The following is a 54,573-nucleotide window of genomic DNA, read 5'->3' on the forward strand; positions in this document are numbered from 1 at the left end:
ATGCCAGACGTCCGTCATGTACGAGGGCAGCGTGATGTCCACCGCGCTCGACATACGGGGGATCACCATGGCGTAGCCGAGCATCCCCAGCGGGATCCCGAGCAGCGACCCGGCCGCGCCGAGCACCGCCATCGAGGTCACCGTCATCGCCGTCACCTGGCCGGGTGTCATGCCGATCGACTTGAGCATGCCCAGGTCACGGCGCCGGTCGTGGGTGTTGAGGACGACCGTGTTGAAGACACCGAGCGACGAGACCACGGCGAGCATGAGGGTCAGGACCGCCGCTGAGCCGACGATGGTGCGGGTGATGTTGTTCGGGCCGTTCGGTGCCGGGCTGATGTCGTGGTCGGCGGCGCGGGCCGCGCGGGCGTAGGCCTCGGGGTCGGTGCCGTCCCGCAGCACGACGTGGTAGGCGATGGGACGCTCCTGCGGCGCCAGGGCGTTGAAGGCCGACCAGTCGGCCGCCAGCAGCCGTTCGTCGTCGATCATGAACTCGCCGACGACGGTCACGGCCTCCCGGCGGTCGCCCTTCTGCAGCACCAGTCGGTCGCCGACCCGCAGGCCGTTCTGGCGCAGGAAGGCCGATCCGGCCGCGATCTCGCCCGGGCCACGCGACCACCGGCCCTTGGTGAGCACACTGCCCAGTCCCGGGTCACCGCGGCGGCCTTCGAGGTTGACCTTCACCGAGGTGCCCGCGACCACGGCGTCCACGTTCCCTCTCGCGGTGACGCGGGTCGCGCCCGGCAGCGAACGCAGCAACGACTCGAGCGCACGGTCGCCGTGCTCCGGCTGGATCTCCTTGCCGTGCCTGAAGTCGCTCGCGTACACCGTGACGTCGTAGTGCACCTGCCCCGGGCCGCCGAACCGGGTCATCGTGGTGGCCAGGCCGGTCGCGAACGTCACGGTGGTCACTCCCAGGACCACGGCGGCGAGCGTGAGGGCGCTGCGGCCCGGCCGGGCGAACGGCAGCCCGATGCCCAGGCTCACCGACCGCGGCAACCGGGTGCCCGACAGCCACCGCTGGAGGCCCGGTGCCCGGCCGGTGCGCGGAGCGCTGCCCGCGCTGATCGCCCGCGCCGCCGAGAGCCGTTGCGCCCGCATCGAGGGGGCGAGAGCGGCGAGGGCGCAGACGAGCGGCATGCCCAGCAGGGCGAGCGCGTTCACCCAGGGCGCGACGCCGACGCTGTCGTGGAACACTCCGGCGTCCGGGCCGGTGAAGACGAACTGGAAGAAGGGGCGCGCCAGCAGGTTGCCGACGAGCGTGCCGAGCGCACATCCGAGGACGGCGGGCACGGAGATCATGGCGAGGTAGACGGCGAGCACCTGTCCCGGGGTGAACCCCAGGGCCTTGAGGATGCCGATGTGCCGGAAGCCGGAGACGACGGCACCGCCGACCACGTTGGCGACGATCAGCACCGCGACCACGATCCCGAGGATCCCGAAGGTCATCAGATACGGCGCGTACGCCCGGGCGGTCCTGCCGATCTGGTGCTTCAGTGCCAGGTACGACCGGGTCCCGGTCAGCGCACCCTTCGGCAGCCCGTCGGTCACCCGGGCCAGCCCGGCCCGCAGCCGTGCGTCCGACGAGGCGTCATGGAACCGGAACAGCATCTGCTCGGCGGTCGGGTGCAGGTCCTTCATCTGGCCGGGCGCGACCCAGGCGTCCGCCGTGCGGCTGAGGTCGAAGGCGAACCCCACGATGGTGAGCGTCGGCCCGGAGGGCACCCGGAGCTTCTTGCCCAGGTCGTCCGCGGTCCAGTCCGACTGCCGGTTCACCACCACCTCGCCCGGCCGGGTGGCCCACCGGCCCGCCCACAGATCCACCTTGTCCACCGCGCCGCCCGGCCCCGGGCGGCCGACGACCGTGAGCTCACCACCGAGGCCGAAGTCCGCGGTGCCACGCGGGATCGTGACGCTCGCCTGGGCGAACGGCCCGGACACCGCCGCGGCCCCCGACTCCCGGGCCGCGCGTACGAGTTGGGCGTCCGACACCTTCGCGGGGTCGAACGCGGCCACGAGATGCGTCCCGCGCTGGCTGCCGAAGGCCCGGTCGAAGGGTGCCGAGGCCGCGTCGACCAGTCCGAGCGCCACCACCATCGACCCCGTCGACACCAGCGTCACCAGCCAGATGACCAGTGTCTGAAGTCGCCGCCTGCGTACGGCCGCCCGCGCGGCCCGCCACACCGCTCTCATGCGGACGGCTCCAGGGTGTGCTCGCCGGTGACCCGGCCGTCGGCCAGTTCCACCAGACGGCTCGCGCAGCGCCGCGCGAGATGCCGGTCGTGGGTGACGATGATCAGCGTCTGGCCGATCTGGTTCAGGTCCAGCAGCAGGTCCATCACCTGCTCCCCGGCCCGGCTGTCCAGGGCGCCGGTCGGCTCGTCGGCGAGCAGCAGTGCCGGACGGTTCATCAGCGCCCGTGCGACGGCGACGCGTTGCCGCTCGCCGCCGCTGAGCACCGCGGGGTAGGCGTTGCGCCGGTCCGCGACGCCGAGTTCCTCGAACAGCTCCAGCGCACGGCGCCGGGCCTGCCGGGCCGGGGTGCCGGTCAACTGGGCGGCCAGAGCCACGTTGTCGAGGGCCGACAGATCGTCGATGAGGTTGAAGAACTGGAAGATCATGCCGATCCGGCGCCGCCGGTAGAGCGCGAGGCCCTTCTCGCTGAGCTCCCCGACGTTCTCGCCGTGGACGACGACCGCGCCGCCCGTGGGGCGGTCCAGCCCGGCGATCATGTTGAGCAGTGTGGACTTGCCGCAGCCCGAGGGCCCCATCACCGCGACCGCCTCCCCGGCCCGTATCTCCAGCGACACTCCGCCGAGCGCGACCGTCTCGCCGTACTCCTTGCGCACGCCGTCCAGCCGGACGACGCTCTCTCCCGTTCCCACCTCAGTGACCATGGACAGGACGCTAGGCGGGGGACCGGCCGCGGGGCATCCCTCCCGGGACGGGACCCCGGCCGATGTCTCATCCCGGGGATGCAGGGCGCTGAATCCACAGGTCGATGCGGATGTCGGTGCCGTCTGCGAGAGTGAAGCCATGGGGGAGTACGACGGGTTGGCGGTGGCGCTCGCGGTGGCGTGCGCGGCCGTCGCGGGACTGATGGTGGCGCTGCTGCGCACCCGGCGCCGGTGGCGGGAGGCGGTGGGGGAGCGGGGCTGGCTGCTGGAGCGGGAGCGGGAGAGCGCGGCCCAGGTCGCGGTCGCGGCCGAACGCGACCGTATCGCCCGGGAGTTGCACGACATCGTCAGCCACAATGTCAGCCTCATGGTGGTGCAGGCGAGCGCCGCCCGCGAGGTGTTGGGCACGATGCCGGACGAGGCCGCGTCCGCCCTGCGGGCCGTCGAGGACGCGGGGCGCGGGGCGATGACCGACCTGCGCCATCTGCTGGGGCTGCTGGCGCCGCCGGCGAGCGGCGAGGACGTCGATCCCGGACCGGCCGGGGCCCACCCGGACCTGGCCCCGCAGCCCGGCCTCGACCGCCTCGGTCCCCTCGTGGACCGGATATCGTTCGCCGGACTGCCCGTCGAGGTACGGATATCCGGCGACCCGCGCCCCCTCCCGCAGGGCATCGACGTGACCGCGTACCGCATCGTCCAGGAGGCCCTCACCAATGCGCTCAGACACGGCGACGGCGGCAAGGCGGAGGTGACCGTGCGGTACGCCGACCACGCGTTGCGCGTCGAGGTCCTCAACACAGGCCCGAGCGTACTGACCGGCGCGGCACCCGAGCGGCCCCGCCGCCACGAGGGCGCGGGCCGCGGCCTGTTGGGCCTGCGCGAGCGGGTCGCCGTGTACGGCGGTGATCTGGACGCCCGCCGCAGGCTCGGCGGCGGCTACCGGGTCCGGGCGCGCATACCCCTGGACCGCCCGTGACGCCGGCCGCGCCCGAGGGCGCGCCCCGTGTGCTGGTCGTCGACGACCAGACCCTGATCAGGACCGGCTTCCGGCTGATCCTGACCGCCCGGGGCATCGAGGTCGTGGGGGAGGCGGCCGACGGCGCCGAGGCGGTGGCGGCGGCGCGCGAACTGCGCCCGGACGTCGTGCTGATGGACATCCGGATGCCGGCCATGGACGGCCTGGAGGCGACCCGGCGCATCCTGGAGCGGACCCCGGACTGCCGGGTGCTGATCCTGACCACCTTCGACCTGGACCGGTACGTGTACACCGCGCTGTCCCTGGGCGCCAGCGGCTTCCTGCTCAAGGACGTCACCCCGGAACACCTGGCCGCCGCCGTACGGCTGGTCGGCACCGGCGACGCCCTGCTGGCCCCGTCGATCACCCGGCGCCTGGTGGAGCGGTACGCGGCGGAGCAGGGCCGGACCCCCACCGTGCACGCCGATCTCGCCGCCCTCACGCCCCGGGAAAGGGAGGTGCTGACGCTGCTGGGCCGTGGGCTGTCCAACACCGAACTGGCCGCCGAGCTCACCCTGAGCGAGGCGACCGTCAAGTCCCATGTGGCCCGGATCTTCGCCAAGCTGGGCCTGCGCGACCGCGCCCAGGCAGTCGTCCTCGCCTACGAGACGGAGCTGGTCAGACCCGGCAGCCGCTGACCCCGGGCGCGCTCACGTCGACTCGCGGCGCACCAGTTCCGTCGGCAGGATCACCGCGGCCGGGTCCTCGCCGCCGATCTGGGCGAGCAGCACGCGGACCATCTCCGAGCTGATCCGGTCCCAGGGCTGGCGGATGGTGGTGAGGGCGGGGCTGACGGCGGTGGCCGCGGGGGAGTCGTCGAAGCCGCCGACAGCGATGTCGTCCGGCACCCGCCTGCCCGCCCGCTGCAGCGCCGTGACCACGCCCTGCGCCATCAGGTCTGAGGCGACGAAGACGGCGTCCATGTCCGGGGCCTGATCGAGCAGCCGCTCAGCGCCCGCCTCGCCGCTGGCCCGGCTGTAGTCGCCGGAGACGATGAGTTTGTCGTCGACGCCGACGGCCGCCTCCCCGAGCACCTCCTTGTAACCGGCCAGGCGCTCGACACCGCCGGGGGTGTCCAGCGGGCCGGTGACCACGCCGATCCGGCGGCGGCCCAGCGACAGCAGGTGGCGCACCATGTCGCGGGCCCCGTCGCGGTCGTCGGCGGCCACATAGCTGACCTTCGAGCCCAGCCCGATCGGTTTGCCGCAGGCGACCAGCGGCACGCCCGCCGCGCACAGTTCCTCGGCGACCGGGTCGCCCGAGTGGCTGGAGACCAGCAGGACGCCGTCGACGTGCCCGGCGGTGATGTACCGCGCTATGCGCCGCCGCTCGTCCGCCGTGCCGGCCAGCATCAGCAGCAGCGGCACGTCGTGCGCGGCCAGCGCCTGTGTGCAGCCGCGCAGCAGCACGTTGAAGTTCGGGTCCTCGAAGAACCGCTCCTGCGGCTCGGTCAGCAGGAAGCCGACCGAGTCCGAGCGCCCGGTGATCAGCGAACGGGCGTGCCGGTTCACCACGTAGCCGGTCTTGCGGATGGCGGCGTTCACCGCCTCCTGCGCGGCCGGGCTGACGTAGTGCCCGCCGTTGAGCACGCGCGAGACGGTGCCCCGGGAGACCCCTGCCTCGCGCGCCACGTCGTGGATCGTCGGCGGTTTGCGCCGGCCCCCCGCATTGCTGCTCATAATCATGACTTTACGGCCCCGGACAGCAGGTCCAGGCTCCAGAACCGCTGAATGACCAGGAAGAGGGCGACCAGCGGCAGGACGGCGAGTCCGGCGCCGGTGATCACCAGTGTGTACAGGGCCGGGGTGTTGGCGCCCTGTTCGAGGAGCGTGTACAGGCCGAGCGGGATCGGGAACTTCTCGTCGTCGCTGAGCATGATGAACGGCAGCAGGAAGTTGTTCCACACCGCCACGAACTGGAACAGGAACACCGTCACCAGACCGGGCACCATCATCGGCAGCGCGATCCGGGTGAAGATCCGCCACTCGCTCGCGCCGTCCATCCGCCCGGCCTCGACCACGTCGGCGGGGACGGCGGCGGCCGCGTAGATGCGCGCGAGGTAGACGCCGTACGGGGAGAGGATCTGCGGGAGCAGCACGGACAGGTAGGAGTCCGTGAGGTTCGCCTTGGCCAGCAGCAGATACTGCGGGACGGCGAGGATCACCGGCGGCATCAGCACGCCCGCGAGCAGCACGTTGAACAGCGTCTCGCGGCCCCGGAACCGGTAGGTCGCCAGCGCGTAGCCGCTGAAGGCCGAGACGGCCGTGGACAGCAGGGCGCCGAGACCGGCGTACAGGGCGGAGTTGCCCAGCCACTGCCAGTAGATGCCGTCGCGGTAGGCGTTCAGGTCGCTGAGGTTGTCGGCGAGGCCGGTGCCCGGCAGGAAGGTGAACGTGGAGAACAGTTCGTGCCCGGACTTGGTGGCCGCGATCACCACCCAGGCGACCGGCAGCAGCATGTAGATCGCGCCGATCAGCAGCGTGAGCGTCGGCACCAGCGCGATCCGGCTGTGCAGCGGCGGGCCCTGGGCGGTGCCCGGGGTGGTGCCCGCGGACGGGGCGGCCTTGCGGACGGCAAGAGAACTCATCGGGCTTCCTCCTGCTTGTTGCCGCGGTTGGCCGCCCGCAGGAACCCGAAGGACAGGACGAGGGTGACCAGCGCGATCAGCGTCGCCTCGGCGGCGGCCGAGTAGACGTCGTTGCGGCCGAAGGCGTCCTGGTACACCTTCATCAGCGGACTCCAGGTCGTGTTGACCGAGTTGGTGAGCGGTTTGAGGGTGGTCGGCTCGTTGAACACCTGCAGCGTCGCGATGATCGAGAAGAAGAAGGTGAGCACCAGCGAGGGCGCCACCATCGGGATCTTGATCTTCAGGGCGATCTGCAGCGGGGTGGCGCCGTCCAGCTTCGCCGCCTCGTACACCTCGGCGGGGATGGCCTGCAGCGCGGTGTAGATGACGATCATGTTGAAGCCGGTGCCGCCCCAGACCGCGATGTTCGACAGGGCGAGGTAGAGCGGGCCGCCGTCCAGCAGGTCCGGCTGCGGCAGGCCCAGCTTGCCGAGCACGAAGTAGAAGGGGCTGACGTCCGGCAGGTAGAGGAAGCCCCACAGCAGCGCCGCCACGACGCCGGGGATGGCGTACGGCAGGAAGATCGCGAGCCGGGTGAACGGGGCGAGCCGCACCTTGTCGGAGTCGAGCATCAGCGCGAGGAGCAGGGCGAGACCGAGCATCACCGGGACGACGATGCAGCCGTAGCCGAGCACGCGCAGGGCGCCGTCGAGGAGTTCGCTGTCGCCGAGCGCGTCGGTGTAGTTCTCCAGGCCGGCCCAGACCTCCTTGCGGGCGCCCGCTCCGAGGCCGAGGCCGGAGACGTGCACCTTGCGGAAGCTGAGCCAGACCGCGTACCCGATGGGCAGCGCGAAGAACAGCGCGAAGAGGACCGTTGCGGGGAGGAGGAAGGCGTACGGGGCCCCCTTGACCCCGTACGCCTTCCGGCTTTGCGTGCTCGTCACTGAGAGACCCCGAAGCCCTGCTTCTTCATGTCGGCGACCGTGTCGTCCTGCATCGCGTTCAGGGCGGTCACGAAGTCCGACTTGTTCTTGGCGGCGGCGCCGAACGCGTCCTTGAAGGAGGTGTAGGCGACGTTCACGTTCGGGCCCCACGCGGACGGCGCGGTGGTCTTCGCTATCTCGGCGGCCTTGGTGTAGAAGTCCGCCTGGTTCGAGAAGTACGCCGGCGGGTTGCTGAAGGCGCCGCTGAGCTGGGCGGAGGAGGAGGCCGGGTAGATCCCGCTCTCCTTGGCCAGCGCGTTGAGGGCGTCGTGGTCGGTGTTGAGCCACGCGGCGAACTTGGCAGCGGCGGCCTGGTGCTGGGAGTCGGTGGTGACGGCGGTCGAGGAGCCGCCCCAGCTGCCGGTGACGGTCTCGTTCGCGGACCACTGGGGGAGCGGGGCCATCGCCCACTTGCCCTTGGTGTCGGGCGCGGCCGTGGTGAGCGTGCCCGGTGCCCACACGGCGCTGACCCAGGCGATCTGCTTGCCGGTGTTGAGCGCCTTGTTCCAGGACGGGGTGTACATCGGCTGGTTGTCGATGGCGCCCTCCTTGACCAGGCCGCCCCAGAACTTGGCGACCTTCTGGGTGGCCGCGTCGTTGATGGCGACCTTCCACTTGTCGCCGGAGGTGGTCCACCACCTGGCGCCCGCCTGCTGGGCGAGACCGGCGAAGAGACCGGAGTCGTTGGCGGAGAACGTGGTCAGGTCCTTGTCGGGGGCGGCCTTCTTCAGGGCGCGGGCGGTCTCGGCGAACTCGTCCCAGGTGGTGGGGACCTTGAGCTTGTACTGCTTGAACAGGTCCTCGCGGTAGTAGAACATCATCGGCCCGATGTCCTGCGGGACCGCGTAGACCGCGTCCGTGCCCAGGGTGGTCTGCTGCCAGACGCCTTCGGCGAACTTGCCCTTGGCGTCGGCGACCTCCTCGGAGATGTCCGCCAGCGCGTCGTTGCTGACCAGGGTCGGCAGCGCCTGGTACTCGGCCTGCACCAGGTCGGGCGCCTTCTGGGCCTTGTGCGCGGTGAGGATCTTGGTGATCAGCGTGTCGCCGGACGCCTGCTTCTTCACCGTGACGGTGATCTTGTCCTTCTTGCCCGGCCCCTTGTTCCAGAGGTCGACGACCTTGTCCATGCCGGGCGTCCACGTCCAGTACGTGAGCGAGACCGGGCCCGACTCGGCCTTGCTGCCGTCTTCGGTGCCGCAGGCGGCGAGGGCGGTGGCGCCGAGTGAGACGGCGACGGCGGTTGTCACGAGGCGACGGCGCTTCGTGTGCGGCATGGAACTCTCCCCTGACCTGGGTCCTCGCCTGCTGCGAAGACCTGCCATGCTTCTGTGAGCGTTCACAGTAGAGAAACATCCCGGACACTTGTCAATGGTTGTTGCTGTGCGGTTATGTTGGGCTCACACCGCCATTGTTGTGTGTGCACGTTCCCAAATGATCGATAACCCGGGAGAGATCCATGCCGGAGACCACCCACAGGGGCCTCACCAGGCTCGCCTTCGGTGGGGACTACAACCCCGAGCAGTGGCCGGAAAACGTCTGGCAGGAGGACGTCCGGCTGATGCGGGAGGCCGGAGTCACGATGGTGAGTGTGGGGATCTTCTCCTGGGCGCTCCTGGAACCCTCACCCGGGGTGTACGACTTCGGCTGGCTGGACCGGATCCTGGGCCTGCTGCACGACAACGGCATCCGCGTCGACCTGGGTACGCCCACCGTGGCGCCGCCCGCCTGGTTCTACCGGGCGCACCCCGACGCGCTGCCCGTCACCGCCGAGGGCGTGCGCTACGAGTTCGGCTCGCGCGGCGCCATCTGCCACAGCAACGCCGACTACCGTGCCGCCGCCGCGAACATCACCACCCGGCTCGCCGAGCACTACGGCGACCACCCGGCCCTGGCGATGTGGCACGTGCACAACGAGTACGGCGTCCCCGTCTCCGCCTGCTACTGCGACTCCTGCGCCGCCCACTTCCGCCGCTGGCTCGCGGACACCTACGGTGACGTGAGAGCGGTCAACCAGGCCTGGGGCACCGCCTTCTGGGGCCAGCGCTACACCGGCCTCGACCAGATCAACCCGCCGCGCGCGACCCCGACCGTCGGCAACCCCGGCCAGGCGCTGGACTACAAGCGGTTCGCCGACGCCACCATCCGGGAGAACTTCCGCGCCGAGCGGGACATCCTGCACCGCCTCTCGCCCGGGATCCCGGTCACCACCAACTTCATGACCGCGCTCAGCCAGTGCGACTCCATGGACTACTGGGCGTGGGGCCGCGAGGTCGACCTCGTCACCAACGACCACTATCTGATCACCGACGGCCGCCGCACCCACGTCAACCTCGCGATGGCCGCCGACCTCACCCGCTCGGTCGCGGGCGGCGCCCCCTGGCTGCTTCTGGAGCACTCCACCTCGGGCGTCAACTGGCAGCCCCGCAACCCCGCCAAGGGCCCGGGGCAGATGGCCCGCAACTCCCTCGCCCACGTGGCGCGCGGCTCCGAGGGCGCCATGTTCTTCCAGTGGCGGCAGTCCCGGCGCGGCGCGGAGAAGTTCCACTCGGCGATGCTGCCGCATGGCGGCACGGAGACCCGGGTGTGGCGCGAGGTCGTCGAACTCGGCGCCGGTATCGACTCGTTGAGCCAGATCCGCGGCTCCCGCACGCAGGCCGACGTGGCCGTCCTGTGGGACTGGCAGTCCTGGTGGGCGCAGAACCTCCAGTGGCGCCCCACCGAGGACCACGACCCGCGCGAGCGCGCCGACTCCTTCTACGAGGCCCTCTACGACCGCCATCTCACCGTCGACTTCGCCCACCCGGAAGCCGACTTGTCGGCCTATCCCCTTGTCGTCGTACCGGCGCTCTACCTGATGACGGAGGCGGCCGGGAACAACCTCCGGGAGTACGTCGAGAACGGCGGCACCCTCGTGGTGTCGTACTTCTCCGGCATCGTCGACGAGCACGACGCCGTGCACGAGGGCGCCTACCCGGGCCCGCTGCGGGACGTCCTCGGCCTGACCGTGGAGGAGTTCTCGCCGCTGCTCAGGAACCAGCGGGTGCGGGTCAGCGGCCCCGACGGCACCGAGCTCACCGGTGACGTGTGGACGGAGTTCGTGGTGCCGCGCGGCGCCGAGACCGTGTGGAAGTACGCCGACGGCCTCACCGCCGGCCGCCCGGCCGTCACCCGGCACCGGCTGGGCGAGGGCACCGCCTGGTACGTCTCGACCCGCCTCGACACCCACGGCCTGGACGCGATCCTCGGCGCCGCCGCCGAGGACGCCCGCATCGCGCCGCGCGCCGAACTGCCCCGGGACGTCGAAGTGGTGCGCCGCACCGGCGAGTCGGGCGGCCCCGCCTTCCTGTTCGCGATCAACCACACCGCCAGCGACGCCAAGGTGCCGCTGGAGGCGCACGGCACCGAACTGCTGACGGGCGAACGCGCCGCGGGCCGCCTGGCGGTCCCCGCGGGAGCCGTACGGGTCGTACGACTCGACGGCTGAGCCGGCTCCCCTCCGCCCGCGCGAGCCGTACGAGCCGCGGGCGGAGGGGCTCTCCTCCGGCCCCCACCGGAGGACACCCCCAACCCATCACGTCGAAGGGACGACGGACGACGATGTTCCATCCCAGACGCACCCTGAGAGCCCTGCTCCTGCCGCTCGCGGCCGGGCTCGCCGTCACCGCCCTGCCCGCCCAGACCGCCCAGGCGGCGAGCACGCTCACCAACGGCGGCTTCGAGTCCGACGGCATGGGCGCCGCCACGCCCGGCGGCTGGTCCGAGTACGGCGACACCGGGGCCTCGTACACCGAGTCCGGCGGGCACGGCGGGAGTTACCGCCTGAGCCACTACTCGTCCTCCGCCTACAAGGTGGAGACGTACCAGTACCTGTCCGGGCTGACCAACGGCAACTACACCCTGACCGCCTGGGTCCGCTCCGGCGGCGGGCAGAACTCCGCCTACATAGCCCTGAAGAACTGCGGCAGCGCGGAGCAGCGCACCGACCTCCCGGTGTCCGCCGGCAGCTGGGTGCGGATCGTCACCTCCATCGCGGTGACCAACAACCAGTGCACGATCAGCATCAACTCCGACGCCAGCGCGGGCAACTGGATCAACGTCGACGACCTGAGCTTCACCTCGGGCAAGACCGGCCTGTCCGTCAAGGGCGCCGACATCTCCTCCCTCGCCAAGAGCGAGGCCAAGGGCGGCGTGTACAAGACCGGTTCGGGCACCACCGGCGACGCGGTCACCATCCTGAAGAACGCCGGGATGAACTACGCGAGGCTGAAGGTCTGGGTCAACCCGGCCGACGGCTACAACGACAAGGCGCGGGTCCTGGCCGTGGCCAAGCGCGTCAAGGCGGCCGGCATGAAGCTGCTGGTCGACTTCCACTACTCGGACACCTGGGCCGACCCGGGCAAGCAGACCAAGCCCGCCGCCTGGGCCTCGCACTCCTACAGCCAGCTGAAGACCGACGTCTACAACCACACGTACGACGTGCTGAGCGCGCTGAAGGCCCAGGGCACCACCGCCGACATGGTGCAGATCGGCAACGAGATCAACGGCGGCATGCTGTGGTCCGAGGGCTCCACGGACAACTGGTCGCAGCTCGCCGGTCTGATCAACTCCGGCTACAGCGCCACGAAGGCCGTCTCCTCCGGCACCCAGGTCGCGCTGCACCTGGCCAACGCCGGTGACGACGCCACCGTCCGCTGGTGGTTCGACAACGCCAAGACGTACGGGATCAACTACGACGTGATCGGCCTGTCGTACTACGGCTACTGGCACGGCTCGCTCGCCGCCGCGCAGACCACCCTGGACGACGCGGCCTCCCGCTACGGCAAGCCGGTCTTCATCGCCGAGACGGCCTACCCCTTCCGCCTCGACAGCGACGACTCGCTGACCAACCAGATCGACACCACCGGCGAGCTGGTCTCCGGCTACCCGGCGAGCGTGGCCGGTCAGACGCGGTGGATGAACGACGTGGCCAGCGTCGTGGAGGCCGTTCCGAACGGCCGCGGCCTCGGCGTCTTCTACTGGGAGGCGACCTGGACGGCCGTCACCGGCAACGGCTGGGACCCCACCGACGCCACCTCCGGCAACGGCTGGGAGAACCAGGCCCTGTTCGGCTACGACGACAAGGCGCTGTCCTCCATGTCGTGGTTCAGCCATCGCTGAACCACTCCGACGGGGTCCGGCCGTGTGGGGGCGGCTGGGCCCCGTCGGCCTTTTGCCTGCGCCGAGACCGCAACTTCCTTCTGTCCCAGGGGCGTTCGGTACCGGACAAGGGCCCGTGAGTGCCGGACACGGCGGCATCGGCCGCGCCACAGTGGGAAGACGTGACATGAGGAGGCTCGGACGGAGGCGACGCGATGCTGAGGACTCCCGCGGGCGCCACGCGCCTGGACATCCTGGAGTGGCTCAAGGACCCGGCCGCGCACTTCCCGCCCGAGCGCCACACCGACCCGGCCGCGGACGGCGTCACCGCCCGCGCCGTCGCCGCCAAACTCGGTGTCCCCCGTCGCGTCGCCGACACCCACCTCGGCCTGCTGACCCGCCTCGGCCTGCTGCGCACCAAGCGGATCCGGCGCCGCACCTACTACCGCCGCGACGAGGTCCGGATCGCCGAGGTGGCCCGGATGTTCGAGAAGGGGTGGTAGGGCCTGTCGGACCGGCCCGGGCACTGCGAGCATGGGCACCTCCGACGGCGAAGGGCAGGCGCACATGGACCGTTTCGCGGCACTCGTTCCCCGGCACTACGTGGCGATCGGCGGGCGGGGTCCGGAGGACGTCGTGGCCGACGGGCGCGGCCGTGTCCTCACCGGTGTCGAGGACGGCCGCGTCCTGCGCCTCGACGGGCTCGCCGACCCCGGAACGGCCCGCGTCGAGGTGCTCGCCGAGACCGGTGGCCGCCCCCTCGGCCTGGAACTCCTCCCGGACGGCGACCTGCTGGTGTGCGACGCCGAACGCGGGCTGCTGCGCGTCGGCCTCGACGACGGCATCGTCCGCGTCCTGGCCGACACGGTGGCGGGGGAGCCGCTGCGCTTCTGCAGCAACGCGGTGGCCCTGTCCGACGGCAGCGTGTACGTCACCGTCTCCAGCCGCCGCCATCCACTGCGGCACTGGATGGCCGACCTGGTCGAACACTCCGGCACGGGACGCCTGCTGCGCCTGCCGCCCGGCGGCGGCACACCGGAAGTGCTGCTGGAGGGACTCCAGTTCGCCAACGGCGTCGCCCCGAGCGCGGACGAGTCCTTCCTGGTCCTGGCCGAGACCGGCGCCCGCCGTCTGACCCGCTACCGGCTCACCGGCCCCCGGGCCGGTACCGCGGAGCCCTTCGCCGAGGGTCTGCCGGGCATGCCCGACAACATCTGGCGCGCCGGGAAGTCCGGCCCGATCTGGGTGGCCCTGGCCGGACCCCACGTCCCCCCGCTGGACCTGCTGCACCGCACACCGCCGGCCGTGCGCCGCGCCGCCGCCCGCGCCGCCGCGCACGCGCCCTTCCGCCCGACGGGCTTCGCCGGCGTCCTGGCCCTCGACGACGACGGCACCACCGTCCACCACCTCACCCGCCGCCACTCCGGCTTCCGTATGGTCACCAGCGTCTGCGAGAGCGGCGGTCACCTGGTCCTCGGCAGCCTCTGGGAGCGCGGAGTCGCCGTCTGCGAGGCGCCCTCCGCGACATGACCCCGCCCGCGCCCGGCGGTACCCTGATGCCCGGCCGTGACCCGCAGTCCCGGCCGGGATCCAGGTGACGGGGCCGAAGGCAGGAGACGTACGACCATGACCGCCCCGGAAGCCGAGAGCCTGCGCCTGCGGCCCGGTGCCGCCCGGCCACCGGCCTGGCGCGCGCAGGCCCCCGTGGTCGCGGTGGTCGCCCTCGGCGGCGCGCTCGGCGCCACGGCCCGCTACGCGCTGACCCTGGGCTGGCCCACCCGGCCCGGCGGCTTCCCCTGGGCGACCTTCTGGACCAACGTCGGCGGCTGCGCCGTGATCGGCGTGTTCATGGTGGTCATCACCGAGGTCTGGGCCGCCCACCGCCTCGTACGCCCCTTCTTCGGCACCGGCGTGCTCGGCGGGTTCACCACCTTCTCCACCTATGCCGTCGACATCCAGCGGCTGGTCGACGACGGCCACCCCCGCACGGGGCTGGCCTACCTCGCCGCGACCCTGCTCGCGGCCCTCGCGGCGGTCTGGCTCGCCGCCACCGCGACCCGCCGCGTCCTGAAGTGGAGGCAGCCATGACCAGGCTGACCGGCAGCGCCCTGCGCCTGACCGTCTTCATCGGGGAGAACGACACCTGGCACCACAAGCCCCTGTACAGCGAGATCGTGCACCGGGCCCACGCCGCCGGTCTCGCGGGCGCCAGCGTCTTCCGGGGCATCGAGGGCTTCGGCGCCTCCTCGCTGATCCACACCTCACGGCTGCTGTCCCTCAGCGAGGACCTGCCGGTGGCGATCGTCGTCGTCGACACCGAGGAGCGGGTCCGGGCCTTCCTGCCACACCTCGACGAGCTGGTCACCGAGGGAATGGTGATCCTCGACGACTGCGAGGTCATCAGGTACGTCGGGCGGGACGCCGGTCCGCGCGCAACGGACGCGAAGGGTAAGAAGTCGTTGTGAACTGGCTGCTGGTCGTCCTGGGAGCCATGGTCGGCGCTCCGCTGCGCTACCTGACCGACCGCGCGGTGCAGTCCCGGCACGACTCGCTCTTCCCCTGGGGCACTTTCGTGGTGAACGTCACCGGCTGCCTGGTCCTCGGCCTGCTGACCGGGGCGTCCTGGGCGGACCCGCACCTCCGGCTGCTGCTCGGCACCGGCCTGTGCGGGGCGCTGACGACGTACTCGACCTTCTCCTACGAGACACTCAGGCTGACCGAGACAGGCGCGGGGCTCTACGCTGCCGCCAACGCCGCCGCGAGCGTGGCGGCGGGCCTCGGCGCCGCCTTCGCCGGGGTGTCGATCGCCCAGACGGTGTGGGCGTAGGCACGCGCCGCACACCCGGGCGTAGTAAGACTGTCTACAGCACTGTCGACCAACTCCTCAGAACTGGATCCCATGAGCGCCATCTCCGTCGGTCAGGCCGTCGTCCTCGGAGTCGTCGAGGGGGTGACCGAATTCCTCCCCGTGTCCTCGACCGGCCACCTCAAGATCACCGAGGGGCTCATGGGGATCCCCGTCGACGACAAGTCCGTCGTCGGGTTCTCGGCGGTCATCCAGGTCGGCGCCATCGCCGCCGTGCTCGTGTACTTCTTCAAGGACATCGTGCGGATCGTCTCCGCCTGGGGCCGCGGCCTGCGCGACAAGGAGGAGCGCTACCACCACGACTACAAGTTCGCCTGGTGGGTGATCTACGCGACCATCCCGATCGTCGCGGTGGGCCTGGCCGCCAAGCCGCTGATCGACGGCCCCCTCGCCTCGCTCTGGGTGGTCGCCGGCTCGCTCATCGCCGGGTCCGGCGTGATGTGGGCGGCGGACCAGATGGGCCGGCACAAGCGAGGCGAGGACGACACCTCGTTCAAGGACGCGATGCTGGTCGGCTGCTCCCAGATCCTCGCCCTGCTCTTCCCCGGCTTCTCCCGCTCCGGCGCCACCATGTCCACCGCCCTCATCCTGGACCTGGACCGCGTCGCCGCCACCCGCCTCTCCTTCTTCCTCGGCATCCCGGCCCTGACCGGCGCCGGCCTGTACGAGCTGAAGGACGCCCTGGGCGCGGGCGTGGGCGCCGCCCCGCTGGCGGTCGGCACGATCGTGTCCTTCGTGGTCGCCTACGCCTCCATCGCCTGGCTGCTGAAGTTCGTCGCCAAGCACTCGTTCAACGCGTTCGTGCTGTACCGGATCGTCATCGGCCTGGCGCTCTTCGGGCTGCTGGGTGCCGGGGTCCTCGACAGCTGACCGGTGCTCCGGCCCCATGGGGCGTGATGCAGAGATTCATGCATCACGCCCCGTGAATGTTTCCTTTCCACATGCCTTGACACCGGCCTCCCGCACCCCGCAGGATCGTGACCCGTGAACCTGTCAGACAGCCAGACAGGTGGTGCGATCCCGCGGCGCGTCAGCGCCATGGAAGCGGTTCTCGGCCACCTCCGCGGCGCCATCGAGCGCGGCGAGTACGCGATCGGCGACAAGCTCCCCTCCGAGGCCGAGCTCTGCCGCACGCTCGAGGTGTCCCGGCCCGTGCTCCGCGAGGCGCTGCGGGCCCTGCAGACGATGGGCCTGACGGTCTCCCGGACCGGCAAGGGCACCTTCGTCGTCGCCAGCGCCGTCGAAGACCCCACCTTCGGCGACTACGCGGCCAGCGACCTGCTCGAGGTGCGCCGTCACATCGAGCTCCCGGTCGCCGGATACGCGGCGCTGCGCCGCACCCCCGAGAACCTCGACCACCTCGCCCACCTGCTCGACCGCATGGAGCGGGAGACGGACACCACCGCGTGGGTCGCGATGGACACCCTCTTCCACCTCGCCGTGGCCGAGGCCGCCCAGAACCCGGTCTTCCGCCGGGTCATCGAGGAGATCCGCGACGCACTGGCGCGTCAGTCGGCCTTCCTCAACGAACTGGGCGGCCGACGCGAGCAGTCCAACCGCGAGCACCGGGCGATCGTCGAGGCGCTGGTCGACGGCAGCGAGCACGACGCGGTCCAGGCCATGTCCCACCACCTCGACCGCGTCGAGACGACCCTCACCGACATCGTGCGCCCCGCGCGCACGGACATCCCCACGGAAGGCGGACCCGAGGCGTGAGCGAACAGCACCTCAAAGACGAGACGCGCCCCTCGCCCCGACACATCGACGCCGGAGACGCGGGCTACAGCAAGTCCCTGAAGTCCCGGCACGTCAACATGATCGCCATCGGCGGCGCCATCGGCACCGGCCTCTTCCTCGGCGCAGGCGGCCGTCTCGCCGACGCCGGGCCCTCCCTGTTCGTCGCGTACGCGGTCTGCGGTGTCTTCGCCTTCCTCGTCGTACGCGCCCTCGGCGAACTCGTCCTGTACCGCCCGTCCTCCGGCGCCTTCGTGTCGTACGCCCGGGAGTTCCTCGGCGAGAAGGGCGCGTACACCGCGGGCTGGATGTACTTCCTCAACTGGGCGACCACCGGCATCGCCGACATCACCGCGGTGGCCACCTACACCCACTACTGGGGCATGTTCTCCGACATCCCGCAGTGGGTGATCGCGCTGATCGCCCTGGCCGTGGTCCTCACCGTGAACCTGATATCGGTGAAGATATTCGGCGAACTGGAGTTCTGGTTCGCGATCGTCAAGGTCGGGGCACTCGTCGTCTTCATGTGCATCGGCATCTTCCTGCTGGTCACCCAGCACCCGGTTGACGGCGCCACGCCCGGCCCGTCCCTGATCACCGACAACGGCGGCGTTTTCCCGGGCGGCCTGATGCCCATGCTGCTGATCGTCCAGGGCGTCGTCTTCGCCTACGCCTCGGTCGAGCTGGTCGGTGTCGCGGCGGGTGAGACCGAGAACCCCGAGAAGATCATGCCGAAGGCGATCAACTCGATCATGTGGCGGGTGGGCCTGTTCTACGTCGGTTCGGTCGTCCTGCTGTCCATGCTGCTGCCGTGGGACAAGTACTCGGCCGGCGAGAGCCCCTTCGTCACCGTGCTGTCCAACATCGGCGTCCCGGCGGCGGGCGGCGTGATGAACCTGGTCGTCCTCACCGCGGCCATGTCCTCGCTCAACTCGGGTCTGTACTCCACCGGCCGCATCCTGCGCTCCATGGCGGTCAGCGGCTCGGCCCCGAAGTTCACCGCGAAGATGAGCCGCAGTCAGGTCCCGTACGGCGGGATCCTCCTGACCAGCGGTATCTGTGTCCTGGGCGTCGGCCTCAACTTCGTCGTCCCCGCGGACGCCTTCGAGATCGTGCTCAACTTCGCGGCGATCGGTATCCTTGCCACCTGGGGCATGATCATGATCTGTCACCTGTTCTTCTGGCGGAAGACCCAGAAGGGCGAACTGACCCGGCCCGGGTACCGGCTGCCGGGTTCCCCCTGGACCGAACTCGTGACGCTGGCGTTTCTCGCCTCCGTCCTGGTCCTGATGTACGCCGACGGCGGCGCCGGACGCACCACCGTGCTGTGCCTGCCGCTGATCGGCGCGGCGCTGGTCGCGGGCTGGTACGCCATCCGCGGCCGCAAGAGGCGCGAGTCCGCCGGGGCCGACGTGTGAACCGCGCGCCGGTCCGTCCCAACCACCCACAGTGATGCAGGCAGTGATGTACAGCACTTCTCCCGCGGAGGCACCCCCCGTCCGCGAGCCGCTCCACGCTCCCGTCGCCCACCTCATACGCGGCGGGATCGTCGAGGGCGTCCACTACGGCTCCGTCGTCGTCCTCGGCGCCGACGGGGAGGTCCGTCTCCAGCTCGGCGACATCGAGGCCGCGTTCTACCCACGCTCGGCCCTCAAGCCCGTCCAGGCCGTGGCCATGGTGCGGCTCGGGCTGCCGCTCGACGGAGACCTGCTGTCCCTGGCCGCGGCGAGCCACTCCGGCGAGGAGTTCCACCTCGCCGGGACCCGGCGGATCCTGGAGCTCGCCGGGCTCGCCGAGGACGACCTGCGCAACGTCCCCGACCTGCCGTTCGACCCCGTCGTACGGGACGCCTGGGTGCGGGAGGGCCGACTGCCCTCCCGACTCGCCCAGAACTGCTCCGGCAAGCACGCGGCGATGCTGTGGACCGCCAAGCTCAACGGCTGGTCCCTGGACGACTACCTCGACCCGGCGCACCCCCTCCAGCAGGCCGTCGCGGAGACCGTCGAGGACCTCACCGGCCAGCGCATCGCCCGGGTGACCGTCGACGGCTGCGGCGCCCCGCTGTTCTCCGTCTCCCTGCACGGCCTCGCCCGCGCCGCCGCCCGGATCACCACGGCGGCCCGCGACACCCCCGAGGCCCAGGTCGCCGACGCGATGCGCGCCCACGCCGAGATGGCCTCCGGCTCCGGCCGCGACGTCGCCGCCCTGATGCGGGCCGTGCCCGGCCTGCTGGCCAAGGACGGCTTCGAGGGCGTCGAGGTCGCCGCACTGCCGGACGGCCGCGCCGTCGCCGTCAAGATCTCCGACGGCGCCAACCGGGCCCGCGTCCCCGTCACCGCCGCCGCCCTCACCCGGGTGGGCGTCGACCCGTCCCTCCTCACCGAGTTCGCCGGCGAGCCCCTCCTCGGCGGCGGTGAGCCGGTCGGCTGTGTACGCGCGGTCCACGCGCTGGACCCGGTGGCGTCGTTCGCCTGCGCGTAACCGCGGCGCCGGGTTTCCGCGGGGGGAGTGGCGGCGTGCCGGGTGTCCGCGACGCGGGTGCCTGCCGGTTGAAGAAGGCGTGCGCCTCGGCTGTGGCTGCGCCTGGGCGCGTGCCCCCGCGGTGTCCGAGACCCGGCAGCCGTCACACGGTCCGCGTTCCCCGTACCCGCCATCCCCTCTCGTACCGCCACACCCCGCGCCCCTCACCCGCCCGCCCCGCCCTCACCTCCGTACGCCCGTACCTCCGAAAGAGGCCCGCTCCTCATGACTGCCGCCGCCACCCGAAGCGAACACGACCTGCTCGGTGACCGTGACGTCCCCGCCGACGCGTACTGGGGTGTCCACACCCTGCGCGCCACGGAGAACTTCCCCATCACCGGGACGCCGATCTCCGCCTACCCGCACCTGATCGACGCCCTGGCCGCCGTGAAGGAGGCCGCCGCGCTGGCGAACGAGGAACTCGGGCTGCTGGAGCCCAGGAAGGCGGAGGCCATCGTCGCGGCCTGCCGGGAGATCCGGGACGGCGGGCTGCACGAGCAGTTCGTCGTGGACGTCATCCAGGGCGGCGCGGGCACCTCCACCAACATGAACGCCAACGAGGTCGTGGCGAACCGGGCGCTGGAGCTGCTGGGGTACGCCAAGGGGCAGTACCAGCACCTGCACCCCAACGAGGACGTCAACCTCGGGCAGTCGACGAACGACGTGTACCCGACCGCCGTCAAGATCGCGACCGTCTTCGCGGTGCGCGGGCTGCTGAAGGCGATGGCCGTGCTGCAGGACTCCTTCGCCCGCAAGGCGGTCGAGTTCCGGGACGTGCTGAAGATGGGCCGCACACAGCTCCAGGACGCCGTGCCGATGACGCTCGGGCAGGAGTTCTCGGCGTACGCGGTCATGCTCGACGAGGACCGCAGCCGGCTCGCGGAGGCCGTCGAGCTGATCCACGAGATCAACCTGGGCGCGACCGCGATCGGCACCGGCCTCAACGCCCCCGCCGGGTACGCCGAGTCCGCCCGCCGCCATCTCGCGGTCATCACCGGCCTGCCCCTGGTCACCGCCGCCAACCTGGTCGAAGCCACCCAGGACTGCGGCGCGTTCGTCCAGATGTCCGGGGTGCTGAAGCGGATCGCGGTCAAGCTCTCCAAGAGCTGCAACGACCTGCGCCTGCTCTCCTCCGGGCCGCGCGCGGGCCTCGGCGAGATCAACCTGCCGCCGGTGCAAGCTGGTTCGAGCATCATGCCCGGCAAGGTCAACCCGGTGATCCCCGAGGTCGTCAACCAGGTCGCCTTCGAGGTGATCGGCAACGACGTCGCCATCACCATGGCCGCCGAGGCGGGGCAGCTCCAGCTCAACGCCTTCGAGCCGATCATCCTGCACTCCCTGTCGGAGAGCATCACGCACCTGCAGAGCGCCTGCCTCACGCTCGCCGAGCGCTGCGTGAACGGCATCACCGCCAACACCGAGGCCCTGCGCGCCACCGTCGAGAACTCCATCGGCCTGGTCACCGCCCTCAACCCGCACATCGGGTACACGGCCGCCACCGACATCGCCAAGGAGGCCCTCGTCACCGGCCGGGGCGTGGCCGAACTCGTCCTGGAGAAGGGCCTGCTGCCCGCCGAGACACTCGCCGACCTGCTGCGCCCGGAGATCGTCGCGGGCAGCGGGGCACCCCTCGCCTGACCCGCACCGACTCAGCCGCGACCACGCGCCAGGACCGGCCCGGAGGCACAATAGTGATCATGACAAAGACGTCGTCCCTCACCTTCCTGCCGGTCCTGGAGCGCATAGCCGAGGAGATCGAGCGCACGCCCGGTCGCGGGCGTCCCGCCGACTACATCCCGGCGCTCGCGGCCTGCGACCCCCGCCGCTTCGGCATGGCGGTCGCCGAGCTGGACGGCACGGTGTACGGGGTGGGGGACTGGCGCCGGCCGTTCTCGGCGCAGTCCATCACCAAGGTCTTCACGCTCGCCCTCGACCTGGCCCGCGAGGGCGACGAACTCTGGGAGCACGTGGGCCGCGAGCCCTCCGGCAACCCGTTCAACTCCCTGGTCCAGCTGGAGTACGAGAACGGCATCCCGCGCAACCCCTTCGTCAACGCGGGCGCCCTCGTCGTCACCGACCGCCTCCAGACCCGTACCGGGGACGCGGCCGGAGAGCTGCTGGCCTTTCTGCGTGCCGAGAGCGGCGACGCGGCCCTGGACTTCGACAAGGAGGTCGCCGCCTCCGAGGCCGCGCACGGCGACCGCAACGCCGCCCTCGCCCACTTCATGGCGTCCTACCGCAACATCGACAACCCCGTACCGGTCCTGCTCGACCAGTACTTCCGGCAGTGCTCCGTCGCCGCCTCCTGCGCCGACCTCGCCCTCGCGACCACTTTCCTGGCCCGGCACGGCATCCGCGCCGACGGCACCCGGCTGCTCACCCGCAGCCAGGCCAAGCAGGTCAACGCGGTGATGCTGACCTGCGGGACGTACGACGCGGCCGGGGAGTTCGCCTACCGCGTGGGCCTGCCCGGCAAGAGCGGGGTCGGCGGCGGGATCATCGCGGTCGTACCGGGCCGGTGCACGCTGTGCGTGTGGAGCCCGGGGCTCGACGAGCGGGGCAACTCCGTGGCGGGTGTGGCGGCCCTCGACCGGTTCACCACCCTGACCGGACTGTCGGTGTTCTGAGCCACCGGAGAGCCTCCGCGGGTTCCGCGGTCCGCGCACACTCCGGTCACACGCAGGCCGTTCCCCGGAGGGTGGGAGGTCGCGTTCCGGCCATCCGGCGTTGACACGCTGGCCCGGTGTCGGTCATGGCCCTTCCCGTCGATCTCCGCCGCTGCCAGGTACTGGGCCTGGCCGGTACCGCCGTCCTCGCCCTGGGCGGCGAGACGGCCGGAGCCCTGCCCGTGCGGGAACTCCTCGCCCCCGCCTCCGCCCGCGCCGCCCTCGGCCTGGTCGGCGTGTACTTCGGCGTCGTCCTGCTGATCGCGGCCTGGCTGCTGCTGGGCCGCCTGGTGCGCGGCGACCGCCCGCCGACCCAGCGCGCCCTGCTGCTGGTCCTCGCCGTGTGGGCGGCCCCGCTGCTGCTGGCGCCGCCGCTGTTCAGCCGGGACGTGTACAGCTACCTCGCGCAGGGCGCCATGGTCGACGCGCACATCGACGTGTACGCGCACGGCCCCGCCCGGCTCGGCGGGCCGCTGGCCGACGAGGTCGCCCCCGTGTGGCGCAACACCGGCGCCCCGTACGGCCCCGCGTTCCTGGCCGTGGCCTCCGCCCTGGCCGGGCTGTCCCGGGGCGAACTGCCCGCCGGGCTGTTCGGAATGCGGCTGCTGGCGCTGCTCGGAGTGGCCCTGATGGCGGCCGCGCTTCCCCGCCTCGCCCGGCACAGCGGCGCCGACCCGGCCGCCGCCCTGTGGCTGGGCGCCCTGAACCCGCTGGTGCTGCTGCACCTGGTGGCCGGCGCCCACAACGACGCGATCATGCTCGGCCTGCTCGGCCTGGGCCTGGTCGCGGCCCTGGGCCGGTGGCCGGTCGCGGGCGCCGTCCTCGTCACGCTCGCGGCCCTGGTCAAGGCGCCCGCCGCGCTCGGACTCCTGGCGATCGTGGCCGTTCAGGTGCGTGCGGGGCGCCGGGCATCGCGCGCTGTGCCGGCGACCGCGCTCGCGGCCGGGGCGACCACGGCCGCCGCGACCGCCGTCGCCGGTACCGGGTACGGCTGGATAACCGCCCTGGACACCCCGGTCTCCCCGCACAACTGGGCGCTCACCAGCCTGCTGGGCCGCGCCACCGGCGCCCTGCTGGAGCGCCTCGGCAGCGACCTGGCCCCGCTGGCCGTCCCGGCGTGGCATGTGCTCGGCCTCGTGGCCACCGCCGCCGCCGTCCTCTTCATCTGGCTGCGGCTGCGGCCCGCCCCGGTCTACGCGCTCGGCCTGAGCCTGGCGGTGGTGGCCGCCTTCGGCCCGGCGATCCGCCCCTGGTACGCGCTGTGGGGCCTGTTCCTGATCGCCGCCGCCGCTCCCAGCACGCCGGTCCGGCGGCGGGTGGCGGCCGTCACCGGTGTGCTCGCGCTCGCGGTGCTGCCCAGCGGCGGCCCCGCGGACCCGGGACAACTGGTGCTGGCCGTCTCCGGCGGCGTCCTCGCGGTGGTGGTCCTGGCGCAGGCCCACCAGGCGGCCCGGACGCCCGCGCTGGGGCGTACGGCATGAGGGGGCCGGGCACCGACCGGGGCCGGATGCTCCTCGTGCTGCTCCTCGCCGCCGCCGTGACCGTCTTCACGGCGACCGTGCCTCTGCTGCGCGACTGGTTCGACCTGCGCGTCTACTACGGCACCGTGGCCGGCTGGACACACCACGGCGGCCGGATCTACGACTACCGCGTGCCGGGCACGCCGTACGGCTTCACCTACCCGCCGTTCGCCGCCGTGGCCATGCTGCCGATGGCGCTCCTGAGCCTGCGCACCGCGATCGCCGTGTCCCTGCTGCTGAACCTGGCCGCGCTGGCGGCGGTCCTGCGCGTTCTGGCCGGCCCCGGATGGCGGCGCCACGGCTGGTACGGCTGGGCCCTGGCCTCCTGCCTGCTCGCGCTCTTCGAGCCGCTGCGCGACACCTTCAGCTTCGGCCAGGTGAACCTCCTGCTGCTGGCCCTGGTGCTGGGCGACGGGTGGCTGCTGGCGACCGGCCGGGGCCGGTGGGCGGGCGCCGGGATAGGACTGGCCGCCGCGATCAAGCTGACCCCCGCGCTCTTCATCGGCCTGCTGCTGCTCGGCCGCCGGTGGCGGGCCGCCGCGCTGGCGACGGCCGTCGCCGCCGGGGCGACCGCCCTCGCGGCCTGGGCGGACCCGGGTGCCTCACGGTTCTACTGGACCGAGGCGCTGTGGGACACCGACCGGGTCGGACGGCTGGACTACGTCTCGAACCAGTCCCTCCAGGGCGTGCTGGCCCGGCTCGGCGAACCCGGCCGCCCGGTGTGGGCGACGGCCGTCCTGCTGGTGCTGTGCGTGTGGGCGTGGCGGGCGCGCCGGGCGCTCGCGGCCGCCGACTGGCCGGCCGCCTTCGCCCTCACCGGCCTCACGGCCTGCCTGGTCAGCCCGATCACCTGGGTGCACCACCTGGTCTGGCTGCTGCCGTCCTTCGCCGTCCTGGTCCGCGCCGGTCACCCGCGCCTGGCGGGCGCCCTGTACGCGGTGCTGTGCACCAGCGTGGTGTGGCTGTGGTACGACGACGCGTCCGGCCTCGACGGGTTCCTCGGCGGCAACGCCTACACGTGGATCACGCTCGGCCTGCTGACGGCACTGCCCGCCGGTCAGTCGCCCGCCTTCCGGTTGCCCTTGGTCCGCAGCGCCAGTGCCACGGCCACCGTGCCGAGACCGGCGGCGCCCGCGATGACCCCGGCGTCCGGCCACCCGGATCCGCGGTCCGGTGCGAGCGGTGCCGCCGCGGCCACCGGCGCCGCGGACGCCTGCGAGTGAGGCGGGCGGGGGAGCAGGGCGTCCAGCGAACCCACCGGGTCGACGCGTCCGGACGCGGCGAAGCCCCAGTCCAGCAGGGCGCGGGCCTCCTCGTACACGGCGAAGCCGCCGCCCTCCTGTGGGTTCATCACCGTCACCACCAGCGTGCGCCCGCCCCGGCGCGCCGCGGCGACCAGCGTGTTGCCCGCGTTGCTGGTGTAGCCGTTCTTGATGCCGATCAGACCGGGGTACGGCGCCACACCGTCCTCGCCGGTCAGTAGCCGGTTGGTGTTCTCGATGCCGAACGCCCCTGCGCCCCCGTCGGGGAACCGGGCCTCGGCGGTGGCGCAGTACCGGGCGAAGTCGGGGTTGTGCAGCCCGGCGCGGCCGAAGACCGCCAGGTCGTACGCCGACGACACCTGGTCGGGCATGTCGTAGCCGTCCGGTGAGACGACGTGGGTGTCCAGGGCGCCCAGGGCGCGGGCCCTGGCCTGCATCCGGGTGGCCGTGGCCTGCCAGCCGCCGTTCAGGGAGGCCAGGACGTGCACGGCGTCGTTGCCGGAGCTGAGGAAGACCCCGCGCCACAGGTCGGCGACCCGGTACGTCTGCCCCTCGACGACTCCGACCAGGCTGCTGCCCTCGCCGACGTCCTCGAGTTCCCGCGCGGCGACCGTGTGCCGGACACCGCCGGGCAGGGACGGCAGCACGGTGAGGGCGAACAGCGTCTTCAGTGTGCTGGCGGGCGGCAGCCTGCGGTGCGCGTCGTAGGCCGCCAGCACCTCGCCGCTGCGGGCGTCGGCGACCAGCCAGGACAGCGCGGAGACCTCCGGGACCTCGGGCACGCCGGGGTGCGGCCGGACCTGCGTTCCGGAGCGGTAGAGGAGCGACGGCTGCGGGACCGCCGCCCTCGGGCGGCCGGGCGGGGCGGGGTCCGCCGCGGCCGGCACGAGCGCGAGCACGCCCGCCACACACAGGGCACAGGTCGACGCGGCCACTCGGGAAGAGAATCCGATCATCATACGAATCAACGTAGAAACGCGGGTGCCCAGGACCGCGCTGCCCGGGCCGGGGAGCACCGGGGAGCAACCCGGATGCCGCACGCGGATCAGTCCGCCGGCAGCGTCGGCTGGACCCGTCGCAGGAACGTCGCGTTGTCGGGGGTCTCGCGCATGCGCCGCAGCAGTGTCTCCAGGTTCGCCGGGCCCCCGTCCCGGGACCGCAGCGCGCGGCGCAGGCCTCGTACGGCGGTCAACTCGGCCGGGGACAGCAGGAGTTCCTCGCGGCGGGTGCCGGACGGGTCGAGGTCGACGGCCGGGAACAGCCGGCGGGAGGCGAGCTCCCGGTCCAGCCGGAGCTCCATGTTGCCGGTGCTCTTCAGCTCCTCGAAGAACAGGCCGTCGGCGCGGGAGCCGGTGTCCACCAGGGCGGTGGCGATGATGGTGAGCGAGCCGCCCTCCTCGGCGTGCCGCGCGGCGCCGAAGAACCGCTTGGGGCCGAGCATGGCGCCCGCGTCGACGCCGCCGCTCAGGGTGCGTCCGCCGGCCGCGGCGGCGTTGTTGTGGGCCCGGCACAGGCGGGTCAGCGAGTCGAGCAGGATGACGACGTCCTCGCCGTCCTCGACCAGCCGCTTGGCGCGCTCGATCACGAGTTCCGCGAGCGCGATGTGGTCCTTGGGCGCCCGGTCGAAGGTCGAGGCGTACACCTCGCCGCGCACGGAGCGCCGCATGTCGGTGACCTCCTCGGGGCGCTCGTCGAGCAGCAACACCATCAGACGGCACTCGGGGTGGTTGCCGGCGACACCGGCCGCGAGCTGCGTCAGCAGTACGGTCTTGCCGGTCTTCGGCGGGGCCACGACTAGCCCGCGCTGGCCCTTGCCGACGGGTGCGAACAGGTCGGCGACCCGTCCGGCGAGCCCGGACGCCGGGTGCTCGAGGCGGATCCGCTCGCGCGGGTGCAGCGGGGTGAGGTCAGGGAAGTGGCGGCGCCCGCGCAGTTCCTCGGGCGTACGTCCGTTGACGCGCGCCACGTCGGTCAGCGTGCGCCGCTCACCACCGACGCCTTCGACGAGATCGCCCCTGCGCAGGCCGTGGCGCCGGATCAGCGCGGGGGAGACCTGGAGGTCGGCGGGGGAGGACAGGCAGCTCTCGGCGCGCAGGTGCCCCTTCCCGTGCGCGTCGATGTCGAGGACACCGGTGACGGGCTTGGATTCCTGGGAGGCCTGGGGGCGCTGCCGTACGGGAGGGTGTTCGAGTGTGGTGGTCATGGGTGGTCCTTTCACGGACTCTCACGGTCGGAAGGCATGCGGAGGAGGTGGGAAGGGGCCGCACTGGCAGGGCGTACGGACACGCCCGCGGGCGGCGGGGAACAGCACCTCGGGTACGACGCGCTTGCGGCGCGAACATCCTGCTCACGAGGTGTGCGGAGAAGCCGGTGCGCCGGGTCCGGAAGGGACGTCGCGGTCGGCTGAGCGAAGGGAAACGGCACTGGAGCCCGAAACGGGGGCGTACACAAGTGCTGATCGCACTGTACCAGTCACCCTGAGTGCGTCAACATGACGTCGTGCGCTTTGATTCCCCGCCGGGGGACACCCGTGCTCGGCGGGGGGTGCGCACCCGGCGTCTTCGGTTTTGTCACCGGCTCGCACCAGATGTCCCCAGACCATAACGATCCCGGACGTGGGGGGACTTGACCGGCGACGTGCATTATCTTCACGTCATGTCCACGCCGCCAACGCCGCCGCAGCAGCCCGACCAGCCGTCGGACGCGCCCGCCCAGCCGACCGCGTATCCCTACCCGAATCCGCAGTCGCCGCCGCCCGGCGGGCCGGCCGGTTTCCCGCCTCCGGCGTCGCCGACCGTTCCGGCCCAGCAGAGCTTCTACGCCCACCCGACCCTGGTCGGCCACCCGGCTCAACCGCAGCCGGGCCAGGCCCAGCCGGGCAACCCGTACGTGCAGCAGGGCCCGTACGGCCCCGTGCCCGCCCCGCCGCCCGGCGGCGGCCGCGGTGCCGGGAAAGCGGTCCTGTGGGCCGCGGTCGGCGCGGTGGTGGCGTCCGCCGCCTGGGCGGTCGGTGTCTTCGTGGTCGGCGGCAAGGACGGCGCGGACCTGCGCGGCTACTCGTCGCCCTCGAACCTCTGCTCCGGCGCGGACTACTCCTCCTTCAAGGACGAGTACCCCGAGGACGACACCTCCCCGACCCACAACTCCCTGAAGGCCAACGCCCTCGAAGAGGGCTACTGCAGCCTCAGCCTGAAGAAGACCGGTTCGAGCTACGCGGACGCCTACCTCACCATCCAGGTGGACCTGCACAAGAAGACCGACCCGGCACCGGAGTTCACGGACACCTGGAAGAACTACGACGACAGCCACTCGGGTTACGACGTGGAGACCGTGAACGGCGTCGGTGACGAGGCCTACCTCGTCACCGAGGACACCACCAGCGGCTCCTCCAGCGGCTCCCGGTACGCCACGCTCGCCGTGCGGGACGGCTGGGTGACGTACAGCATGAGCTACAGCGCCTACCTGTCCTCGTACGACGACGACAAGGACCCGCCGCAGCTCGACGAGGTGACCGACTGGCTGAAGTCGGACACCAAGGCCACCTTGGACAACCTCAAGGACTGACCCGCACGGGCGCCTTGACCCTCGTCGTCGCCCGACCTCAGGAGGCGGAGGCGGACCGTGCCTCCGCCTCCTTCGCGATCTGCTCGAACCGTGCGCCCATGGCGGCCGCGAGGGCCTGGGCGCCCGACAACGGGCGCACCATGACCGTCAGTTCGTCGATCAGGCCGTCCTCGTCGAGATGGATGAAGTCGCAGCCGGTCAGCTCGCGGTCGCCCACCCGGGCGGCGAACACCAGCGCGTGGTCGCGGGCGTCGCCGCCGGTGAGCTCGCGCTCGTACCGGAAGTCCTCGAAGACCTGGGCGACCGCGCGCAGGATCGCCGCCGTGATCGCCTTGCCCGCATACGGCTTGAAGACGACCGGGCTGGTGAACACGACGTCCTCGGCCAGCAGCGCCTCCACCCGGCCCAGGTCGCCCGCCTCGACCGCCTCGCGGAACGCACGCATCGGATCACCTCTTAGTCAATTAATTGAGTAGGTGCCGATGAGAATAATCACCTGCTGTTACCGTGTCCACATGTCGCTGAAGTACGCCGTCCTCGCCGCGCTCCTGGAGGGCGAGGCCTCGGGCTACGAGCTGTCCAAGGTCTTCGACGTCTCCCTGGCCAACTTCTGGCCGGCGACCCCGCAGCAGCTCTACCGCGAGCTGGAGCGCCTGGCCCAGGACGGGCTGATCGAGGCCCGGGTCGTGCAGCAGGAACGCCGGCCCAACAAGCGGATGTTCACCCTCACCGAGGCGGGCCGCGCGGATCTGCGCTCCTTCGCCGCCGAGCCGCCCCGCCGGCCCACCGCACTGCGCGACGAACTCCTCATCAAGATCCAGGCGATGGACGGCGTGGACCCGGCCGTCACCCGTGAGCTGATCGAGGAGCGCATGACCTGGGCGCGCGGCAAGCTCGACCGCTACCTGCGCACCCGTGACCGCCTCCTCGACGGCCGCACCGAGGACGAGTACCTCAGCGAGGCCGGGCGCATCGGGCCGTATCTGACGCTGATGGGCGGGATCGCCTTCGAGGAGGAGAACCTCCGCTGGTGCGAGCGGGTGCTGGCGGTCCTGAAACAGCGCGTTGCTCTAGGCTGACCTCGATGTTCAGCCCAGAAGGCCCCACCCTGCGCGAACTCGCCGTCCAGGCGCTGTCGTCGGTCGAGCGCGGCTACGACCTGCTCGCCCCGAAGTTCGACCGCACCCCCTTCCGCACCCCGGACTCGGTGCTCGACGCGGTCGCCGCCGCGCTGCGGCGGACGGGCCCGTACGAGGACGGACTGGACCTGTGCTGCGGCACGGGCGCCGGGCTCGACGTCCTCGCCCAGGTGTGCCGGGGGAGTGTCACGGGCGTCGACTTCAGCGCGGGCATGCTCGCCGAGGCCCGCGGGCGCACCGACCTGCCCGTCCGGCTGGTTCGCGCCGACGCCCGCGCCCTGCCCTTCGCCCCCGCCTTCGACCTGGTCGTCAGCTTCGGGGCCTTCGGCCACTTCCTGCCCCGCGAACTGCCGGGCCTGTTCGCGCAGGTCCACTCCGTACTGCGGCCGGGCGGCTCCTTCGCCTTCCCGGTCCTCGCCCCGCCCCGCCCGTCCTCACCGGCGTACTGGACGCTGCTCGGCTTCGACACGGTGATGCGGGTGCGCAACGCCGTCTGGCGCCCGCCGTTCGTCATGTACTACCGCGCCTTCCGGTTCGGGGCGGTGCTACGGGAGTTGACGCGCGCCGGGTTCGTCGTGGACCTGCACGCCCTGCCCGAGTTCGGGCGGCGGTCCGACGGCAGTCCCCGCGTGCGGCTGGTGGTGGCCCGCGGCGAGCGTCACCCCGCCGCCGGCACCGTGAACTCGTAGACCAGCGCGTCCTGCTGGGCCTCCACCACGAGGTCCGTGATCTCCAGCGGCCGGGCGTACTGGTCGTGCACGCGCCGGGTCACCCGGACCGAGGAGGCGTCGGCGACCTGGCTGATGGAGTCCCGGTGGTGCAGGGTCAGCCCCGCCTTGCGCATCCAGTCGTAGGCCCGCGTCAGCTGCGCGGCGGCGGCGCCGCCGGCCCGGTCCCGGTAGCGGCCCAGCTCCGCCACCTCGGACAGGGCCACGGCGGAGAAGGACGTCACCGCGGTCCGCAGGGCGCGGCCGTCGGACGTGGCCGACCGGTAGCGGTGCACCAGCGTCGGCCGGTGCGGGGCGAGGCCCAGCGCGGCGGCGTGCTCCGGCGGGGGTGTCTCCCAGGTCACCGTGGCACGGTCGACCGCGCCCGGATCCGTGCTGCGGGCGCCCACCGGGAAGGCGAGCGACACCGGGTCCTCCACCGGCCGGCCGGGGAGGGTCGCGTGACTGCCCCGCCGGTCGGTGGTGACCAGACCGTCGCGGCGCAGCACCTCCAGCGCCTGCCGGACGGTCTCCCTGCTGACTCCGAAGTGTCCGGCCAACTGCCGCTCTCCCGGCAGCCGCCCGCCCGGCGGAACGGTGCCGTCGCGCAGCTCGCCGAGCAACTGTGTCGCGATCCGCCAGTAGAGGGGCTGCTCCTCGGTCAGTGGGTGGTCGTGGGGGACGGTGCGGGCCATGCCGCGCCTCCTGTTGGTGACAAGACGTAGCCGTGCGGGCTCATTGCGCGACCACATCTAGCATTGGTCTACACCAGCAGGGAAGGGTGGCCCGCGGGTTCGGCCGAAACCGGACCGTGTCCCACCGCGGCCTCAGGCGTACGACCGCAGCCAGCGCAGCTTCGCCGCCTCCTGGTACGGGCCGCCGCCCTCGTGGTCGTTGAACTCGTACACCTCGATCGCCTTGTCGTCGTGCGCCCAGGCGTTGAAGGCCGCGAAGATCGTCGAGGGCGGGCAGGTCTGGTCCTCCAGGGCCGTGGAGAACAGCGCGGGCGCCCGGCCCCGGGCCGCGAAGTGGACGCCGTCGAAGTAGGACAGCGTGCGCAGGACGTCCTCGGCGCGACCGCGGTGGGTCTTGAGATAGAGGCCGATCTCCCGGTACGGGTGCCGGTCGGTCAGCGTCGTCGCGCGCGGGAAGTCGCACAGGAACGGCACGTCCGGGGCGACCGCCAGCAGGTCGGGGACCAGCCCGCCCACCGCGAGCGTGATGCCGCCGCCCTGGCTGCCGCCGGTCGCGACCGTCCGGGCCGCGTCGGTCAGCGGGTGCGAGCGGGCCGCCTCCACCGCGCGCACCGCGTCCGTGAACACCCGGCGGTAGTAGTAGTTCTCGGGCGCGTCGACGCCCCGCGTCATGAAGCCCGGGTACGCGGGCGAGCCGCCCACCGGGTCGGCGGTGCCGCCCCCGCCGCCCCAGGCGCTGCCCTGGCCGCGGGTGTCCATCACGAAGTGCGCCCGGCCCGTCGACGCCCACAGCAGGTGCTCGTGCGGCAGCCCGCGCCCGCCGCCGTAACCCACGAACTCCACCACCAGCGGCAGCGGCTCCCCGGCCCCGGCGGGCAGGGTCAGCCAGCCCTTCACCGGGTGGCCGCCGAACCCGGCGAACGTCACGTCGTACACCGACACCGTCGACAGTCCGGTGTCGACCGGTTCGAAGCGGGCGTTCAGGTCGTGCTCGCGGGCCTCCTGGAGCGTCTTCGACCAGAAGGCGTCGAAGTCCTCGGGCTCGGCGGACTCGCTGCGGTACGCGCGGAGCTCGTCGAGGGAAAGGTCGAACAGGGCCATCAACAACCGCCTTTGGGTGAGAGCCTGCGGGTGATCACACCGTACGTCGGTGGTCGGAGGACTGGCCAGGCCCTTGCCGGTTCCGCGCCCGTTACGGACACCCTGGTCCGGCCATTGGTCGGGTCACCCCGGCGCGGTGGCCCGCGCACACCGGGTCAGGCCCTGCGCCGGGTCCAGTCCGGCCCCGTGCGGGCCCACTCCCGGTCCCACTCGTCCAGCCGGTGCCGCAGCGAGACCCGGCGGCCGATGCCGTGGCCGAGGAGCACCACTCCCGCCGTGGCGCCCGCCACGCACACACCGATGCTCACGGTGTGCTGCCAGACCGCGACGTCGTCCGGGGGTGCGGCGACGCTGCGCCCCCGCGAGTCGAACCACACGTCCACCACATCGCCCAGCCGGGCCGCTGCCGGGACCCGCGCCGACGCGGTACGCGTCCCCTTGCCCGGCTCCGTCCACCGCACCGTCGTCCGGTAGGCGTTCCGGTCGCCCTGCACCGAGGGGAGTTGCTCCGGTATGCCGCCGATCACCTCGGCACGGACGCGGTGACGCTCGGCCCGCTGGGCCACGGCGGCCGTCCGCGCCTCGTCATGGGCCCACAGGCCCGCCAGCGCACCGGCCAGGGGCGCGCCCAGGAACAGCAGGACGGCGACGGCCAGCGCCAGCCACGCCTCCATGACGTCCGACCGGCGCCGCAGCGGATTGCGCCGCCAGCGCCAGCCGCGCACTCGGGTTCGCATCTCGACCTCCTCGCCGTCACCCGAGCCGGAGGGCCGGTAGGCCTCCCGCCGGGGCCGGCCCGCCCCTCCCCGCGCACGCCGCACGTATGCGAGCGTCCACACCGGTCTCGTACCCCGAACGGCGTAGCTCGCTCACCCCGCGAACCATCATTTGAACCCCCGGGACGAACGACCGGATCGAGGCACCGTGCCCGGCGGCGCGGCGGTCCGACCGACCATGGCAAGGGCGCCCTTAGCCGCGCTTGACGCCCACTGGCGTGCCGCTTACCGCCCCGGTCCGCTCCGGGAGTCAGCCGAAGCGCTCGATGCGGATCCGGTCCACGGGCTGCCCCGCCGCGACGAGCAGCCGAGAGGCGTGTTCGGCGAAGCCGTTGGAGCCGCACACATAGGCCTCCCACCCACCGGGAGGCCGCTCGGCCATGAGCGGCGCCACATGTGCGGCCGCCATACGTGCCACCGGCACACCCTCCGGCGCCCGGCGCGTGAAGACGGCCGTGGTCTCCGCGCCCAGCTCCCGCGCGTAGATCAGCTCCTCGGGAGCGCGCGCGGACACCAGCAGCCGCAGCGGCACCGACAGACCCCGCGCCCGGTGGTGCCGCACCATCGACATCAGCGGTACGACCCCGGAGCCGGCGCCGACCAGCAGCGCGGGCCGGTCGCCGGGCCAGGCGAAGAAGCCGCTCAGCGGGCCGCGCACCTCGACCGTGTCACCCGGCCTGGCCACCGTGTGGAACCAGCCGGAGACCTCGCCGCCCGCCACATGGTCCAGGGTCAGCTCGATGTGCCCGGAGTCGTCCGGCGCCGAGGCGATCGAGTAGTGGCGCTGCGCCACATAGCCGTCCTCGGCGGTGAGCCGCAGCATCAGGTGCTGTCCGGGCAGATGCCCCGCCCAGCCGGGCACGGCCAGCCGGAAGGTGGCGGCACGGGGGGTCTCCGGCCGGATCTCGGTGAGTGTGGCCGTCTGCCACACCGACGCGGCCGAGCCACTGACGGCGATGCGTCCGGGCACCGCGAAGCGGGTGGGGGGAGTGAAGGACCCGGACACCGGGTCGGTCGTCGTCTCAGTCACCGGAGTACCGCTGCTCCTCCCAGGGGTTGCCCCGGGCGTGGTAGCCGTTCCGCTCCCAGAAACCCGGCTCGTCGTGGTCGAGGAGGGTGAGGCCCGCGATCCACTTGGCGCTCTTCCAGAAGTACAGGTGCGGCACCAGCAGCCGGGCCGGCCCGCCGTGCTCGGGGGCGAGCGGCTCCCCGTCGTACTCCCAGGCGAGCCAGGCCCGGCCCCCGGTGAGGTCGGCCAGCGGCAGGCCGGTGGTGTAACCGGTGTGCGAGTAGGCGACGGCATGGGTCGCGGACCCATGGGGCCGCACCACATTGAGGAAGGCGTCCAGGGACACGCCCCCGAACCGCACTCCGAACTTCGACCAGCCCGTCACACAGTGGATGTCGCCCTCGTACCCGGACGCGGGCAGCGCGCGTGCCTCGTCCCAGTCCCAGGTGCGCGGCTCGGCCACCAGCCCGTCGACGCGGAACGTCCACTCGGCGGGCGTGAGGTCGGGGGTGACCTCGGCGGACAGCACGGGCCAGTCGTCGCCGGCGTCGTACTGGCCGGGCGGCAGCCCCGGGTGGTCGACGCGCGGGCGCCCGGTGAAGCCTCGGGTGACGTTCATGCTTCAACCGTACGCTGTCGTATCCGGAGCTCCGGCCCTGGTCAGCGGCCCCATCATTGCGGCCGTATGAACTCCGCGCCGGTCCGGGAATAGCCCTCCCGCGTTCCTCCTTGGCGCTGAGTGCCGGCACCGGTGGCCCGGTGACAGTGCAAGGAGAGTGAGGTAGCAGATGCCCAAGGCGTACGTCTTCACCCGGTACGGCGGACCGGAGACCGAGGCCCTCGTGGACGTGGACCGGCCGAGCCCCGGCCCCGGTGAGCTCCTGGTCGCGGTCCGTGCGGCGGGCGTGAACCCGGTCGACTTCAAGCAGCGCACGGGCTACCGCCGCCCCGGCGAGACGAGCGAGCGGGTGTTCCCGGCCGTGTTCGGCAACGAGGTCTCCGGCGTCGTCGAGGAGACCGGGGACGGCGTGCACGGGTTCGCCGTGGGTGACGAGGTCTTCGGCAACACCGTCGCCGGAGGCTACGCCGAGTACGCGCTGCTGCCCGCCGAGGTGACCGCGCACAAGCCCGCCGCCCTCTCCTTCACCGACGCCGCGACCCTGCCGGTCGCCGCCGCCACCGCCTACGACGGCGTCCGCCAGCTCGGCCTGCCCGCGGGCGCGACCCTGCTGATCACCGGCGCGGGCGGCGGAGTCGGTGCCGCCGCCACGCAGCTCGCCCGCGCCTTCGGGCTGCGGGTCGTGGGCGTGGCGAGCGAGGGCAAGAAGGAGTTCGTGGAGTCGCTGGGCGCCTTGCACGTGCCCTCCGGGCCGGGCCTGGCCGAGCGGGTCCGGGCCGCCGCGCCCGACGGCGTCGACGCCGTGTACGACCTGGTCGGCGGTGAGGTCCTCACCGAGGCGGCCGGTCTGCTCACCGACCGGAGCAAGCTGATCACCGCCGGCGCCCCGGAGGGGACCGTGGTGGAGCTGGGCGGCGCACGGGTGGCCCGCGCCCGCACCGCCGCCGTCCTGGACGCGGTGGCGGAACTGGTGGTGAAGGGCGACCTGCACCCGCACGTCACCCGGACCTTCCCGCTGGAGCGGGCCGAAGAGGCGCTGCGCGCCGTGGAGGACGGGCACGCCCGCGGCAAGACCGTGATCGAGGTCGCCCGATGAGCACCGTGGCCCCGCAGACCTCACAGACCCCGCACGTCCTCGACAACCCCGCCCTCGCCTCGCTGACCGGCCCGCACGCCCACTTCGCCGAGCGGCACGGCCGGGTCCTGCGCTACCCGGCCGACGTCTCCCCGTGGCTGGCCCTGCCCGACGATCCCACCACCGGCGACTGGGCGGACCTCGCGGCGCTGGCCGGGCCCGGCGCCGAGGTCCTGCTGACCGGCTACTGCGGGCAGGTCCCGGACGGTTGGGAGATCACCTTCCAGATCGAGGGCGTCCAGTTCGTGGACGACGGTCTGGCCGCCGCGCCGGACGCGGAGGCGGTCCGCCTCGGCCCCGCCGACGTACCCGAGATGCTCGACCTGGTCCAGCGCACCCGGCCCGGACCCTTCCTGCCCCGTACCGTCGAACTCGGCACCTACCTGGGCATCCGGCGCGAAGGGGCGCTCGTCGCCATGGCGGGGGAGCGGCTGCACCCGCCGGGCTGGACCGAGATCAGCGCGGTCTGCACCGACCCGGCCGTCCGCGGCGAGGGCCTGGCGACCCGGCTGATCCTCGCCGTGGCGCACGGCATCCGGGAACGCGGCGAGACCCCCTTCCTGCACACCGGTGCGGGCAACACGGGCGCCATCCGGCTGTACGAGTCGCTGGGCTTCCGGCTCCGGCGCAGCACCGCCTTCCTCGCGGCCCGGACGCCCGAGCGGCTGGCGGACGGCCGGGAGGCGGTGCCGGTGGCCTGACACGGCGGCCCGCTCACCCGGGCCCGGCGCCCCCGGCCGGACAGGTCCTAGGCGTTGTAGCGCTCCAGGTACGCCGCGAACCGCGTCAGGTCCTCCTCCGGCCAGTCCGCGAGCCGCTCCCGGAAGGCCGCCCGGCGGCGCCTGGTGACCTGGGCAAGGATCTCCCGGCCGGACTCCGTCAGGTGCAGCAGCTGGACCCGGTGGTCCTGCGGGTCCGGGCGCCGCTCGATCAGGTGGGCCCGCTCCAGCGCGCGCACCTGGCGGCTGACCGTGGACTTGTCCAGGGCGTAGTGCGCGGCGAGGTCGGTGGCGCGGCAGCCGCCGACCTCCTCCAGATGCCCGAGCAGGGTGTACGACACCAGGGACAGCTCGGGGTGCATCCGGCCCGCCGAGGCCCGGGCCCGCCGGGCGAAGATGGTCATCTCGCGCTGGATGACCTCGATGGCCGCCCTTGCTGCTGACACGGGAACACCTCCTCCGCGCTCCAGTTGTACAGCACAACTCGAGTGGGCCCGGTGATCGTTGGGGTAGGGTGGCCGTCCCGGCCGAGGACGGTCCCGGCCGGGAGTCGCCGAGGAGGTGGGACCCATTACCGCTGTGTCAGGACGGGTGCTCTCTCCTCCGAACGGCGCGGATCACCGGCGTTAGGTGACCGCGGGAGCGCCCTTCGGCCCCAGGCTTGTCGAAAGGCTCCCGGCTTTCATGCCCCCACTTTCCCCTGCCGCCGTCGTGACCGCGCTGCGCGCCGCCGGCTGTGTCTTCGCCGAGGACGAGGCGGAGTTGCTCCTCGCCACCGCCCGTGACCCGCACGAACTGGCCGACATGGTGGACCGGCGCGTCGCCGGACTGCCCCTCGAACACGTCCTCGGCTGGGCCGAGTTCCACGGGCTGCGCGTCAGCGTCGAACCGGGCGTCTTCGTCCCCCGCCGCCGTACCGAGTTCCTCGTCGTCCAGGCCCTCGCCCAGGCCCCGGACGCGTCCGTCGTCGTCGACCTGTGCTGCGGCTCCGGCGCGGTCGGCGCGGCGCTGGCCGCCGGGCTCGCCGGGGCCGAACTGCACGCCGCCGACATCGACCCCGCCGCCGTGCGCTGCGCCCGCCGCAACGTCGCCCCCTACGGCGGTCATGTCCACGCGGGTGACCTCTTCGAGGCGCTCCCGGGTCACCTGCGAGGCCGGGTCGGCGTCCTCGCGGCCAACGTGCCGTACGTCCCCACCGGCGAGGTGGGCCTCCTGCCCGCGGAGGCCCGCGAGCACGAGCCCCTGGTCGCCCTCGACGGCGGCCCCGACGGCCTCGACGTCCTGCGCCGCGTCGCCGGCGCGGCCCCCGACTGGCTCGCCCCCGGCGGCTGCCTGCTGACCGAGACGAGCGAACGCCAGTCCCGGACGGCCGTCGAGGTCTTCACCCGGGCCGGCCTGACCACCCGTCTGGCCGTGTCCGAGGAGCTGTACGCCCACGTGGTGATCGGAGTGCGGGAGTAAGGCCGGCCACAGCCGCCGAGCGGTGCCACGGCGCCTCTCGCCCCCGTCCTTACGTCAGCTCCTGCGCCCGCGCGATGAGGAGGGCCACGTCGTCGTGGTTGTCGGGGTGGTGCATGGTCCGCAGGAGCAGGTCGCAGACCTCCTCCAGCGGGCGGGCCGGATCGTCGAGGAGGGCCAGGAGGGCGTCCAGGCGTTCGTCGAGCGAGTGCCGCCGCGTCTCCACCAGACCGTCGGTGTAGAACACGAGCTCGTCGCCCGGCGCGAAGTCGACGGTGGTGGTGGAGAAGGCGACGCCCCCCACGCCCAGCGGCACCCCCGTGGGCAGGTCGAGGAGCTCCGGCGGGTGCCCGGGACGCACGCGCGCCGGGGGCAGGTGGCCCGCGTTGGCGATGCGGCACTGGCGCAGATGGGGGTCGTGGACGGCGTACACGCAGGTGGCGATGGAGTGGTCGAGTCCGGAGGTGATCTTGTCCAGGTGCTCCAGGAGCAGCGCGGGATCCAGATCGAGCGAGGCCAGCGTGGTCGTCGCCGTCCGTAGCCGGCCCATGGTCGCGGCGGCGCTGATGCCGCTGCCCATCACGTCGCCCACCACGAGCGCCGTCTTGCCGTCCTCCAGCGGGATGACGTCGAACCAGTCGCCCCCGACCTCGGTGGTGGCCCCGGCCGGCTGGTAGCGGGAGGCCACCTCCAGGCCGGTGGTCACCGGCGGGTGGCTGGGCAGCAGGCTGCGTTGCAGGGTGAGCGCCGTGTTGCGGGCGTTCTGGTACCAGCGCGCGTTGTCGATCTGCACGGCCGCGCGGGCGGCCAGCTCCCGGGCCAGCAGCAGGTCGTCCTCGCCGAAGGGCTCCGGGTTCCGGGTCCGTTTGAGGTCGAGGGCGCCGAGCACCTCGCCGCGCGCGATGAGCGGCACGGCCAGATACGAGTGGAGGCCCGCCCGGCCCAGCAGGACGGCCGCTTCGGGGGAGCGGGCGATGCGCGGCAGGTCGTCGTCCTTCACCTGCGGCACCAGGACGGGACTGCCCGTCCGTACGCACTCGGTGACCAGCCGGTCGGGCGCGTACCGGGCGATGCGCCCGGGCGGGTCGGCGGCCCGCAGGGCGTCCGTCTCACTGTGCGCCCGGACGGCCAGGGCGCGGATCACCGCCGGTTCGGCGGGTCCGAGCGTGCTGCGGCGGCCCTCGACGACCGCGTCCAGCAGGTCCACGGCCGCGACGTCGGCCAGTTCCGGCACGGCGACGTCGGCCAGTTCGCGGGCGGTGCGCTCCAGCTCCAGCGTGGTGCCGATCCGGGCCGAGGCGTCGGCGATCACGGCGAGGCGGCGCCGCGCGGCCTCGGCCTCGACGCCCGCCCGGTACTGCTCGGTGATGTCCACCATCGACGCGGCCACGCCCAGCACCGTGCCGGTGGCGTCCTCCAGCCGGTACATCGACACCGACCAGGCGTGGTCCTCGTCCGGGTCGGCCGGGGTGCGGCCCACGGCCGACCGGTCGACCAGCGGCGCCCCGGTCTCCAGGACCAGGCGCGCCGCGGACTCCAGGGTGTCGGCGTCCAGCAACGGCACCACCTCGCGCAGGGTCCGCCCGACGTGTTCCCCGGCGGGCACGCCGTTGATCTTCTCCAGCGCCGGGTTGACCGAGACGTACCGCAGCCGGGTGTCCAGCACGGCCAGCCCGATCGGCGACTGCTGCACCATCCGCTCCGACAGCGCCAGGTCCTGCTCCAGCCGGCGGACCGTCGACTGGTCGGCGGCCAGGCCCAGCGCGTACACCTCGCCCCGGTCGTCCAGCAGCCGCATGTTGCGGAACTCCACCAGCCGGGTGCTGCCGTCCTTGTGCCGGACGGGAAAGCCGCCGGACCAGCTCTGGCCGGTCCGCAGGACGTCGGCGAAGAGCTTGCCGACCAGCTGGATGTGCTGCTCGTGCACCATGATGCGGGCCGCGTACTGCCCGAGCGCCTCCCGCGCCGAGTAGCCGAACAGCTCCTCCGCCTGGGGGCTCCACAGGACGATCCGCCCCTCGGAGTCCAGCACCACCGAGGCCACGCCCAGTACGTCCAGCAGCCCGCTCGGCCGCACCGGCCCGCGCAGGGGCTCGTCGACCCCGCCCACGGGAGCCTCGGCTGCACTCATGCCTCGCACCGCCTCTTGCCGTCCGCACGGCACGCCTTCCCCAGTGCCGACTCCCCTTGTTGTACCGCGCTCACACCAGACTCTCCGACGCCGCCGCCGACTTTCTCCACCAACTCTCGACACGGCGCCGGAGTTCACGCCCCTGTTGCCTTTTTGGTCTGTACATGACTATCCAGCCGGGCCAGACTGTCGGCCGACCGAGTGCCCCCACCCCCCGTCCGAGGAGTCGGCCCCATGCCCGCGCCCCTGCCCGCGTCCCTCCGCCAACGTTGTCACTCAGCCCTGAGCACACTCGTCGTCCTCGCCACCGCCGCCGTCCTGTCCCTCGCCGTGTCCGCCGCACCCGCCTCGGCCGCCGGTGCCTGGACCGAGGCCGGTTCCGACCGCGCGGATCCGCTCACCGAGAGCCAGGGCCTGACCTCCGTCGAGGTCCCGGCCGGCAGCCCCAACCGGTACACCGGCATCGGCACCATCCCTTCCGACGTGAGCGGCCGCGGCTGGAACCACGTCGGCGACCCCGACGCGTCGTACGGCGGCTACTACATCGAGCCGTACCAGCGGGACTCCGGCAACTCGAAGATGTTCCGGGTGCAGGCACCCGGCGGCGCCTGGTCGGAGTACGTCCACACGCTCGGCTCGGGTGAGGCGCTGAACAACTCCTGGGTCGCCGTCTCCCCGGACGGCCAGTGGATGCTGGCGGGCGAGTACGGCACGATGAGCCGCTTCCTGGTCTTCCCGACCCCGGGCGTGAACCCGGCCACCTCGCCCTCGGCGAACCTGCCGCAGGCCTCCACCGTCAACCTCGACCACGCCGTGCGCGACGTCCAGGGCTGCGACTTCTCCGGTCCCACGACGCTGCTGTGCTCCTCGGACGACCCCGCGGGCACGCTCTTCGGCATCACCAAGCCGCTCCTCCAGGTCGACCTCTCGGGCGCGCCGAACGCCGCGGCGGACGTCTCCGGCCATGTCACGGCGCTGCGCCAGCTGCCGCTGCGCAGCGCCTGCTCAGGCACCTTCGAGGCCGAGGGCATCGACTACGACCGCCGTACCGGCACGCTGCGCGTGATCGTGGTGTCCCCGGGCTTCTGCGTGCTGACGGACAGCAAGACGTACCGGTTCACGCGCGGCTGACGGCGGGCGCGACGCCGGGCCCGCACCGGTAGTGCTCGGGAGACAGTGGTGCTTTGCTGAGGATGGACGCGGTTCGGCGGGGTACCCCGTTCCACCGCAGCGCGGCCACGAAAGGAGCGATCATGAGGAACGCGGAGCGGTCGCATCCGGAAACCGTCTCGGTGGAGATCAGCGGCTCCAAAGAGGACGCCCGGATCGTCTTCGACGCCCTGAGCCACTGTTTCTCGTCCGACCGGGGTGCCGATGAGGTACCGCAGCAGCTTCACGAGACCCGCCCGATGGTGTGGCTCGGCAGCTACGACGTCGCGGACGCCCGCGAGGGGGAGGAGTGCCCGCCGGTCCGGCTCGGCTCTTCCGTCACCGCGGACGTCCAGGGCGGTTACTGGGCCGTCGACCGGTTCCGGTCCACCCTGGACGCGATATTCACCGTCCACGAGACCTGCACGGCCTCCGGCGACCAGGAGAGGGACGTACACCTGCGGCTCGAAAGCCGCTGACCGGCCCTCCGGCCACTACGCCCCGGCCGCCCCACCGGCGGCCGGGGCGTAGTGCGTCTGCCATGCGTGTACGTACTAGTAGTTACAGAGTGGCGGGGTTCACTCGGCCGCGGTTATGCAACTAGTTGCACAATGTCTCGCCCTTCCTCTACAACTACAGGCGACGACACCGCGCACGGAGGGCCCCCATGAGCCGTTACCCGCACCTGCTGACCCCGCTCGACCTGGGGTTCACCACGCTGCCCAACCGCGTCCTCATGGGCTCCATGCACGTGGGCCTGGAGGAGGCCGACCGCGGATTCGAGCGGATGGCGGAGTTCTACGCGGCCCGCGCGCGCGGGGGAGTGGGGCTCATCGTCACCGGCGGCATCGCGCCCAACGAGGAGGGACGGCCGTACGAGGGCGGTGCCAAGCTCACCACCGAGGCGGAGGCCGAGCAGCACGCGGGCATCACCGCGGCCGTGCATCGCGAGGGCGGGAAGATCGCGATGCAGATCCTGCACTTCGGGCGGTACGCCTACCACAAGGACCTGGTCGCACCGAGCGCCCTGCAGGCGCCGATCAGCCCCTTCCCGCCCCGCGCGCTCACCGACGAGGAGGTCGAGCGGACGATCGACGACTACGCCCGCGCCGCCCGCCTCGCCCGGCAGGCCGGCTACGACGGCGTCGAGATCATGGGCTCCGAGGGCTACCTGATCAACGAGTTCATCGCCGCGCAGACCAACCAGCGCACCGACCGCTGGGGCGGCTCGTACGAGAACCGCATGCGCTTGCCCGTCGAGATCGTCCGGCGGGTGCGCGAGGCCGTCGGCGAGGACTTCATCATCGTCTACCGGCTGTCCATGCTGGACCTGGTGCCGGGCGGCTCCTCGCTGGAGGAGGTCATCACGCTCGCCAAGGCCGTCGAGGCCGCCGGCGCGACCATCATCAACACCGGCATCGGCTGGCACGAGGCCCGCATCCCCACCATCGCCACCTCGGTGCCGCGCGGTGCCTACACCTGGGTCACCAGGAAGCTCATGGGCGAGGTCTCCGTCCCGCTGGTGACCACCAACCGCATCAACACCCCCGAACTCGCCGAGCAGTTGCTCGCCGACGGCTGCGCCGACATGGTGTCCATGGCCCGCCCCATGCTCGCCGACCCCGACTTCGTCGCCAAGGCCGAGGCCGGGAAGCCCGAGGCCATCAACACCTGCATCGGCTGCAACCAGGCCTGCCTGGACCACACCTTCAGCGGGCAGATCACCTCCTGCCTGGTCAACCCCCGCGCCTGCCACGAGACCGAGCTGGTGCTCTCGCCGACCCGGCTGGTGAAGCGCGTGGCCGTCGTCGGCGCCGGACCCGCCGGACTCGCCTGCGCCGTCAGCGCCGCCGAACGCGGCCACCGGGTCACCCTCTTCGACGCCGCGAGCGAGATCGGCGGCCAGCTCAACGTGGCCCGCAAGGTCCCCGGCAAGCAGGAGTTCGACGAGACCCTGCGCTACTTCCGCCACCAGCTCGACGCGCACGGCGTGGACGTACGGCTCGGTGCCTGGGTGTCCGTCCCGGACCTCACCGACTACGACGAGGTCGTCGTGGCCACCGGCGTCACCCCGCGCACCCCGGACATCCCCGGCGTCGACCACCCCCGCGTCCTGGGCTACCTGGACGTGCTGCGCGACGGCGCCCCCGTCGGCGACCGCGTGGCGATCCTCGGCGCGGGCGGCATCGGCTTCGACGTCGCCGAGTACCTGACCGACGGCGGCGACAAGGCGAGCGAGGACCCGGCGACGTACTTCCGCCACTGGGGCGTCGACATGGACTACCGGGTCCCCGGCGGCCTGGCCGCGCCCGAGCGGCCCGCGCCGCCGCGCACCGTGCACCTGCTGCAGCGCAAGACGGCCAAGGTGGGCGCGGGACTCGGCAAGACCACCGGCTGGATCCACCGCACCGAGCTCAAGCACCGGGGCGTCACCATGGTGCCGGGCGTGCGCTACGACCGCATCGACGACGCGGGACTGCACATCACCGTCGGTGAGGAGAGCACGGTCCTGGAGGTCGACACCATCGTGCTGTGCACCGGCCAGGAACCGCGCCGCGACCTGTACGAGGAGCTGGTCGCCGCCGGGTGCTCGGCGCACCTCATCGGCGGTGCCGACGTGGCCGCGGAGCTCGACGCCAAGCGGGCCGTCAAGCAGGGAACGGAGCTGGCGGCGGCCCTGTAGGGGACGTCAGGACCACACAGCGGCGTCCCTAGGATGAGCCCATGTCACTCCCGCACGCGATCCTCACCGCCCTGCTCGAGAAGCCGTCGTCGGGGCTGGAACTGACCCGCCGGTTCGACAGGTCGATCGGATACTTCTGGTCGGCCACGCACCAGCAGATCTATCGCGAGCTGGGACGGCTGGAGGCGGAGGGCCACATCCGCACCCTTCCGGCCGAACAGCCAGCCCGCGGGCAGAAGAAGCGCTACGAGGTCCTGCCCGCGGGCCGCGCCGAACTGGCCCGCTGGACGTCCGCGGCGCAGGATCCCAAGCCGCACCGTGACACCCTGCTGCTGCGGCTGCGCGCGGCGGCGGTGGTCGGCACGGCCGGCCTGGAGGACGATCTGCGCCGCCATCTGGAGCTGCACCGGCGGCAGTTGGACGAGTACCGGGAGATCGAGTTGCGCGACTTCCCGCCGGGCCGGGACAGCGCGCAGGACCGGCTGCGCCATCTGGTGCTGCGCGCGGGCATCGACCTGGAGACCTTCTGGACCGAGTGGCTCACGCACGCCCTGGCGGAGTTCGGCGAGCTGCCCGCGGGCGCGGCCCCCGACGAAGGCGTCTGACGGCCGCCCCGGAACAGCAGGCCCGGCTCACAGCCGGTACGGCTTCGAGCGGCGGCGCAGGAACCAGCCCGTGGCGATGACACCAGCGCCCACCAGGGCCCCGCCCACGCCCAGGGTGACCGGCCCGTAGTCCCGGGCGGCGCCGCCGAGACCGCCCATGACGCCACGCGACGGCGAGGGGCTGGACGTGGCGGAGATGGTCGGGGGCGAGGGGAGGGAGACGATCACCGACTGGGTGCCCGCGGTGATGCCGTTGGAGCAGACGACCACCACGGTGTACGTCCCCGGGCTCACCGCCGACCACGCGGCGGACTGGCTGACGGTGGTCCCCGCCAGGGCCGCCTGACGCCCCTGTGCGAAGTTCGCCTGGCTGCCGGTGAGCAGGGAGGCGTTGCCCCAACTGCCGTTGTTCTGCGTGCAGGCGCTGGTTGTGACGGACACCGTGGACCCCGTGGTGCTGACGGAGATCCCCGAGACCGCGCCGGCCGGCCCGGCGAGCGCGACGGGGAGCGTGGCGGCGGCCGCCGCGGTGAGGCCGGAGCGGAGGAGAAGTCGGGTAGTGCGCATTGGGCTGCCCTCCGGCGGCACGGTTGGCGGTACGTCCCATGCGCCGCCGGGGGTCGGGAAACGTCCGTGCTGCCTCGGGGCCAGCCAACGTGCGCCCGGGCCGTCCCGCATGCGGACCGCACCCGTGCGGGTGAGCGATTGCTCCACCCGGGGCAGGCCGGGACGCCGCCGTGGCGTGCTCAGCCGTCCCCGCCGGTCGTCACCGTGCGCTCCGCCGAGAACCCGCCCCAGGTGCCGTCCGGCAGCCGGGCCCGGATCCGCACCCGGTGGACCTCCCCGGCGTCCTTGCCCGTGTAGAAGCTGTAGGTGGCCCTGCCGCGCGGCGGAGTCCCGCCCCACACCAGGGAGGTGGCGGGGCGGCCGTCGAGCTGGATCTGGTACTCCGTGACCACGCCGTCGGTGCGCGGCGGCACCCAGGCCAGGTCGATGTAGTACGCCCCGTCGGCGCGGTGGGTGGTCGCGCGAAAGCCGGTCGGGGCCGTGCCTTGGCCGTCGTCGCTGCCCGGGGTGGTGAGCCGGACGCGGGCGCTCGCGGCCGAGAGGTTGCCGGCCGCGTCACGGGCGCGGACCGTGAAGACGTAGGAGGTGCCGGGGCGCAGTCCGGTGACCACGGTCGCGGTCTGCCCGCCGCCCACGCTGTGGATCCTCGATCCGCCCTGCCAGACGTCGTACGAGGCCACGCCCCGGTCGTCCGCCGACGCGCCCCAGGACAGCTGGACGGCCCGGCTGCCGACCGCCCGTCCCCGGGGCTGCCCGGGACGGCTCGGCGCGGCGTGGTCCGCCGCCGCGGCGGCGGGTGTCCGCGCCCGGACCCCGCGGCTGGGCGGGCCGGTGCGCCCGTCCGTGTCCCGGGCCCGGACGGTGAACACATACACGGTGGACGGCCTGAGCCTGGTGACGTCCACCATGTGCGCTGTGCCCGGTACTTCCATGACTTTGGTGGTGCCCCGATATACCTCGTAAGCGCCGATCCCGGCTCCGTCGGTCACCGCGTTCCACATGACGTGCACCGTCGTGGCACTCCCGGCCGTGGCGGTGACACCCGTCGGCGCGCCGGGAATCCGGCCGTCGTCGTCGCCCGAACCGCCCCACCCGCAGGCCGCGACCAGCACCAGGGCGCCGCAGGCCACGACGGGCGGAAGCGGAACGCGTCGCACGGCTCTGCCTCCCCGGGGACGGCATCACTGCAATGGTCCGTACCAATATGGCGTAAGTGACGTGATCACCTCAAGGCGGCCGGGCTGGTGACCTCTTGGCGGAATTACGTATGCTGAGGCACCTCACGGCCGAACTCTCCCGGAGGGATGGGGAGTTCAGGTCTGTGGCGCGGAACGCTGTCGTCGCTGATCCCGCGCCTGCGCGGGCGGCCGGGGTGGCCTGGGCCGACACGGGCTCAGGTCCCCGGCCCCTGTCGCCGACCAATACGGTGTCGGATATGCCACATTTAGCCGGGTTCGCGTCCCCTATGGAGGGTCCCTCATCGTGCGTCCCCAGTCACTGACACTGGCCGCAGTCGGCGCCGCCGCCCTGCTCACCCCGGCGGCGCTGCCCGCCCCCGCCGTCGCCGTACGTCCCCGCCCCGCGCCCGTGCCCCGGAGCGAAGGCCAGGTCCGGGCGGTGGACCTGCTGGCCAAGGTGCGGGACTGCGTCCCGGTCTCGCGGGGCCGCTATCCCACCGACAGCGGGGCGCGCGCGACCGTCCGGGTCTGCGGCACCAGGGGCGCCGTCTTCTGGAAGGCCGACATGGACATCGACTGCGACGGGCGGCCCACGTCCCACTGCAACCGCCGCACCGACCCCTACTTCTGCGCCGCCACCGCCTACCAGCAGTCGGACGGCCGCTACTTGAGCGCCGAACGCCTGCCCTACGTCGTCGTGCCCGCCCCGAGCGGTATCTGGAACCCCCGCGCCCAGGGTGTGCGCGGCGGCTCGGTGGTCGCCGTCGTCTACCGCGACACGGTGCGCTACGCGGTCGTCGGCGACACCGGTCCGCGCGACATCATCGGCGAGGCCTCGTACGCCACCGCGCGGAGCCTCGGGATCCCCTCCGACCCGCGCGACGGCGGGGTGCCCTCCGGTGTCACGTACATCGCCTTCAAGGACTCGCGGGTGCAGCCGATCGAGGACCACGAGGCAGCCGTGGCCGCCGGGGAGCGGCTGGCGGGACAGTTCGTCTCGGGCGGCTGACCGGCGCCCGCGGCCGGACCGGAGCGCGCCACCCTCGGCGCACGCGGCCCTGCGCGCGGCGGTCGAGCACCACGTCTGGCGGGCCGCCGAAAGGGCGCCGACGCCGCGGCGGCGGGACCGACATGACCGGACCGGCCCCAGGGGCCCGCCGCGTCACGCCTTGCGGTACGTGTACGCCTCCGTCGCCGCCGCCACCACCGCGTCCAGGCCGGCTCCCGTCGCCGCCGTGACCACCGCGGCCACCGCGCCCTCCACGAACGGGGCGTCCACGAGACGGGAATCGTCCGGCAGTTCGTCCCCCTCGGCGAGCAGCGCCTTCACGGTGAGCACCGCGCTGCCCAGATCCGCGAGCAGGGCGACCCCGGCGCCCCGGTCCACGGCCGCGGCCGCCGCCGAGATCAGCTCGGCGCTGGTACCGATCCCGCCGCCCTCGGTGCCGCCGGCGGGGGCGACGGGCACCTCCGTGGCGCCGCCCGCCAGGCTCTTGGCCAGCTCGGCGACGGAAGCCGCCACCTCCGCGCTGTGCGACACCAGCACGATCCCGACCAACTCGCCGTCACTCACCCGCCGCCTCCGCGAGTGCCGCGATGAGCAACGCCGACGAGGTGGCCCCCGGGTCCTGGTGACCGATGCTGCGCTCGCCGAGGTAACTCGCCCTGCCCTTGCGGGCCTGGAGCGGGATCGTCGCCTCGGCGCCCGCCTCGGCGGCGGTCCGGGCCGCGACGAAGCCCTCGCCGAGCGCGTCGACCGCCGGCACCAGGGAGTCGATCATGGTCTTGTCGCCGGGCGCGGCACCGCCCAGCGCCATCACCCCGTCCACCCCCGCCCGCAGCGCCTCGGCCAGCTGCGCCACGCTCACCTCGGCGGCGTCCCCGAGCGCCTTGCCCGTACGGCGCAGCAGGGTGCCGTACAGCGGCCCCGACGCACCGCCGACCGTCGAGATCAGCTGGCGCCCGGCAAGGGTCAGGACGGCACCCGGCGTGTCCGGCGCCTCCTTCTCCAGCGTGGCCCGCACGGCGGTGAACCCGCGCTGCAGATTGCTGCCGTGGTCGGCGTCCCCGATGGGCGAGTCGAGGGCGGTGAGCCGTCCCGCCTCGCGGTCCACGGATGCGGCGGTCACCGTCATCCAGCGGCGGAAGAAGTCGGCGTCGAGCACTTGGTCTCCTCGCGTGGTAGGTGCGTCGGTCGCTTCGGCGCCTTGTCACATACCCCAGCGCAGGGCCGGCGTGTGCACCGGCGCGTCCCACAGCCTGAGCAGTTCCTCGTCGACCTGGCACAGCGTGACCGAGGCGCCCGCCATGTCCAGCGAGGTGACGTAGTTGCCGACGAGGGTGCGGGCCACGGCCACGCCGCGCTCGCCGAGCACCCGCTGCACCTCGGCGTTGAAGCCGTACAGCTCCAGGAGCGGGGTCGCACCCATGCCGTTGACCAGGACGAGGACGGGGGCACGGGGGCTGAGGTCCTCCAGGACCGCGTGGACCGCGAAGTCGGCGATCTCGCCGGAGGTCATCATCGCCCGCCGCTCCCGGCCCGGCTCGCCGTGGATGCCGATGCCCAGCTCCAGTTCGCCGGTGGGCAGGTCGAAGGTGGGGCTGCCCTTGGCCGGGGTGGTGCAGGCGCTGAGCGCCACACCGAAGCTGCGGGAGTTCTCGTTGACCTGGCGGCCGATGGACTCCACCCGCTCCAGCGGCTGCCCCTCGGCGGCCGCGGCGCCCGCGATCTTCTCCACGAACAGCGTCGCGCCGGTGCCGCGCCGGCCGGCCGTGTAGAGGCTGTCGGTGACGGCCACGTCATCGTTGACCAGCACCTTCGCGACCTGGATGCCCTCGTCCTCGGCGAGCTCGGCCGCCATGTCGAAGTTGAGCACGTCACCGGTGTAGTTCTTCACCACGAACAGCACGCCCGCCCCGCTGTCCACGGCCGCCGCCGCCCGCGCCATCTGGTCCGGCACCGGCGAGGTGAACACCTCGCCCGGGCAGGCCGCCGACAGCATGCCGTGGCCCACGAACCCGCCGTGCAGCGGCTCGTGACCCGACCCGCCGCCGGACACCAGGCCCACCTGACCTGCCACGGGGGCGTCCCGCCGTACGATCACCCGGTTCTCCACGTCGACGGCCAGCTCGGGATGAGCCGCCGCCATACCTCGCAGCGCGTCCGCGACAACGGTCTCCGGGACGTTGATCAGCATCCTCATGGGTACCTCCTAGTGCCACTAGCAGATTAGCCCCTGGCCTTCGTCTCCGCAGGTCAGAGAGGGTTTACTCGCTTATCGATCTTGCCGGTGCCGGGCGGGTCGCAAGACCATGATGCTCGTCCGATGATCCGAGCGAAAGCCACGCCGGAACAGGAAGGCGCGGCCGGCGTCGGCTCACAGGTTCGCCGAGTGGTCCGGGACGTAGGTCTGCAGATCGCGCGGCGGACGCTCGTAGCCGGTCGAGGGCGGGCGGTGCGGCAGTTCGAGCACGGGCGGGGGCACGTCGCGGTAGGGCACGGAGTCGAGCAGGTGGGCGATCATGTTCAGCCGGGCCCGGCGTTTGTCGTCGCTCTCGACGACGTACCAGGGCGCCTCGGCGATGTCGGTGTGGACCAGCATCGCGTCCTTGGCCCGGGAGTACGCCTCCCAGCGGGTGATCGACTCCAGGTCCATCGGTGACAGCTTCCAGCGCCGCAGGGGGTCCTCCAGCCGGCGGCGGAAGCGTTCCTGCTGTTCGGTGTCGCTCACCGAGAACCAGTACTTGCGCAGCAGGATCCCGTCCTCGACGAGCATCCGCTCGAAGATGGGGCACTGGCGCAGGAAGAGCTGGTACTCCTCCTTGGTGCAGAAGCCCATCACGCGCTCGACGCCGGCGCGGTTGTACCAGCTGCGGTCGAAGAGCACGATCTCCCCGGCGGCCGGCAGATGTGCCACATACCGCTGGAAGTACCACTGGGTGCGCTCACGCTCGGTCGGTTTGGGCAGCGCCGCGATCCGCGCCACCCGCGGGTTGAGGTTCTCCGCGACCCGCTTGATGGTGCCGCCCTTGCCGGCCGCGTCCCGGCCCTCGAAGATCACGACCAGCCGGGCGCCCTCCGCACGCACCCATTCCTGCACCTTCACCAACTCGGTCTGCAGGCGCAGCAGTTCCTTCTCGTAGGTCTTGCGCGGCAGCGACGCCGCCTTCTCGCCGGCCATGCCGCCTCCCGCTGGACGTCGTACGCGTCACCACACAGCACGCTACTGGCCGGTGGGACACCACGCAGCCGGACGGCCCGACCGTGGTGGGCCGTCCGGCCGCGTGGGCACCGTCCTGCACGCGTGCCGGGTGAGGTCGAACTCCACGTCCACGACGCCCTCGACGGCCCGGATCAGGCGGTGCACGCCGCCTCCCGTGGGTCCGGTCACCGGAGGCTGCCGCTGCCGTACGGGGCGTACAGGTCCAGCAGCCGGGTGCGGGCCGAGCGCAGACGGTGGGCGACGATGTCACCCACCCACTGGGCGACGGCGAGGCCGAGCGCGGGATCGTCCTGGCACATCGACCGGACCGCGGCCGCGTCGAACTCGTAGGCGCGCACGGGGCTGGTCGCCTCAGCGCCCAAGTGCCAGCTGTGCGGGCCGAACAGCCAGGACCAGCCGACGAGTTCGTTGTGCACGAGGGTCTCGATGACGGCCGCGCGGCAGCCCGGCACGCGCATGTCGAGGGCGACGGCACCGGTACGGATGATCCAGAACCGGTCGGCGTGGCCTCCCTCCTCGAAGAGACGGGCACCTTGCGGGAAGGAGACCTCCCGGGCGAGCCGCATCAGCCGCTGCCGTTGTTCGGCCGGGAGCGCCCGCAGTATGCCGGGTGTCGGGGGAGCGTTCATGGCGTGCCTCCAGTGGGGCCTACCGGCGTGTCCCCTCCAGCCTCCTGCGGGGCCCCCGTCCCGACCATGGGCCACTCGGCCCTGCCACCGGGCCACTCGGCTCCATGTCGCCCGGGCCGGACGATCACCAAGTGGTACCGCGCGGCGTGCACGGCCTGCTGGACGACGAGCCGGACGTCACCGTGGTCGGCGAGGCCGCGACCGTGGAGCAGGCGCTGGTGCGCGTCCCGGCGCCGGGCCCGGACTTGGCGGTCCTCGACGTCCGTCTGCCGGGAGCCGCGCTCGAGCATGCCCGGCCCGGCCTGCCTGATGCCGACCTCGTCCGACGACGAGGAGGCACTGCACGACCCCAGAGCGACCACGCGGCCGGCCCCGTGCGGCCCGAGCCCGAGCCCGTGGCCGGTGTCATCGACGGCGTGCAGCGCACCTACCGCCGTCCGCTGGTGGTGCCGAGGACGGTCGCCACGGACGACGGCTTCGACGCCACGGTCTGCGCCCTGCGTCGCGCCGGGGCCGACGTACGCCACGTCACTCTGCTCGCCGAGGCGGCGACCGTCCGCCGACGGCTGCGCGACCGTATGCGAGAACGCGGCGAACAGCCGGACAGGTGGGGGGAACTGAGCTGGGAGGGGCCGCAGTTCGACCGCTGCCTGCGGGCCCTGTCCCGGCCCCGCTTCGCCCACCACGTGCCGACCGACAGCAGCACGCCCGACCAGATCGCCGACCGTGTCCTGGACGGTCGAGGACGGGGAGCGGTCATGCCGCGTCCGTGATCCTCTGCCGCTCGGACCCGTTTCGCGCCGCGTGGGTCCGAGGGCTCGGCCGCGGCACGAGGGACAGATGGCGCCTGCTTCCGGCGTGACGCCCGTGCTGTGCGGGGACGCGCTGGTGGAGCAGCCAATCCTCGTAGCGGCCCAGCGCCAGGGCCAGGCACATCAGTCCCGGAGGCAGCAAAAAGGCGGTGAATACCACGACAGCTCCTGGTGAAGGCGGCTTTTGCCCTTCGGGTAGCCCCTGCCGGGCAAAGGGAAAGCGGAGCGACGTGAAGGACTTGTGACCATCGCAAGCGTGCCGCTGTTCGCGTCCCGGCCGTTCACCCGGCTACTCCGCGAGGAGCGGCACCGTCCATTCCGCGATGGTGCCGGCGGGTTCGTTCGGCGTGAGGGTGAAGCTGCCGCCGAGGTCGGTGGCACGCCGGCGGAGGTTGTCCAGGCCGCTGCGGCGGGTGACCGCCGGGTCGACGCCGGACCCGTTGTCGGCGACTTGCAGCCGCAGCCGGGTGCCGTCCGTCTCGGCGGTGACCTCGACGGCGGTGGCGTGTAAGTGCCGGGCGGCGTTCGACAGTGTCTCGCGCACCACCGCCAGCAGTTGCTCGGCATGGCCGGCGGGTACGTCGGTGTCCAGCAGCCCGGTTCCCAGTCGGGGTGGCGTCACTTGATCCGGGAGGGTCAGACGTCGGGTTCGGCGACGTAGGTGAAGGACCCGACGGAGGTGCCGCCGGGGCTGGTGACAGTGATGTCGACGGTGCCCTCCAGGGCGCTGGGCGGGGACGTGGTGGTCAGCATGGTGTCGGAGACGACGCTGAAGGCGGCCGCGGTGCCGTTGAAGGTGACCTGCTCGGTGGCGGCCAGGCCGGTGCCGGTGAGGGTCACCTGGGTGCCGCCGGCCGTCGAACCCGTGCTGGGGCTGACTCCGGTGAGGGTGGAAGGGCCGACGTAGGTATAGAGAACGCCGCTGGCGCGCCCTCCGGGGGTGATCACGGTGACGGGGACCTCACCCGGTGCCGGGGAGTCGGCGCCGGCCGGTGTCCTGACGGTGAGCTGGGTGTCGGAGACCTCTTGGATGACGGCTCGGGTGGGCCCGAAGTACACATCGATGGCGCCGTCCAGGTTGCGGCCGGTGAGGACGATGCCCTGGTCGCTGCCGCCCGCGGGGCCCGCGGTGGGGCTGACGCCGGTGAGGGCGGGGAACGGCCGGTAGTAGAAGGTTCCGAGGGTGCCGGTGCCGCCGGGGGTGGTGACCGTCACGGGGACGGCACCGGATCCCGCGGGGGTCTTGACGGTCAGCGAGGTCGCGGTATTGGCGGTGATGACGCCCCGGGCGGTGCCGAAGTGCACGGCGCTCGCGTTGGCCAGGTGGTGCCCCGTAAGGGTCACGGTGGTGCCGCCGGCCGTGGATCCCTGGTCGGGAATCACGGTCGTTCCCATCACACCGACGGAGCCCGCGGCGTTGTTGGTCACATAGGCGTGTGTCCCGTCGGGGGTGACCGCGATGACGGTGGGCCCGTCTCCGAAGTCGATGTTCTCGACGACGGTGTGGGTCGCTGTGTCGATGACGCTCACCGTGTCCGGCTCGAAGTTCGCGACATACGCGTGGGAACTGTCGGGGCTCACCGCCACGAGGCGGGGCTGGGCGCTGACACCGACGGCGGCGGCCACGGCGTCGGTGGCGGTGTCGATCACGCTCACCGTGGAGTTGCCGACGTTGGTGACATAGACGTGGGCCCCGTCGGGCGCGGCTGCCACCAGAATGGGGTTCAGGCCGACGGGGATCGTCGTGCTCACGGTGTTCGTGGCGATGTCGATCACGCTCACCGCGTTCGTGAAGAGAGACGCGACATAGGCGCGCGTCCCGTCCGGGATGATGGCCAGACCGATCGGCGCGCCAGGGACCGGGACGGTGCCGGTGACGGTGTTCGTGGCAGTGTCGATGACGCTCACCGCGTTCGCGTCCTGCACGGACACATAGGCGCGCGTGCCGTCCGGGGTGAGCGCCACCACCGACGCTCCGACCCCGACGGCGATGTCCGTGACGATGGCGTTCGTGGCAGTGTCGATCACGCTGACCAGACCGTCGCCGTTGATGGTCACATACGCCCGGGTTCCGTCCGGACTGGTCGCCACGAAGACCGGACCGGCACCGGTGGGGATGGTGTGGGTGACGGTGTCGGTGGCGGTGTCGATCACACTCACCGTGTTCGAGCCCCGGTTGGCCACGTACGCGCGGGCCCCGTCGGGTGTGAGAGCGATGCCCTGGGGCCCGGCCCCCACCGGAATGGTGGCCCCTGCCACGAACGCGGCAGCGCTGAACGATAACGACGTCAAAGCGGTCATGACTCTCCCTGAGAAAGGCGGGGCAGGCTTAGTTGGTGAAATACCCTTTCCGGGGAAAGTCATAACTTTCGGCAAATAACCTCTGATTCTATGTCAATCCCATAATCCGAGAATCTGCAGGGCGAATAGGCGTTTGTCGGGCCGGTCGAAGCGTCACACCGCGCTTTGTGCTTTCCCGAGTTCGCGTCCGGTGATCATCTCGGTCTCG

General features: G+C 72.4%; 53 protein-coding genes and 2 pseudogenes (2 of these 55 only partly in view). 29 read left to right on the forward strand and 26 right to left on the reverse strand.

Annotated features, from left to right (window positions below; translation table 11 throughout):
* Both ACZ7L0_RS22115 and ACZ7L0_RS22120 read right to left on the reverse strand, forming a co-directional pair.
* On the reverse strand, positions 1-2,193 hold the 5' portion of the coding sequence (locus tag ACZ7L0_RS22115) for an ABC transporter permease (RefSeq protein WP_471244208.1). Its footprint begins 117 nt before the window's first position; the window shows 2,193 of its 2,310 coding nt (coding positions 1-2,193); its start codon is at positions 2,191-2,193; the stop codon falls past the left edge of the window.
* Positions 2,190-2,897, reverse strand: coding sequence for an ABC transporter ATP-binding protein (locus ACZ7L0_RS22120; protein WP_471244209.1), 708 nt, complete (start codon positions 2,895-2,897; stop codon positions 2,190-2,192). Before ACZ7L0_RS22120 ends, ACZ7L0_RS22115 begins: the two co-directional genes overlap by 4 nt.
* 139 nt (positions 2,898-3,036) lie before the next feature.
* Here ACZ7L0_RS22120 and ACZ7L0_RS22125 point away from each other — a divergent pair, with 139 nt between their 5' ends.
* Together ACZ7L0_RS22125 and ACZ7L0_RS22130 are read left to right on the forward strand one after the other, a co-directional pair.
* Entirely contained in the window at positions 3,037-3,873 is an 837-nt protein-coding gene (locus tag ACZ7L0_RS22125) for a sensor histidine kinase (RefSeq protein WP_471244210.1), read from the forward strand.
* A complete protein-coding gene (locus ACZ7L0_RS22130; protein WP_471244211.1) occupies positions 3,870-4,550 on the forward strand; it encodes a response regulator in 681 nt (226 codons plus the stop codon). Before ACZ7L0_RS22125 ends, ACZ7L0_RS22130 begins: the two co-directional genes overlap by 4 nt.
* Before the next feature lie 12 nt (positions 4,551-4,562).
* Here ACZ7L0_RS22130 and ACZ7L0_RS22135 read toward each other — a convergent pair whose 3' ends face one another.
* The 4 genes from ACZ7L0_RS22135 to ACZ7L0_RS22150 are packed head-to-tail and all read right to left on the reverse strand — an operon-like array spanning position 4,563 to position 8,735.
* Positions 4,563-5,597 carry a LacI family DNA-binding transcriptional regulator gene (locus ACZ7L0_RS22135; RefSeq protein ID WP_471244212.1) on the reverse strand — a complete coding sequence of 345 codons (1,035 nt, stop codon included), beginning with the start codon at positions 5,595-5,597 and terminating at the stop codon, positions 4,563-4,565.
* Positions 5,594-6,499 (reverse strand): carbohydrate ABC transporter permease, encoded by a 906-nt coding sequence (locus ACZ7L0_RS22140; protein WP_471244213.1) that lies wholly within the window; start codon positions 6,497-6,499, stop codon positions 5,594-5,596. Before ACZ7L0_RS22140 ends, ACZ7L0_RS22135 begins: the two co-directional genes overlap by 4 nt.
* Positions 6,496-7,422: a carbohydrate ABC transporter permease gene (locus ACZ7L0_RS22145; RefSeq protein ID WP_471244214.1), complete on the reverse strand. Its 927-nt coding sequence runs from the start codon at positions 7,420-7,422 to the stop codon at positions 6,496-6,498. Before ACZ7L0_RS22145 ends, ACZ7L0_RS22140 begins: the two co-directional genes overlap by 4 nt.
* Entirely contained in the window at positions 7,419-8,735 is a 1,317-nt protein-coding gene (locus ACZ7L0_RS22150; RefSeq protein WP_471244215.1) for an ABC transporter substrate-binding protein, read from the reverse strand. The genes ACZ7L0_RS22145 and ACZ7L0_RS22150 overlap by 4 nt, the downstream gene beginning before the upstream one ends.
* A 182-nt stretch (positions 8,736-8,917) precedes the next feature.
* On the opposite strand from ACZ7L0_RS22150, the gene ACZ7L0_RS22155 reads away from it, so the two are divergent.
* From ACZ7L0_RS22155 to ACZ7L0_RS22225, 15 genes and pseudogenes are all read left to right on the forward strand, one after another.
* A complete protein-coding gene (locus ACZ7L0_RS22155; RefSeq protein ID WP_471244216.1) occupies positions 8,918-10,945 on the forward strand; it encodes a beta-galactosidase in 2,028 nt (675 codons plus the stop codon).
* Positions 10,946-11,058: 113 nt separating this feature from the next.
* Entirely contained in the window at positions 11,059-12,618 is a 1,560-nt protein-coding gene (locus ACZ7L0_RS22160) for a glycosyl hydrolase 53 family protein (protein ID WP_471244217.1), read from the forward strand.
* A gap of 194 nt (positions 12,619-12,812) precedes the next feature.
* A complete protein-coding gene (locus ACZ7L0_RS22165; protein ID WP_471244218.1) occupies positions 12,813-13,100 on the forward strand; it encodes an ArsR family transcriptional regulator in 288 nt (95 codons plus the stop codon).
* Between the two features lie 64 nt (positions 13,101-13,164).
* Positions 13,165-14,127, forward strand: a complete 963-nt coding sequence (locus ACZ7L0_RS22170; RefSeq protein WP_471244321.1) for an SMP-30/gluconolactonase/LRE family protein — start codon at positions 13,165-13,167, stop codon at positions 14,125-14,127.
* Positions 14,128-14,223: 96 nt separating this feature from the next.
* Positions 14,224-14,685: a FluC/FEX family fluoride channel gene (locus ACZ7L0_RS22175; RefSeq protein ID WP_471244219.1), complete on the forward strand. Its 462-nt coding sequence runs from the start codon at positions 14,224-14,226 to the stop codon at positions 14,683-14,685.
* Positions 14,682-15,062: a DUF190 domain-containing protein gene (locus ACZ7L0_RS22180; protein WP_471244220.1), complete on the forward strand. Its 381-nt coding sequence runs from the start codon at positions 14,682-14,684 to the stop codon at positions 15,060-15,062. Before ACZ7L0_RS22175 ends, ACZ7L0_RS22180 begins: the two co-directional genes overlap by 4 nt.
* On the forward strand, positions 15,059-15,424 hold the full coding sequence (gene crcB, locus ACZ7L0_RS22185) for a fluoride efflux transporter CrcB (protein ID WP_471244221.1): 366 nt from the start codon (positions 15,059-15,061) through the stop codon (positions 15,422-15,424). The genes ACZ7L0_RS22180 and crcB overlap by 4 nt, the downstream gene beginning before the upstream one ends.
* 72 nt (positions 15,425-15,496) lie before the next feature.
* A complete protein-coding gene (locus tag ACZ7L0_RS22190) occupies positions 15,497-16,333 on the forward strand; it encodes an undecaprenyl-diphosphate phosphatase (protein WP_471244222.1) in 837 nt (278 codons plus the stop codon).
* Between the two features lie 168 nt (positions 16,334-16,501).
* The gene (locus ACZ7L0_RS22195; protein ID WP_471244322.1) at positions 16,502-17,179 is read left to right on the forward strand and encodes a FadR/GntR family transcriptional regulator; all 678 of its coding nucleotides are present in this window, start codon (positions 16,502-16,504) and stop codon (positions 17,177-17,179) included.
* A complete protein-coding gene (locus tag ACZ7L0_RS22200) occupies positions 17,176-18,615 on the forward strand; it encodes an amino acid permease (RefSeq protein WP_471244223.1) in 1,440 nt (479 codons plus the stop codon). The genes ACZ7L0_RS22195 and ACZ7L0_RS22200 overlap by 4 nt, the downstream gene beginning before the upstream one ends.
* 46 nt (positions 18,616-18,661) lie before the next feature.
* Positions 18,662-19,678: an asparaginase gene (locus tag ACZ7L0_RS22205; RefSeq protein WP_471244224.1), complete on the forward strand. Its 1,017-nt coding sequence runs from the start codon at positions 18,662-18,664 to the stop codon at positions 19,676-19,678.
* A gap of 264 nt (positions 19,679-19,942) precedes the next feature.
* Positions 19,943-21,355: an aspartate ammonia-lyase gene (gene aspA, locus ACZ7L0_RS22210; RefSeq protein ID WP_471244225.1), complete on the forward strand. Its 1,413-nt coding sequence runs from the start codon at positions 19,943-19,945 to the stop codon at positions 21,353-21,355.
* A gap of 59 nt (positions 21,356-21,414) precedes the next feature.
* A complete protein-coding gene (locus tag ACZ7L0_RS22215) occupies positions 21,415-22,344 on the forward strand; it encodes a glutaminase (protein ID WP_471244226.1) in 930 nt (309 codons plus the stop codon).
* Between the two features lie 125 nt (positions 22,345-22,469).
* Complete coding sequence (mptB, locus tag ACZ7L0_RS22220; RefSeq protein ID WP_471244227.1) at positions 22,470-23,864, forward strand: polyprenol phosphomannose-dependent alpha 1,6 mannosyltransferase MptB; 1,395 nt, start codon at positions 22,470-22,472, stop codon at positions 23,862-23,864.
* A 230-nt stretch (positions 23,865-24,094) separates the two neighbouring features.
* Positions 24,095-24,688 (forward strand): annotated as a pseudogene (locus ACZ7L0_RS22225) (glycosyltransferase family 87 protein); the annotation flags it as partial.
* A gap of 272 nt (positions 24,689-24,960) precedes the next feature.
* Here ACZ7L0_RS22225 and ACZ7L0_RS22230 read toward each other — a convergent pair.
* Both ACZ7L0_RS22230 and rho read right to left on the reverse strand, forming a co-directional pair.
* Complete coding sequence (locus ACZ7L0_RS22230; RefSeq protein WP_471244228.1) at positions 24,961-26,124, reverse strand: D-alanyl-D-alanine carboxypeptidase family protein; 1,164 nt, start codon at positions 26,122-26,124, stop codon at positions 24,961-24,963.
* Between the two features lie 86 nt (positions 26,125-26,210).
* Positions 26,211-27,368 (reverse strand): transcription termination factor Rho, encoded by a 1,158-nt coding sequence (gene rho / locus ACZ7L0_RS22235; RefSeq protein ID WP_471244229.1) that lies wholly within the window; start codon positions 27,366-27,368, stop codon positions 26,211-26,213.
* 452 nt (positions 27,369-27,820) lie between these two features.
* Between rho and ACZ7L0_RS22240 the strand changes: the two genes are divergently transcribed.
* On the forward strand, positions 27,821-28,729 hold the full coding sequence (locus ACZ7L0_RS22240; RefSeq protein WP_471244230.1) for a hypothetical protein: 909 nt from the start codon (positions 27,821-27,823) through the stop codon (positions 28,727-28,729).
* Between the two features lie 37 nt (positions 28,730-28,766).
* Here ACZ7L0_RS22240 and ACZ7L0_RS22245 read toward each other — a convergent pair whose 3' ends face one another.
* Positions 28,767-29,174, reverse strand: a complete 408-nt coding sequence (locus tag ACZ7L0_RS22245) for a nuclear transport factor 2 family protein (RefSeq protein WP_471244231.1) — start codon at positions 29,172-29,174, stop codon at positions 28,767-28,769.
* A gap of 70 nt (positions 29,175-29,244) precedes the next feature.
* Between ACZ7L0_RS22245 and ACZ7L0_RS22250 the strand changes: the two genes are divergently transcribed.
* Together ACZ7L0_RS22250 and ACZ7L0_RS22255 are read left to right on the forward strand one after the other, a co-directional pair.
* Positions 29,245-29,808, forward strand: coding sequence for a PadR family transcriptional regulator (locus ACZ7L0_RS22250; RefSeq protein WP_471244232.1), 564 nt, complete (start codon positions 29,245-29,247; stop codon positions 29,806-29,808).
* Between the two features lie 5 nt (positions 29,809-29,813).
* Positions 29,814-30,557: a class I SAM-dependent methyltransferase gene (locus ACZ7L0_RS22255; RefSeq protein WP_471244233.1), complete on the forward strand. Its 744-nt coding sequence runs from the start codon at positions 29,814-29,816 to the stop codon at positions 30,555-30,557.
* Here the strand turns inward: ACZ7L0_RS22255 and ACZ7L0_RS22260 are convergent.
* The 5 genes from ACZ7L0_RS22260 to ACZ7L0_RS22280 form a co-directional block, all read right to left on the reverse strand.
* Complete coding sequence (locus tag ACZ7L0_RS22260; protein WP_471244234.1) at positions 30,527-31,270, reverse strand: GntR family transcriptional regulator; 744 nt, start codon at positions 31,268-31,270, stop codon at positions 30,527-30,529. The two genes, ACZ7L0_RS22255 and ACZ7L0_RS22260, sit on opposite strands and share 31 nt — an antisense overlap.
* A gap of 132 nt (positions 31,271-31,402) precedes the next feature.
* Positions 31,403-32,371 (reverse strand): acetylxylan esterase, encoded by a 969-nt coding sequence (locus ACZ7L0_RS22265; RefSeq protein ID WP_471244235.1) that lies wholly within the window; start codon positions 32,369-32,371, stop codon positions 31,403-31,405.
* A 155-nt stretch (positions 32,372-32,526) separates the two neighbouring features.
* Positions 32,527-33,108 (reverse strand): Rv1733c family protein, encoded by a 582-nt coding sequence (locus ACZ7L0_RS22270; protein ID WP_471244236.1) that lies wholly within the window; start codon positions 33,106-33,108, stop codon positions 32,527-32,529.
* Positions 33,109-33,397: 289 nt separating this feature from the next.
* Positions 33,398-34,153, reverse strand: a complete 756-nt coding sequence (locus tag ACZ7L0_RS22275; protein WP_471244323.1) for a ferredoxin reductase — start codon at positions 34,151-34,153, stop codon at positions 33,398-33,400.
* A gap of 16 nt (positions 34,154-34,169) precedes the next feature.
* Positions 34,170-34,775 carry a sulfite oxidase-like oxidoreductase gene (locus ACZ7L0_RS22280; RefSeq protein ID WP_471244237.1) on the reverse strand — a complete coding sequence of 202 codons (606 nt, stop codon included), beginning with the start codon at positions 34,773-34,775 and terminating at the stop codon, positions 34,170-34,172.
* 169 nt (positions 34,776-34,944) lie between these two features.
* Between ACZ7L0_RS22280 and ACZ7L0_RS22285 the strand changes: the two genes are divergently transcribed.
* Together ACZ7L0_RS22285 and ACZ7L0_RS22290 are read left to right on the forward strand one after the other, a co-directional pair.
* A complete protein-coding gene (locus ACZ7L0_RS22285) occupies positions 34,945-35,871 on the forward strand; it encodes an NADP-dependent oxidoreductase (protein WP_471244238.1) in 927 nt (308 codons plus the stop codon).
* On the forward strand, positions 35,868-36,611 hold the full coding sequence (locus ACZ7L0_RS22290) for a GNAT family N-acetyltransferase (protein ID WP_471244239.1): 744 nt from the start codon (positions 35,868-35,870) through the stop codon (positions 36,609-36,611). Before ACZ7L0_RS22285 ends, ACZ7L0_RS22290 begins: the two co-directional genes overlap by 4 nt.
* Positions 36,612-36,658: 47 nt before the next feature.
* Here the strand turns inward: ACZ7L0_RS22290 and ACZ7L0_RS22295 are convergent, their stop codons facing one another.
* Complete coding sequence (locus tag ACZ7L0_RS22295; protein ID WP_471244324.1) at positions 36,659-37,033, reverse strand: MarR family winged helix-turn-helix transcriptional regulator; 375 nt, start codon at positions 37,031-37,033, stop codon at positions 36,659-36,661.
* 280 nt (positions 37,034-37,313) lie between these two features.
* Here ACZ7L0_RS22295 and ACZ7L0_RS22300 point away from each other — a divergent pair, with 280 nt between their 5' ends.
* Entirely contained in the window at positions 37,314-38,090 is a 777-nt protein-coding gene (locus ACZ7L0_RS22300) for a putative protein N(5)-glutamine methyltransferase (RefSeq protein WP_471244240.1), read from the forward strand.
* Positions 38,091-38,139: 49 nt separating this feature from the next.
* Here ACZ7L0_RS22300 and ACZ7L0_RS22305 read toward each other — a convergent pair whose 3' ends face one another.
* Entirely contained in the window at positions 38,140-40,218 is a 2,079-nt protein-coding gene (locus tag ACZ7L0_RS22305; RefSeq protein WP_471244241.1) for a SpoIIE family protein phosphatase, read from the reverse strand.
* A gap of 246 nt (positions 40,219-40,464) precedes the next feature.
* Between ACZ7L0_RS22305 and ACZ7L0_RS22310 the strand changes: the two genes are divergently transcribed.
* The 4 genes from ACZ7L0_RS22310 to ACZ7L0_RS22325 all read left to right on the forward strand — a co-directional run bounded on the left by ACZ7L0_RS22310 (position 40,465) and on the right by ACZ7L0_RS22325 (position 44,655).
* Complete coding sequence (locus tag ACZ7L0_RS22310) at positions 40,465-41,349, forward strand: hypothetical protein (protein ID WP_471244325.1); 885 nt, start codon at positions 40,465-40,467, stop codon at positions 41,347-41,349.
* Positions 41,350-41,471: 122 nt separating this feature from the next.
* Positions 41,472-41,846: a hypothetical protein gene (locus tag ACZ7L0_RS22315; RefSeq protein ID WP_471244242.1), complete on the forward strand. Its 375-nt coding sequence runs from the start codon at positions 41,472-41,474 to the stop codon at positions 41,844-41,846.
* Between the two features lie 188 nt (positions 41,847-42,034).
* Entirely contained in the window at positions 42,035-44,050 is a 2,016-nt protein-coding gene (locus ACZ7L0_RS22320) for an NADPH-dependent 2,4-dienoyl-CoA reductase (RefSeq protein WP_471244243.1), read from the forward strand.
* A 41-nt stretch (positions 44,051-44,091) separates the two neighbouring features.
* Positions 44,092-44,655, forward strand: a complete 564-nt coding sequence (locus ACZ7L0_RS22325; protein WP_471244244.1) for a PadR family transcriptional regulator — start codon at positions 44,092-44,094, stop codon at positions 44,653-44,655.
* Positions 44,656-44,682: 27 nt separating this feature from the next.
* Here ACZ7L0_RS22325 and ACZ7L0_RS22330 read toward each other — a convergent pair whose 3' ends face one another.
* Together ACZ7L0_RS22330 and ACZ7L0_RS22335 are read right to left on the reverse strand one after the other, a co-directional pair.
* Positions 44,683-45,222: a hypothetical protein gene (locus tag ACZ7L0_RS22330; RefSeq protein WP_471244245.1), complete on the reverse strand. Its 540-nt coding sequence runs from the start codon at positions 45,220-45,222 to the stop codon at positions 44,683-44,685.
* A 179-nt stretch (positions 45,223-45,401) separates the two neighbouring features.
* Entirely contained in the window at positions 45,402-46,379 is a 978-nt protein-coding gene (locus tag ACZ7L0_RS22335; RefSeq protein WP_471244246.1) for a fibronectin type III domain-containing protein, read from the reverse strand.
* 325 nt (positions 46,380-46,704) lie between these two features.
* Between ACZ7L0_RS22335 and ACZ7L0_RS22340 the strand changes: the two genes are divergently transcribed.
* Complete coding sequence (locus tag ACZ7L0_RS22340) at positions 46,705-47,409, forward strand: glycoside hydrolase family 75 protein (RefSeq protein WP_471244247.1); 705 nt, start codon at positions 46,705-46,707, stop codon at positions 47,407-47,409.
* 153 nt (positions 47,410-47,562) lie between these two features.
* On the opposite strand, the gene ACZ7L0_RS22345 is transcribed toward ACZ7L0_RS22340, so the two are convergent.
* The 5 genes from ACZ7L0_RS22345 to ACZ7L0_RS22365 all read right to left on the reverse strand — a co-directional run bounded on the left by ACZ7L0_RS22345 (position 47,563) and on the right by ACZ7L0_RS22365 (position 51,252).
* Positions 47,563-47,973: a PTS-dependent dihydroxyacetone kinase phosphotransferase subunit DhaM gene (locus ACZ7L0_RS22345; RefSeq protein ID WP_471244248.1), complete on the reverse strand. Its 411-nt coding sequence runs from the start codon at positions 47,971-47,973 to the stop codon at positions 47,563-47,565.
* The gene (gene dhaL / locus ACZ7L0_RS22350) at positions 47,966-48,565 is read right to left on the reverse strand and encodes a dihydroxyacetone kinase subunit DhaL (RefSeq protein WP_471244249.1); all 600 of its coding nucleotides are present in this window, start codon (positions 48,563-48,565) and stop codon (positions 47,966-47,968) included. Before dhaL ends, ACZ7L0_RS22345 begins: the two co-directional genes overlap by 8 nt.
* Positions 48,566-48,610: 45 nt before the next feature.
* Positions 48,611-49,603: a dihydroxyacetone kinase subunit DhaK gene (dhaK, locus tag ACZ7L0_RS22355; RefSeq protein WP_471244250.1), complete on the reverse strand. Its 993-nt coding sequence runs from the start codon at positions 49,601-49,603 to the stop codon at positions 48,611-48,613.
* A 174-nt stretch (positions 49,604-49,777) separates the two neighbouring features.
* Positions 49,778-50,581: a polyphosphate kinase 2 gene (gene ppk2 / locus ACZ7L0_RS22360; RefSeq protein WP_471244251.1), complete on the reverse strand. Its 804-nt coding sequence runs from the start codon at positions 50,579-50,581 to the stop codon at positions 49,778-49,780.
* 206 nt (positions 50,582-50,787) lie between these two features.
* Entirely contained in the window at positions 50,788-51,252 is a 465-nt protein-coding gene (locus ACZ7L0_RS22365) for a Crp/Fnr family transcriptional regulator (RefSeq protein WP_471244252.1), read from the reverse strand.
* A 104-nt stretch (positions 51,253-51,356) separates the two neighbouring features.
* Here ACZ7L0_RS22365 and ACZ7L0_RS22370 point away from each other — a divergent pair.
* A pseudogene (locus ACZ7L0_RS22370) lies at positions 51,357-51,600 on the forward strand (response regulator); the annotation flags it as partial.
* 753 nt (positions 51,601-52,353) lie between these two features.
* Here the strand turns inward: ACZ7L0_RS22370 and ACZ7L0_RS22375 are convergent.
* From ACZ7L0_RS22375 to ACZ7L0_RS22385, 3 genes are all read right to left on the reverse strand, one after another.
* Positions 52,354-52,686, reverse strand: coding sequence for a sensor histidine kinase (locus tag ACZ7L0_RS22375; protein WP_471244253.1), 333 nt, complete (start codon positions 52,684-52,686; stop codon positions 52,354-52,356).
* Positions 52,687-52,700: 14 nt separating this feature from the next.
* Complete coding sequence (locus tag ACZ7L0_RS22380; RefSeq protein WP_471244254.1) at positions 52,701-54,365, reverse strand: IPT/TIG domain-containing protein; 1,665 nt, start codon at positions 54,363-54,365, stop codon at positions 52,701-52,703.
* A 153-nt stretch (positions 54,366-54,518) separates the two neighbouring features.
* Positions 54,519-54,573, reverse strand: partial view of a pyridoxamine 5'-phosphate oxidase family protein gene (locus ACZ7L0_RS22385; RefSeq protein ID WP_471244255.1) — the 3' end only. It continues 371 nt past the right edge of the window; the window shows 55 of its 426 coding nt (coding positions 372-426); its start codon lies off the right edge, out of view; the stop codon is at positions 54,519-54,521.

It is taken from the genome of Streptomyces sp. NPDC039424 (assembly GCF_055639495.1).

Coding starts and splice junctions, on each gene's coding strand:
- ACZ7L0_RS22230 (WP_471244228.1), bottom strand. CDS start 26,124: ATGATGATCGGATTCTCTTCCCGAGTGGCCGCGTCGACCTGTGCCCTG.
- ACZ7L0_RS22150 (WP_471244215.1), bottom strand. CDS start 8,735: ATGCCGCACACGAAGCGCCGTCGCCTCGTGACAACCGCCGTCGCCGTC.
- ACZ7L0_RS22315 (WP_471244242.1), top strand. CDS start 41,472: ATGAGGAACGCGGAGCGGTCGCATCCGGAAACCGTCTCGGTGGAGATC.
- ACZ7L0_RS22250 (WP_471244232.1), top strand. CDS start 29,245: ATGTCGCTGAAGTACGCCGTCCTCGCCGCGCTCCTGGAGGGCGAGGCC.
- ACZ7L0_RS22195 (WP_471244322.1), top strand. CDS start 16,502: ATGGAAGCGGTTCTCGGCCACCTCCGCGGCGCCATCGAGCGCGGCGAG.
- ACZ7L0_RS22155 (WP_471244216.1), top strand. CDS start 8,918: ATGCCGGAGACCACCCACAGGGGCCTCACCAGGCTCGCCTTCGGTGGG.
- ACZ7L0_RS22140 (WP_471244213.1), bottom strand. CDS start 6,499: ATGAGTTCTCTTGCCGTCCGCAAGGCCGCCCCGTCCGCGGGCACCACC.
- ACZ7L0_RS22255 (WP_471244233.1), top strand. CDS start 29,814: ATGTTCAGCCCAGAAGGCCCCACCCTGCGCGAACTCGCCGTCCAGGCG.
- ACZ7L0_RS22260 (WP_471244234.1), bottom strand. CDS start 31,270: ATGGCCCGCACCGTCCCCCACGACCACCCACTGACCGAGGAGCAGCCC.
- ACZ7L0_RS22245 (WP_471244231.1), bottom strand. CDS start 29,174: ATGCGTGCGTTCCGCGAGGCGGTCGAGGCGGGCGACCTGGGCCGGGTG.
- ACZ7L0_RS22330 (WP_471244245.1), bottom strand. CDS start 45,222: ATGCGCACTACCCGACTTCTCCTCCGCTCCGGCCTCACCGCGGCGGCC.
- ACZ7L0_RS22175 (WP_471244219.1), top strand. CDS start 14,224: ATGACCGCCCCGGAAGCCGAGAGCCTGCGCCTGCGGCCCGGTGCCGCC.
- mptB (WP_471244227.1), top strand. CDS start 22,470: ATGGCCCTTCCCGTCGATCTCCGCCGCTGCCAGGTACTGGGCCTGGCC.
- ACZ7L0_RS22160 (WP_471244217.1), top strand. CDS start 11,059: ATGTTCCATCCCAGACGCACCCTGAGAGCCCTGCTCCTGCCGCTCGCG.
- ACZ7L0_RS22240 (WP_471244230.1), top strand. CDS start 27,821: ATGTCCACGCCGCCAACGCCGCCGCAGCAGCCCGACCAGCCGTCGGAC.
- ACZ7L0_RS22120 (WP_471244209.1), bottom strand. CDS start 2,897: ATGGTCACTGAGGTGGGAACGGGAGAGAGCGTCGTCCGGCTGGACGGC.
- ACZ7L0_RS22270 (WP_471244236.1), bottom strand. CDS start 33,108: ATGCGAACCCGAGTGCGCGGCTGGCGCTGGCGGCGCAATCCGCTGCGG.
- ppk2 (WP_471244251.1), bottom strand. CDS start 50,581: ATGGCCGGCGAGAAGGCGGCGTCGCTGCCGCGCAAGACCTACGAGAAG.
- ACZ7L0_RS22285 (WP_471244238.1), top strand. CDS start 34,945: ATGCCCAAGGCGTACGTCTTCACCCGGTACGGCGGACCGGAGACCGAG.
- dhaK (WP_471244250.1), bottom strand. CDS start 49,603: ATGAGGATGCTGATCAACGTCCCGGAGACCGTTGTCGCGGACGCGCTG.
- ACZ7L0_RS22180 (WP_471244220.1), top strand. CDS start 14,682: ATGACCAGGCTGACCGGCAGCGCCCTGCGCCTGACCGTCTTCATCGGG.
- ACZ7L0_RS22265 (WP_471244235.1), bottom strand. CDS start 32,371: ATGGCCCTGTTCGACCTTTCCCTCGACGAGCTCCGCGCGTACCGCAGC.
- ACZ7L0_RS22135 (WP_471244212.1), bottom strand. CDS start 5,597: ATGATTATGAGCAGCAATGCGGGGGGCCGGCGCAAACCGCCGACGATC.
- ACZ7L0_RS22295 (WP_471244324.1), bottom strand. CDS start 37,033: ATGACCATCTTCGCCCGGCGGGCCCGGGCCTCGGCGGGCCGGATGCAC.
- ACZ7L0_RS22170 (WP_471244321.1), top strand. CDS start 13,165: ATGGACCGTTTCGCGGCACTCGTTCCCCGGCACTACGTGGCGATCGGC.
- ACZ7L0_RS22190 (WP_471244222.1), top strand. CDS start 15,497: ATGAGCGCCATCTCCGTCGGTCAGGCCGTCGTCCTCGGAGTCGTCGAG.
- aspA (WP_471244225.1), top strand. CDS start 19,943: ATGACTGCCGCCGCCACCCGAAGCGAACACGACCTGCTCGGTGACCGT.
- ACZ7L0_RS22300 (WP_471244240.1), top strand. CDS start 37,314: ATGCCCCCACTTTCCCCTGCCGCCGTCGTGACCGCGCTGCGCGCCGCC.
- ACZ7L0_RS22165 (WP_471244218.1), top strand. CDS start 12,813: ATGCTGAGGACTCCCGCGGGCGCCACGCGCCTGGACATCCTGGAGTGG.
- ACZ7L0_RS22215 (WP_471244226.1), top strand. CDS start 21,415: ATGACAAAGACGTCGTCCCTCACCTTCCTGCCGGTCCTGGAGCGCATA.
- ACZ7L0_RS22365 (WP_471244252.1), bottom strand. CDS start 51,252: ATGAACGCTCCCCCGACACCCGGCATACTGCGGGCGCTCCCGGCCGAA.
- ACZ7L0_RS22325 (WP_471244244.1), top strand. CDS start 44,092: ATGTCACTCCCGCACGCGATCCTCACCGCCCTGCTCGAGAAGCCGTCG.
- ACZ7L0_RS22305 (WP_471244241.1), bottom strand. CDS start 40,218: ATGAGTGCAGCCGAGGCTCCCGTGGGCGGGGTCGACGAGCCCCTGCGC.
- ACZ7L0_RS22320 (WP_471244243.1), top strand. CDS start 42,035: ATGAGCCGTTACCCGCACCTGCTGACCCCGCTCGACCTGGGGTTCACC.
- ACZ7L0_RS22205 (WP_471244224.1), top strand. CDS start 18,662: ATGTACAGCACTTCTCCCGCGGAGGCACCCCCCGTCCGCGAGCCGCTC.
- rho (WP_471244229.1), bottom strand. CDS start 27,368: ATGACCACCACACTCGAACACCCTCCCGTACGGCAGCGCCCCCAGGCC.
- ACZ7L0_RS22280 (WP_471244237.1), bottom strand. CDS start 34,775: ATGAACGTCACCCGAGGCTTCACCGGGCGCCCGCGCGTCGACCACCCG.
- ACZ7L0_RS22380 (WP_471244254.1), bottom strand. CDS start 54,365: ATGACCGCTTTGACGTCGTTATCGTTCAGCGCTGCCGCGTTCGTGGCA.
- ACZ7L0_RS22290 (WP_471244239.1), top strand. CDS start 35,868: ATGAGCACCGTGGCCCCGCAGACCTCACAGACCCCGCACGTCCTCGAC.
- ACZ7L0_RS22125 (WP_471244210.1), top strand. CDS start 3,037: ATGGGGGAGTACGACGGGTTGGCGGTGGCGCTCGCGGTGGCGTGCGCG.